The sequence below is a fragment of the Gemmatimonadaceae bacterium genome, assembly GCA_030647905.1.
GTDB lineage: Bacteria > Gemmatimonadota > Gemmatimonadetes > Gemmatimonadales > Gemmatimonadaceae > UBA4720.
The window spans coordinates 1-41,839 of the sequence record JAUSJA010000035.1; the positions used below are offsets into that span (position 1 = coordinate 1).

At 64.4% G+C, this 41,839-nt stretch carries 38 protein-coding genes; all 38 read right to left on the minus strand.

Features of this window, described 5'->3' with window-relative positions; genetic code table 11:
- A partial coding sequence (gene hutI, locus Q7S20_13660) for an imidazolonepropionase (protein ID MDO8502879.1) occupies positions 1 to 1,092 on the minus strand: 1,092 nt, incomplete at its 3' end.
- Positions 1,089 to 2,069 carry a radical SAM protein gene (locus Q7S20_13665; protein MDO8502880.1) on the minus strand — a complete coding sequence of 327 codons (981 nt, stop codon included), beginning with the start codon at positions 2,067 to 2,069 and terminating at the stop codon, positions 1,089 to 1,091. The genes hutI and Q7S20_13665, both read right to left, overlap by 4 nt.
- Positions 2,070 to 3,767 (minus strand): urocanate hydratase, encoded by a 1,698-nt coding sequence (hutU, locus tag Q7S20_13670; protein MDO8502881.1) that lies wholly within the window; start codon positions 3,765 to 3,767, stop codon positions 2,070 to 2,072.
- Positions 3,760 to 5,289: a histidine ammonia-lyase gene (gene hutH, locus Q7S20_13675; GenBank protein MDO8502882.1), complete on the minus strand. Its 1,530-nt coding sequence runs from the start codon at positions 5,287 to 5,289 to the stop codon at positions 3,760 to 3,762. Before hutH ends, hutU begins: the two co-directional genes overlap by 8 nt.
- A 21-nt stretch (positions 5,290 to 5,310) precedes the next feature.
- Positions 5,311 to 8,235: a putative LPS assembly protein LptD gene (locus tag Q7S20_13680; GenBank protein MDO8502883.1), complete on the minus strand. Its 2,925-nt coding sequence runs from the start codon at positions 8,233 to 8,235 to the stop codon at positions 5,311 to 5,313.
- Positions 8,232 to 9,089, minus strand: a complete 858-nt coding sequence (gene tatC, locus Q7S20_13685) for a twin-arginine translocase subunit TatC (protein ID MDO8502884.1) — start codon at positions 9,087 to 9,089, stop codon at positions 8,232 to 8,234. Before tatC ends, Q7S20_13680 begins: the two co-directional genes overlap by 4 nt.
- Positions 9,090 to 9,093: 4 nt before the next feature.
- On the minus strand, positions 9,094 to 9,921 hold the full coding sequence (ybgF, locus tag Q7S20_13690; GenBank protein MDO8502885.1) for a tol-pal system protein YbgF: 828 nt from the start codon (positions 9,919 to 9,921) through the stop codon (positions 9,094 to 9,096).
- The gene (locus Q7S20_13695) at positions 9,918 to 10,505 is read right to left on the minus strand and encodes an OmpA family protein (protein MDO8502886.1); all 588 of its coding nucleotides are present in this window, start codon (positions 10,503 to 10,505) and stop codon (positions 9,918 to 9,920) included. The genes ybgF and Q7S20_13695 overlap by 4 nt, the downstream gene beginning before the upstream one ends.
- 36 nt (positions 10,506 to 10,541) lie before the next feature.
- Positions 10,542 to 12,170, minus strand: a complete 1,629-nt coding sequence (locus Q7S20_13700) for a hypothetical protein (protein ID MDO8502887.1) — start codon at positions 12,168 to 12,170, stop codon at positions 10,542 to 10,544.
- A complete protein-coding gene (locus tag Q7S20_13705; protein ID MDO8502888.1) occupies positions 12,167 to 12,874 on the minus strand; it encodes a TonB C-terminal domain-containing protein in 708 nt (235 codons plus the stop codon). Before Q7S20_13705 ends, Q7S20_13700 begins: the two co-directional genes overlap by 4 nt.
- A 2-nt stretch (positions 12,875 to 12,876) precedes the next feature.
- Positions 12,877 to 13,284, minus strand: a complete 408-nt coding sequence (locus tag Q7S20_13710) for a biopolymer transporter ExbD (GenBank protein ID MDO8502889.1) — start codon at positions 13,282 to 13,284, stop codon at positions 12,877 to 12,879.
- Entirely contained in the window at positions 13,284 to 13,991 is a 708-nt protein-coding gene (locus Q7S20_13715; protein ID MDO8502890.1) for a MotA/TolQ/ExbB proton channel family protein, read from the minus strand. The genes Q7S20_13710 and Q7S20_13715 overlap by 1 nt, the downstream gene beginning before the upstream one ends.
- Before the next feature lie 8 nt (positions 13,992 to 13,999).
- Positions 14,000 to 14,965, minus strand: coding sequence for a GDP-mannose 4,6-dehydratase (locus Q7S20_13720; protein MDO8502891.1), 966 nt, complete (start codon positions 14,963 to 14,965; stop codon positions 14,000 to 14,002).
- Positions 14,962 to 15,234 carry a hypothetical protein gene (locus tag Q7S20_13725; GenBank protein ID MDO8502892.1) on the minus strand — a complete coding sequence of 91 codons (273 nt, stop codon included), beginning with the start codon at positions 15,232 to 15,234 and terminating at the stop codon, positions 14,962 to 14,964. The genes Q7S20_13720 and Q7S20_13725 overlap by 4 nt, the downstream gene beginning before the upstream one ends.
- 532 nt (positions 15,235 to 15,766) lie before the next feature.
- Positions 15,767 to 16,933 carry a LysM peptidoglycan-binding domain-containing protein gene (locus Q7S20_13730; GenBank protein ID MDO8502893.1) on the minus strand — a complete coding sequence of 389 codons (1,167 nt, stop codon included), beginning with the start codon at positions 16,931 to 16,933 and terminating at the stop codon, positions 15,767 to 15,769.
- Between the two features lie 185 nt (positions 16,934 to 17,118).
- A complete protein-coding gene (locus Q7S20_13735; GenBank protein ID MDO8502894.1) occupies positions 17,119 to 17,613 on the minus strand; it encodes a single-stranded DNA-binding protein in 495 nt (164 codons plus the stop codon).
- A gap of 86 nt (positions 17,614 to 17,699) precedes the next feature.
- Positions 17,700 to 18,194, minus strand: a complete 495-nt coding sequence (gene rimI / locus Q7S20_13740) for a ribosomal protein S18-alanine N-acetyltransferase (protein MDO8502895.1) — start codon at positions 18,192 to 18,194, stop codon at positions 17,700 to 17,702.
- A complete protein-coding gene (gene tsaB, locus Q7S20_13745) occupies positions 18,191 to 18,871 on the minus strand; it encodes a tRNA (adenosine(37)-N6)-threonylcarbamoyltransferase complex dimerization subunit type 1 TsaB (protein MDO8502896.1) in 681 nt (226 codons plus the stop codon). The genes rimI and tsaB overlap by 4 nt, the downstream gene beginning before the upstream one ends.
- Positions 18,868 to 19,323 (minus strand): tRNA (adenosine(37)-N6)-threonylcarbamoyltransferase complex ATPase subunit type 1 TsaE, encoded by a 456-nt coding sequence (gene tsaE / locus Q7S20_13750; protein MDO8502897.1) that lies wholly within the window; start codon positions 19,321 to 19,323, stop codon positions 18,868 to 18,870. The genes tsaB and tsaE overlap by 4 nt, the downstream gene beginning before the upstream one ends.
- The gene (uvrB, locus tag Q7S20_13755; protein ID MDO8502898.1) at positions 19,323 to 21,386 is read right to left on the minus strand and encodes an excinuclease ABC subunit UvrB; all 2,064 of its coding nucleotides are present in this window, start codon (positions 21,384 to 21,386) and stop codon (positions 19,323 to 19,325) included. The genes tsaE and uvrB overlap by 1 nt, the downstream gene beginning before the upstream one ends.
- 110 nt (positions 21,387 to 21,496) lie before the next feature.
- Positions 21,497 to 23,671, minus strand: a complete 2,175-nt coding sequence (locus Q7S20_13760) for a bifunctional (p)ppGpp synthetase/guanosine-3',5'-bis(diphosphate) 3'-pyrophosphohydrolase (protein MDO8502899.1) — start codon at positions 23,669 to 23,671, stop codon at positions 21,497 to 21,499.
- A complete protein-coding gene (gene radC / locus Q7S20_13765; GenBank protein ID MDO8502900.1) occupies positions 23,668 to 24,336 on the minus strand; it encodes a DNA repair protein RadC in 669 nt (222 codons plus the stop codon). Before radC ends, Q7S20_13760 begins: the two co-directional genes overlap by 4 nt.
- 217 nt (positions 24,337 to 24,553) lie before the next feature.
- Entirely contained in the window at positions 24,554 to 27,835 is a 3,282-nt protein-coding gene (secA, locus tag Q7S20_13770) for a preprotein translocase subunit SecA (GenBank protein MDO8502901.1), read from the minus strand.
- 33 nt (positions 27,836 to 27,868) lie between these two features.
- Positions 27,869 to 28,474 (minus strand): nicotinate (nicotinamide) nucleotide adenylyltransferase, encoded by a 606-nt coding sequence (gene nadD / locus Q7S20_13775; protein MDO8502902.1) that lies wholly within the window; start codon positions 28,472 to 28,474, stop codon positions 27,869 to 27,871.
- Positions 28,475 to 28,477: 3 nt separating this feature from the next.
- Positions 28,478 to 29,230: an outer membrane protein assembly factor BamD gene (gene bamD, locus Q7S20_13780; GenBank protein MDO8502903.1), complete on the minus strand. Its 753-nt coding sequence runs from the start codon at positions 29,228 to 29,230 to the stop codon at positions 28,478 to 28,480.
- Positions 29,227 to 30,570, minus strand: a complete 1,344-nt coding sequence (locus Q7S20_13785) for a UDP-glucose/GDP-mannose dehydrogenase family protein (protein ID MDO8502904.1) — start codon at positions 30,568 to 30,570, stop codon at positions 29,227 to 29,229. The genes bamD and Q7S20_13785 overlap by 4 nt, the downstream gene beginning before the upstream one ends.
- A gap of 15 nt (positions 30,571 to 30,585) precedes the next feature.
- Complete coding sequence (locus tag Q7S20_13790; protein ID MDO8502905.1) at positions 30,586 to 31,953, minus strand: nucleotide sugar dehydrogenase; 1,368 nt, start codon at positions 31,951 to 31,953, stop codon at positions 30,586 to 30,588.
- Positions 31,943 to 33,055: a DegT/DnrJ/EryC1/StrS family aminotransferase gene (locus Q7S20_13795; protein MDO8502906.1), complete on the minus strand. Its 1,113-nt coding sequence runs from the start codon at positions 33,053 to 33,055 to the stop codon at positions 31,943 to 31,945. Before Q7S20_13795 ends, Q7S20_13790 begins: the two co-directional genes overlap by 11 nt.
- A 37-nt stretch (positions 33,056 to 33,092) precedes the next feature.
- On the minus strand, positions 33,093 to 34,139 hold the full coding sequence (locus Q7S20_13800; GenBank protein MDO8502907.1) for a Gfo/Idh/MocA family oxidoreductase: 1,047 nt from the start codon (positions 34,137 to 34,139) through the stop codon (positions 33,093 to 33,095).
- Entirely contained in the window at positions 34,136 to 34,801 is a 666-nt protein-coding gene (locus Q7S20_13805; GenBank protein ID MDO8502908.1) for an acyltransferase, read from the minus strand. Before Q7S20_13805 ends, Q7S20_13800 begins: the two co-directional genes overlap by 4 nt.
- Positions 34,765 to 38,007, minus strand: coding sequence for a carbamoyl-phosphate synthase large subunit (gene carB, locus Q7S20_13810; protein MDO8502909.1), 3,243 nt, complete (start codon positions 38,005 to 38,007; stop codon positions 34,765 to 34,767). The genes Q7S20_13805 and carB overlap by 37 nt, the downstream gene beginning before the upstream one ends.
- A gap of 126 nt (positions 38,008 to 38,133) precedes the next feature.
- On the minus strand, positions 38,134 to 38,355 hold the full coding sequence (gene rpmB / locus Q7S20_13815; GenBank protein ID MDO8502910.1) for a 50S ribosomal protein L28: 222 nt from the start codon (positions 38,353 to 38,355) through the stop codon (positions 38,134 to 38,136).
- Between the two features lies 1 nt (position 38,356).
- Positions 38,357 to 38,710 (minus strand): 50S ribosomal protein L17, encoded by a 354-nt coding sequence (gene rplQ / locus Q7S20_13820; GenBank protein MDO8502911.1) that lies wholly within the window; start codon positions 38,708 to 38,710, stop codon positions 38,357 to 38,359.
- Positions 38,711 to 38,715: 5 nt separating this feature from the next.
- Positions 38,716 to 39,789 carry a DNA-directed RNA polymerase subunit alpha gene (locus Q7S20_13825; protein ID MDO8502912.1) on the minus strand — a complete coding sequence of 358 codons (1,074 nt, stop codon included), beginning with the start codon at positions 39,787 to 39,789 and terminating at the stop codon, positions 38,716 to 38,718.
- A gap of 177 nt (positions 39,790 to 39,966) precedes the next feature.
- Complete coding sequence (gene rpsD, locus Q7S20_13830; GenBank protein ID MDO8502913.1) at positions 39,967 to 40,599, minus strand: 30S ribosomal protein S4; 633 nt, start codon at positions 40,597 to 40,599, stop codon at positions 39,967 to 39,969.
- A 3-nt stretch (positions 40,600 to 40,602) separates the two neighbouring features.
- Positions 40,603 to 40,980, minus strand: coding sequence for a 30S ribosomal protein S11 (gene rpsK / locus Q7S20_13835; GenBank protein ID MDO8502914.1), 378 nt, complete (start codon positions 40,978 to 40,980; stop codon positions 40,603 to 40,605).
- A complete protein-coding gene (gene rpsM, locus Q7S20_13840) occupies positions 40,981 to 41,358 on the minus strand; it encodes a 30S ribosomal protein S13 (protein ID MDO8502915.1) in 378 nt (125 codons plus the stop codon).
- A gap of 3 nt (positions 41,359 to 41,361) precedes the next feature.
- Positions 41,362 to 41,478: a 50S ribosomal protein L36 gene (rpmJ, locus tag Q7S20_13845; GenBank protein ID MDO8502916.1), complete on the minus strand. Its 117-nt coding sequence runs from the start codon at positions 41,476 to 41,478 to the stop codon at positions 41,362 to 41,364.
- Positions 41,479 to 41,839: the final 361 nt, after the last annotated feature.

The window sequence follows — 41,839 nt, forward strand, 5'->3', positions numbered from 1 at the left end:
GCCATTGACGGTCGCGGCAAGGAATACCTCAGCGACAGTCATCCGGAGCTGGCTCACGCCAAGCGTGAGAATCAGGGGGAAGTTGAATGTCGGAGAGGTGCCCGGGTTGAAGTCGGTGGCGAGTGCGACCGCCGCCCCCGCCGCGATGAGCGCCCGCGCGGGCGCTTGCCGCTGCCGGCCAAGGAAGAGCATCGTGCCAGGGAGCAGTGTCGCCACGGTTCCCGATGCCGCAAGAGCGGCGATCCCCTGCTCGGAGACGGCTCCGAGGTGGTCGGCCGAAACGGCGCCCAGATCGGCGGCCAGCTCGGCGCCGCCGTGCGGCTCGAGCTCGTCGGCGTGCAGCTTGATTCCGAGACCGGCGGCGCGCGACGCCGAGAGAATGTCCCGCGTCTCGCTGAGAGTGAAGACGCCGGGCTCGCAAAACACATCGGCAAATCGCGCCAATCCCTCACGGGCGACGGCCGGAAGCATCTCGTCCATGAGCAGCCGCACGTAATCGCGGCGTCGTGTGTCGGAGCCGCTGAACTCCTGCGGGATCTCGTGTGCGCCGAGCCATGTGGGCACGAGTCGCACAGGCACCTCGCGGGCGAGGCGGGCGACGACGCGCAGCGACTTGAGCTCGTCATCGAGCGACAGACCGTAGCCCGACTTCACTTCGATCGTCGTCGAACCGTACGATGCGAGCCGGAGAATTCGCGGCAGCGCGAGATCGAACAGCTCATCCTCGGTGCGCGCGCGCAGGTCGGCCACCGATGAGTGAATTCCACCGCCGCGCCGTGCGATCTCCATGTAGCCGACGCCCGATGCGCGCAGCTCCTGCTCCTCGTACCGCGCGCGACCGAAGATGGCGTGGGTGTGCGAGTCCACCAGTCCCGGCGAGAGAACACGTCCTTCGCAATCAATTACGTCGGCGCCGGCGTGAGAGCGCTCCAGCTCGTCCGGCGGGCCGACGGCGGCGATCTGCCCTTCATTCACGGCGACCGCGACAGCGGTGAGAACACCGGCGTCGCGCATCTCCGCGCCGCGCCGCGCCCGGCCCGGGCCGGCGCACGTCACGACCTGCGCGGCATTGACGAAGAGAAGACGGCTCATCGCTGCGTCGCCATCACGTCGCGGATGCGCGATATGCGGATCGGCGCCTGCGCCTCGCCGCGACAGGCGTAGAAGCAGGCGTTGCATTGAATCGGCTCGTACTTCCTGAAATCACGCCAGTGGAAGTCGGTCGGAAAGTCGGGACACCGTTTCACATGGCCCGCCGGGTCAACGTGGATGGTGCGGATCCCGGAGCGGCACGGCTCGGTGATCTCGCCGCGAATGTAGCGCGGAATCTGCTCGAGATAGTAGTCGGAGTTCGTGATCACGCCGCGGTTCCGCTTCTTGTACGACAGCAGCTCCGCTGTCACCGCCTCGAGCTCGCGCAGCTTGTCCGATCCGATGAGACCGTCGCGGTTGCCGTTCTTGGAGTCGGTGTAGGTGCTGAAGTTGACGCCGACGCCGAGCTCGCGCGCACGCATCACGATCGGCATGAGCTGATCGAGATTCGAGTCGCGGATCACGGTGTTGAATCGAATGCTGTCCACGCCGAGCGCTCGCATGCACGGGATCACGTCGAAGATCTTCGACGACAGTCCGGGGATGCCGCGCGCCCGGTCGTGCCGCTCGTCGAGGAAATCGAGCGAAATGTTGAACTGGTGGATTCCCGCGTCCCAGAGCGACCTGGCGCGCTCGGCAGTGAGCATTCCACCGTGGGTTATCAGCGTCGAATACTGCACGCGTACCGCGCCGTCCACGGCCGCAACGATGTCCTCGAGATCGCGGCGCAGGGTCGGCTCGCCGCCGGTGTAGGTGATCATCATCGGGTTGAAGAACTTCGCGGCGTCCACGAAGCTCTCGAGCTCGTGCGCGCGGGCTGACGGCTCGGTCTTCCAGTAGTCGCAGAAGCCGCAGCGCGCGTTGCACCGCAGGGTCACCTCGAAATGGACGAGAACGGGCTTTTTCACGACGCTCAGATACGCATACTTCGCCAGGAACACGGGCACGTGCCATGGACGGAACTTGCTCGAGAGCATCTACTCTCGCATCGGCAGATCGATCCCGTGCGCTGCGGCGGTGGCGATGGCGGTCTCGTATCCGGCGTCGGCATGGCGGGCGACTCCGATTCCCGGATCGTTGGTGAGCACGCGCTCCAGTCGCGCGCGCATCTCCGGCGTTCCGTCGGCGACGATCACCTGCCCGGCGTGCAGCGAGTTGCCGATGCCGACGCCACCGCCGTGGTGGAACGACACCCACGAGGCGCCGCTCGCCACGTTGAGCAGCGCGTTCAGGATCGGCCAGTCGGCGATTGCGTCGCTGCCGTCGAGCATTCCCTCCGTCTCGCGGAACGGTGAGGCGACGCTGCCGGTGTCGAGATGATCGCGGCCGATGACGATCGGCGCCGATATCTCGCCTGACGCGACGAGGTCGTTGAGCGCGACGCCGAACCGCGCGCGCTCGCCCTGCCCCAGCCAGCAGATTCGTGCCGGCAGTCCCTGGAAGCTGATTCTCTCGCGCGCCAGCGTTATCCAGCGCCGGAGATGCTCGTCATGCGGAAACAGCTCGAGAACGAGATCGTCGGTGCGCGCGATGTCGCGCGGATCTCCCGACAGAGCCACCCACCGGAACGGGCCCTTCCCTTCGCAGAAGAGCGGCCGCACATACTCGGGAACGAATCCGGGAATCCGGAACGCATCGCGAAGTCCGGCGTCGAATGCGACGGTGCGAATGTTGTTGCCGTAGTCGAAGGTGATGGCGCCGCGGCTCTGCATCTCCAGCATCGCCGTTACGTGGACGACCGCCGAGGCGGTCGAGAGCTCGACATAGCGCACGGGATCCGCGTCGCGGAGCGCGAGCGCCTCATTGAGCGGCATCCCCGCCGGGACGTAGCCGTTGAGCATGTCGTGCGCGCTCGTCTGATCGGTCAGCACGTCGGGCACGATTCCCCGCGACGCTATCGCCGGCAGAATATCGGCGGCGTTGCCTACGAGGCCGACCGAAAGCGCGGTGCCGGACGAGCGTGCCTCGTCAATCCAGTCGAGCGCTTCGTCGAGCCGGGACGTCTTGCGGTCGCAGTACTTCGTCTCGATGCGCCTGTCCACGCGCGACTCGTCCACTTCCACAGCGAGCACCGCTGCGCCCTGCATCGTCGCCGCGAGCGGCTGCGCTCCTCCCATTCCACCGAGCCCCGAGGTCAGAACGAATCGTCCGCTCAACGAGCCGCCGAAATGCTTTCGCGCGACCGATCCGAGCGTCTCGTAAGTCCCTTGCACGATGCCCTGCGAGCCGATGTAGATCCACGATCCCGCGGTCATCTGCCCGTACATCGTGAGGCCTTGCTGCTCGAGCGCGCGGAACTTGTCCCACGTCGCCCAGCGCCCGACAAGATTGCTGTTGGCGATGAGCACGCGGGGCGCCGACGGGGTCGTGCGGAACACGCCGACGGGCTTGCCGCTCTGCACCAGCAGCGTTTCGTCGTTCTCCAGCCGTCTCAGCGTCCTGACGATCGCATCGAACGATTCCCAGTTTCGCGCTGCTTTCCCAGTCCCACCGTAAACCACCAGGTCCTCGGGCCGCTCGGCGACGTCGGGGTCGAGGTTGTTCATCAGCATCCGGAGGGCGGCTTCCTGGTGCCAACCCTTGCACGAGATGGTCGAGCCGCGCGGCGCGTGCAGCGGCGCGCGGTGGGCCCGCGCCGCATCGGGCGCGAGGCCGGGCCCGGCGACGTCAGTCATTTCGATCTCCTCTGAACACACCAGCGCCGATCGCGTCGGCGAGGGTTTCGATATCGGGGCTGAGTACGCGATCGCCTTCGAGGGGCCGCACGATCTCTCGAACCGCCGCGTGCGCGGGCGACACGCCTCGACCGGGCTTCAATGGCGCCCGATAGTCGAGGCCCTGCGCTGCGCACATCAGCTCGATGGCGAGAACGTTTCGCACATTGTTGACCACACGCCGCGCTTTCCATGCCGCGCCCATGGACATCGGCACGACGTCCTCGCGATTTCCGTCGGTCGGGATCGTGTCCACCGTCGCCGGATGCGACAACACCTTGCACTCGCTGGCAAGCGCCGCAGCCGTGACCTGCGCCATCATGAAGCCGGAATTCACGCCCGCCTCGCGGGTGAGAAATGCGGGGAGCCCCTGGTTGAAATCAGGATGCACGAGCCGGTCAATGCGGCGCTCGGCGATCGTCGCGAGGTTCGTCATGACGATCGCCAGCATGTCGAGCGCGAGCCCGACGGCCTGGCCGTGGAAATTGCCCCCGCTCAGCGTCTCACCATTCGCGAAGACGAGAGGATTGTCGGTGGCGGCGTTCAGCTCGCGGGTGACGATGCCTTCGATCCAGTCGAGCGCGTCCTTCACCGGCCCGTGCACCTGAGGCATGCAGCGCAGGCAGTAGGCGTCCTGTACTCGCGGATCCCCATAACGGTGGGATTCCCTGAGCTCACTGTCGGCGAGCAGCTCGCGCAGCAGCGTCGCCGACGATGACTGGCCGGTCTGCCCGCGGGCATCGTGAATCCGCGGATCGAATGCGACAGGCGTGCCGAGAAGGGCCTCGAGCGACATCGCGCCGGCGACATGGGCCGTTCGCCAGAGCGTCATCGCGTCGTGAAGGGCCAGCGCGGCGATCGCGGTGTGCGCCTGCGTACCATTGATGAGAGTGATCCCTTCCTTGGGCCCTAGCGTCACCGGCTCCAGGCCATGCGCGCGCAGAACTTCCGTTGCGTCGCGCTCCGGCGCGCCGTTCGCCGACAGCGTCCCTTCACCGATGAGGGCGACGCCGAGCGCGGCGAGAGGGGCGAGGTCACCGCTGGCGCCGACGCTTCCCTGCTCGTGGATGGGCGGATGCAGGCCGGCATTCAGCATGCCGAGCAGCAGATCCACCAGCTCCGGGCGGCCACCGGAGAATCCCTTGGCGAGGACGTTCGCGCGGAGAAGCATCATTGCCCGCACCTCGCGCTCGGGCAGGTACGGTCCGACACCCGCAGCGTGACTCCTCACGAGATTGACCTGCAGCTCGGCCAGCCGGTGGCGAGGTATCGCAATCTCGGAAAGCTTGCCGAATCCCGTCGTCACGCCGTACACGACGTCCCCGCGCTCGACGATCCCGGCGACCACTTTCTGCGTCTCCATCATCCGTCCGCGCGCCGCAGGCGCCAGCTCGACGCGTGCGCGGTCCACCGCCACCGCACGGACTGCTTCGATTGTCAGGCTCTCGCCATCGAGCCGGACTGTTCCAGCTTGTGAGGTCATGTGCAAAGTCGAGGGCATCGCCTACTGGTTGGACTGTCGGTAGCTCTGACGGTCGTAGTCGAACTTGATGTCGGGCTGCGCGTTCAGGGCGATAAAGAAATTGAACGCGAAGTTTCCATTGGGCGAGCGGGTGAAGGCGAAGATCGAGCGCCAGTCGTGCAACTCGCGTTGCAGCGTGACCGCATGACTGGCGAACTGGTGCTCGCGGAAATCGTAGTTGGTGCCCCAGCTCGCCGACCACTTGGGGGTGATGTGGAAGCTCATCTGCGACCCGAGCGTCTCGCGAGGCGGCACTCTCACGAATGGCCCTCCGGCGGTGAGACGGCCGATCGGCTCGGCTCCGACTGGATTTGTGTTCTGCTGCTGGATGCAGGCGTCGTAGGTGAACGGCGAATTGACGTAAGGCGCGCATTTGTCGCGCGGGTCTATCACGATGACCTGCCCGTTGCCGACGGGCGGACGCTGGCGGTTCGAGCTGAACGTGAACGCGGCCTGCCATGCGCCAGCAGTCGGTACCGCGAACTGCCTGTTGCGCACCGACGTCCCCGCTATCGGGGTGGATGCGACGCGCTGCTCCAGCGCATCCGTCGGGCCCCTCTCCAGACGCTCGGTCTGTGGGGATCCCTGTGGAACGGCGCGTCCGAAGATTCGCGTCAGCGCGCCGAAGATCCCGGAGCTGCCGTTCAGACTGAATGATGCGTCTATGGATGTCCGGTATGGCTTGAACCTGGACGTGTCGCTGAGGACGCTGCCCTGGAACAGCGAGTACTGCATCCCCATTCTGAATCCGGGGAGCAGATCGGAGTTGAATTCCGCACCGAAGTTTTCGGTGGTGAAGCCGGAATGGCCGGTGACGCGCTTGCGCTCGAAGTCGTAGCTGAGCGGAGTGAACCCCACGCCGAGCAGCTTGACCTTGCGCGCCTCGGCGGCGCGCGACGTGTCCTTCGCTTTCATCTTCGCCTCGAGAGTCTGCGACAGTTGCAGCGTCACCTGATTCGCCGCCAGGTCGCCGAGGTAGCCGCGCGGATCGATGTTGAGCGCGGAGAGAAACTCCGGGTTGACCTTCGCCGCCGGCGCGTAAGAGTAGCTGATCTGCGGCGACAGCGAGTGGCGGAACCTGCTGACTCCGAAAATTCCCGGGAAAAGGCCGAAGAACGTCGGCGACGAAGAGAGCCCGTACGTGAGGCGTTTCGACTGATGGACGTAGCGTCCGCCCGTCTGCTCGGTGCGCAGCCAGTAGGCGCGGGGATCGACGTTGTTGATCCCGATGCTCGGTGAGAGCTTCAAGGTCGTCGGTAGAAGCTGAGGCAGGCTGAACCCCGTCTGGAAATCAATCTCGGTGCTGTACGTCCGGGCGAAGATCCTGTCAGTCTTCTGCGACGGATCATCCTGATTGATCACGGCGATGCGGACAGGTGTGTCGTTCTCCTGGTCGGAGACACGGACGCTGTTGCTGAGACTGAAGCCGAAGATCTTGAGCGGCGTCGTAAAGCCGAGCGACGTCGCCCGCGCGTCACTCTTGAGGCGCGTACTGTCGAGCACTCCGCCGACCCTGGTGTAGCGGTAGGCGAATTCGCCGTTCCGGTCCACCTTGAATTGCTGCTGGTTGCTGACATTGAGCGACGGAGTCCAGTCCAGCCAGCTGGCGAGAGCCAGCGTCGGCGTGCTGATGCTGAAGTTCGGGAAATCCTGCGTGATCTCGTCGCGCCCGGGGTACTGTCGCCGGCTTCCGCCGATGCTGAACGACGCCGGCCCGAACTGCTGCTGATATGAGGCGCGGCTCTGAATGGTCGCCAGCACCTGTTGCGGATCGAAGCTGTTGCGGCGCTGGAGCGAAGTATTCTTGACGTAGTTGATGTCGGTCGTCAGATGGGTCGTCTGCGAGAAGTCCTGCTGGTGCGCCCACGACAGCGCGAGGTTGCGGTTGCCATCGCGCTGCCAGAGGCGCGAGACGCCGATTCGGCCTGTCAGAAAGCGATCGAGCCACCGGTATCGCCATTCTCCGTTTACTCGAAGCCAGCCCGGGTCGCTCACCGACGACGCAGCGCCGCTTCGCCAGTCGAGCGACACCTGCGTGTCCATGTAATCGCTGAATGCAAAGTAGTAGCCGACGTTGTCCACATGCCGGCGGTACGACGGGCTGTTGCGGAAGATCTCGTTTACGCCGAATCGCGGTGTCAGGATGCCGCTGCGTCTGCCCGACCGCATGTCCTGGAAGATGAACGGCAGCCAGAACACGGGCACATCTCCGAGATAGAGAATCGCCGGCCGCGCGACAAGCAGGTTCCTGGAGACGAGCTTGATCTCCTTCGACTGGAAGTGGTAGTCGGGAATCGAGTCGTCGCAGCTGGTGATGGATCCGTTGCGGGCGTAGAACCTGGTGGGGCTGCCGCCGGTGGTGTCGTTGACGAATCCCGCCGCTGCGCCGAAAACGAACCACTTTTCGCCGCTCTCCACCTGCGTGCTGATGTTGGTGACCGTGCCACGCCTCGATTCGACGTTGTAGCGCATCTGGCCGAGCGCGACCACGTCCGCTCCGCCGCGCGATGGATCGCGCAGCACCAGCGTATCGCCGCGGGCAAGCACGATCTTTGTGGAGTCGTTGTAGATGATGGTGTCGCCGATGAGTATCGTGCCACCGCGACCGACTCCCGCCGGTCCGCCTTCCATGTACAGCGTTCGCGACCTGGCGTCGAACGTGACTTTCACTCCCTGATAGCGCGTCACGCTGTAGCCGGGGCGCGCGAGCAGCGTGGAGGTCATGGAATCGGCGTCCGCCCACTTGATCAGCTCGTGCGCGCGTGCCGAGTCCGCGCGCGTCGAGTCGCCCGCCCTGCTGGTGTCGGCAGAGCTGCGCCCCGCGACCGGACGCTGCGGTCGGGGGCCCACCTGCGCACCGGCGGTCGCCGCTGCAAAAAGCGCCAGCAGCACGAGCGCCCTCTTCACGCGTTCACGCCCAGTCTGCGCGGCTCGCGCGGCGGAACCTCCGTGCGCGTGCGGGCTTCGCGCTCGCGTTGTTCCTCGAGCGCCGCCTCCCGCTCGCGCTTTCGGCGCTTTCGCGTGACCATGTACGACAGGATGATTCCCAGCTCGAACAGGAAATACAGCGGCCCGGAGAGGGCGATCAGCGTCGTCGGACTGGCGTCGGGGGTGATGAACGCCGCCGCCACTACGCAGACGACGATGGCGTGCCGGCGGTACTTCGTCAGCGTCTTCGGATTGATGATCCCGAGCGCGGAGAGAAGCAGAATGCCGATCGGCAGCTCGAACGCCAGGCCGAACGCCAGCATCATGCTGAAGGCGAAGTCGAAATACTGGGTCGCCTCGATCATCGGCGTCAGCGTCGGCGACTCGAACCCGTGAAAGAATTTCAACGTGAACGGCATCACGATGAAGAAGCACAGCGCCACGCCGGCCAGGAAAAGCGCAACCATCCCCATCAGCGTCGGCACGATCACGCGCTTCTCGTTCGCGTGCAGAGCCGGCGCGAAGAACCCCCACAGCTGATACCCGATTACCGGAGTGGCGAGAAGCAGTCCCGATATGAGCGACGCGTTGAGAATGATCTTGAACGACGTCCCCGGATGCGTGTACACGAGGGTGCCATTCCGCAGGTATGGCTTGATCGGCCCCGAGAGGAGCCCGACAAGGTCGAGACGCTTCTGCGAGAGTACGACGAAGGCGGCGATGATTCCGATCAGGATCGCTCCGGCGATCCAGAAGAGACGGTGGCGCAGCTCCTCGAGGTGATCGAGGAAGGGCATCTCGGTGTCGGGTGCTACACGCGCCTTCGCCGCCACTCGATCAATTCATGACGCGCAGACGCTCGCGCGCCAGCTCTGCCTCGTCCGACGACGGATATCGCTGGATGAGGTCGTTGTAGAGGCGTTTCGCCGCCGTCGTCCGGCGAGCGGTCTGGGCGAGGACGCCGCGCTTGTACAGCGCCGTAGGCGCGCGCGGCGACTCGGCGTACTTCGACACGACGATCGCATACGCCGCGTCGGCCGCGGCGTTCGTGCCATCGGCGGCATATGACTCGGCAAGCAGGAACTGCGCGTCGGCCGCAAGCTCCGAATCGGGATATCGCTTCAGCAGGTCCATGAACGCGGCACGTGCGGCGCTGTTGCCTCCGCGAGTCAGCTGGTCGCGTCCGATCCGGTAGAGCTCCTCGGCGGCGGGCGCGTCATCCACCGGCGCCGCGGGAACGGCAACGGTGTCGGTTGGCGGTGCGGTCGGTGCGGCTGGCGCGGTGGATGGCGGAGTCTGGCGAATGCGCGAATCCACCTGCGACCGCAGCTCCTTCAACCGCTGCTCACTCCGCCCGCTGACTTCCAGTATCTGATTCACTTCCTGGCGCATCGAGCGTACGTCTGCCTGCGTCTCCGCGCGAAGTCTCGTGAGCCGCGAGTTCAGCGACGCAATCGAATCGTTCACCGCGCGCAGCGTGCTCAGGATCTGAACCAGCTGCATCGCGCGGACGGAATCGGCGGTGGCCGTTTCCGCCCGCGTCACCGCTACTTCCTGGTGCACTTCGTCGAGCTGCGCGAGCGAAGCGAAGCATCCCGTCGTGGCGACGAACAGAAAAGCGAAGACGGCGCCCTTCGCGATCCGCGGTACAGCCAGGCGCGTCATTCGCCGCCAATCACCTCGAACTCGGCACGCCGGTTCAGCGCCCACGCTTCTTCCGTGTGGCCCTGCACCGCCGGCCTCTCCTCGCCCAATGTCACGATCTCGATCCTGTCTTCGGCGATTCCGAGAGCGGCCAGATACCGCTTGGCCTCAGCCGCGCGGCGAAGGCCGAGTGCGAGGTTGTATTCGTCCGAGCCGCGCTCGTCGGCGTGGCCGGTGATGCGGATCCGCAGGCCGGCGTGGCGCAGCATGATCGGCGCTTTCGCCTCAAGGGCCATGCGCGACTCGTCGGCGAGCGTGGACTCGTCGAGGTCGAAATAGATGACGTTTGCGAGCGCAGCCCGCTCACTCGAGCTCAGCGGCGCGCTCGTCGCCGGGCCCGCCGCGGCAGCGGCGGCGGCAGCGGCGGCGGCAGCGTTTCGCGCAGCCTCGGCGCGCGCGGTCGAATCGAGACGCGCCTGCTCCCGCACCAGGCTGTCGGTGTTGATTCGCCGTGGCGCCGGACGCGACGACGGTTTTCTGGCGCAACCTGCCGTTACGACCGAGGCCGCGACTACGATTCCGAAAACCCGTGCGATTTTATTCATGATGGTATTGCCGGAGTGAGGTTGAAAGATCGCCGCTCAGGGAGTGACAGTTATCATCGGAGACCACGCCGACAGACGCGCGCCAGGATTGCGCGTGACCTGCCGAAACCTTCCGGATTCGGTATCCAGAATCCAGATCTGCTTGGAGCCGCCGCGCGTTGATGAGATCGCGAGATGCCGTCCGTCGGGCGCCCATGACGGGCCCTCGTTCTCGCCTTCACTCGTCAGCCGCCGCGGCTCCCTGTCGCGAACGTTGATCATCCACACCTGAAAGTCGCCATTTTGCTGCTCGTACGCGACTGCCCGGCCGTCCGGAGACCAATCCGGCGCGGCCCGATAGCTCCGCACTCCAGGAGTGAACGGGGTGAGCAGCTGCAGGTTCGCACCGTCCGCATCTATCGTGTAGATCTGCGGATACCTCGAGCGCGACGAGAAAAACGCGATCTGGCGCCCGTCCGGACTGAACGTCGGCGAGCCGTTGTCGCTTCCCCGCCCGAACGTGAGCCGCTGCACCACTGCCGGGCTGTCCACCTTCACCATCATCAGGTCGGTCCCCGACTCCGAGCCGCTCGCATAGACGATATAACGGCCGTCGTGCGAATACGCCGGAGTGATGTTAAGCCCGCCGCCGCTGATGGTCTTCGTCCGTCCGGTGGTGAGACCCACTTCCTCCAGCTGCGTGCCGCCCCCGCCCTCCAGGAATTTCGAGTAGACGACGCGATCGCCCCGCGGGTGCCACGCGGGAGACATCGAGAGTCCCCGCTTCGTTATCGCCCTGTCGTTGTAGCCGTCGCTGTCAACGATCCTTATCAATCCGTTCTGGACGTACGCAAGACGGGTCGCTGCGATGCCGCCCCGCCCGGTGATCCACCGTTCGATCTCGTCGCTAATGCGATGGATGCCGAGCCGTTGCGCGTCCGCCGCCGCGACGCGCGCCAGGGTGTCCTGCCTTGCCAGTCGCGTAGCCGTGCGCGTGATGGACAACGTGACCGAGTCACGCCGGTCGTCCTCCCATCTCGCGGTGTTGCGGCGCAGATATGCGGCGGCCGCGGAATCACGGCGCAGAGAGTCCCGAACGACGAACCTGCGGTCACGCGTATCCTTCGTGATGCGCGGGCGGCGCATGATGTCGGCGCGCACCTTGAGCGTCCGGTACACCGAGTCGCGGAACGCCTTCTCGCGCGCCGTCGTCGCCACGGTGATCGAATCCACCAGAGTCGCGTCGCGGTTGCCCGGTATGCCGCCGATGCGGAATTCGCGCGCATCCAGACGCCTGGCGGCGCCAACATCGTAAAGCGCGACGTGGATTCCGCCCGGGGTTCGCTTCGCCTGGACGATTGCGGCCACGCCAAGATTCGCGAACAGCGAATAGTTGTAGTCCTGGCCTGGCGCCGGAGTCATCCCCATCAGCGTCATGTCGTCGAGGACGAGCGGCATGACCCGGTCGCCAAAATCGAGATCCCGCTGAATGATCGTTCGCACCGAGTCACCCGGCCTCGAGTCCACCGGCATCACGACGATCTTCGGAGTCGTACCGCGTGGATAGCTCAGCCCCAGTCTTACTCCGGGACGAACGGTGGTGGTGTCCTGGCCACATGCGCGCGTGCTGACGGCCGCGGCAGCCACAGCGACGAAGGCCGCGACCGTGAGATAACGTGGATTCATCTGAGAAAACGGGGATCGAAGCTGAAGACTACAGGGAGAGCGTCATCGCGAAATCCTTCCGGAAGCGGTCCGAACTCGCGAGCCGCCGCCTCGATTGCGCCCTGCGCCTCGAGGTCGAATGCGTAGGAGCCGGAGCGAGTGACGAATCCGATTCCGATTACCGAGCCGTCCCGGCGAATGACGAATCTAACCTCCGCGCGCCGGCCGGAGCCTGCGTCGGCAGGATTGAACCGAAGAGCGATCTGTCGAACGATGTTGTTCAGATACCCGGGAAACGGAAAATCGATTCCCTCGGTCTGCACTGTGGCGACGTCTGTTCCCTTCCCGCCGATCGGCCCACCTCCCGCTCTCGGGGCGGGCGCAGGCGGAACACGAGCAGCCGACTTCTCCGCCGGAGTCGCGCGTGCCGGAGCTTTCTGAGGAGTGACCTTCGCCGTGGGAACAGCGGCATCCTTCACCGGAGTGGGTGCCGGCGGAGTCACGGCGGGAGGTGTCACCGGCTGTGGCGTCGCCGGCTCCGGCTGAACCGTGCCGATCGCGCGCGGCCCCGGCGGCGCCGCAACAATGTTCACCCGGTAGATCGGCGGGAGCACTTCGGTCGGCCCTTTCCTGAAACTGAGAAGCACCAGTGCGACGAGCGTGAGATGAATCGCGAGCGACGCACTGGCCGGTCCCGTCAGACCACCGTTCCGGCCAACCGGCACTTCTATCTCTCCTGCTCCGGCTCGGCCACGAGCCCGACATCCGGAGTTCCGCTCGCGCGCATCACCGCGAGCACCTTCACGACCAAGCCATACGGCACATCTGCGTCGGCCCGAAGATAGACGCCATCGCGCCCTCTGTCCGCGGCGAGTGCCTTGTATGTCGCGCGGAACTCGGGGTACGTAAGCACCGTCTCGTCCACATGAATTCCACCCTTGAGGTCAATCGTCACGACGAGCCCGCTTTTCGGCTCGAGCGGACGCGCCTCGGCGCGCGGAAGGTTTATATCTATGCCGCCCTGCATGATCGGCGCGGTGATCATGAAGATCACCATCAGCAGCATCATCACGTCAATCAGGCTGACGACGTTGATCTCGCCATTGAGTACCATCCGTTCTCTGCGTCGTCTCATCAGATACGACCCTCGCGAACCATCAGCGCGATCAGCTCGGAACCGAATCCATCAAGCTCGCCGTCGAACCGGTTGAGACGGTGAGCGAAGATGTTGTACCCGAATACGGCCGGAATGGCCACGCTCAGCGCGGCCGCCGTCGCGATCAGCGCTTCGGCGACGCCCGGCGCAACCGCTCCGATGTTGCCCGAGCCTTTCGTCGCGATGCCGACAAACGCCTCGATGATACCGAGCACAGTTCCGAGAAGTCCGATGAGCGGGCTCACCGATCCGATCGTCGCGAGCGTGGGAACGAATCTGCCGAGTTGATCGCGTACCGCGCCACTCTCCGAATCGAGCACCTGCCGCAGCGCCTCGACCTGTGACGCACTCAGCCGGGCGCGCCGCTCTCCGGTGGCGGCGAGGGCCGGCGTCGTCTCCGTGATGAAGCGCACGGCGCGGGTCATCACTCCCTTCTGCGGGCTCGATGGCGAGCGATTCGCCATCTCCGCGGCATCGTCGAGTGTATGGGCCCGCTCGAACTTGTCCATGAACTCGCGCCCCGCCTGCTCGGCGCGCTTGAACTCGATCCACTTCGCGATCATCACCGTCCAGCTCAGGAGAGACAGGACCACCAGCACCACGAGCACGACCTTCGTCGCCCCACTCGACTGCGTGACCAGATCCATCGGAGATGATGGAATCGCCGCTCCGATCTGAAGCATCATCGAGTCTCTCATGCGCCCTGAGCCGCGTTCTGCGACTCGGACCACGCGAAGGTTTTCACCAGACCCTCGGAGAGAGTTACCTGCGGCGCCCATCCGAGCAGCATGCGCGCTTTGGTCGCGCTGAGGAAGCTCTCCTGCTGCTCTCCCGGCCGTCTCGGCGCGAACACGATCTCCGCGCTGCTGAGCGCTGCCTCCTGAAGAAGCCGGGCCAGCTCGACGACTGAAGTTCCGAGGCCGGTACCGACGTTGAACGCCCGCGCGTCCACGCGCTCCGACGGAGGAAGCGGCATCGTCGCGCCGAGCCAGACCGCGCGTGCCACGTCGCCGACATATACGTAGTCGCGAGTCTGCATCCCGTCCCCGAATATCGTCAACGGCTTTCCGTCGAGGATGCGGTTGCAGAAGATCGCTACCACGCCCGCTTCGCCGTGCGGATCCTGGCGCGGCCCGTACACGTTTCCAAACCGCAGCGTGACGTGCTCCATCTTGTGGACACGTCCGTAGTATGCGAGATAGTACTCCGCCGCGAGCTTCGATATCGCGTACGGCGACTCGGGATCCTTGGGAAACGTCTCGACGTTCGGGGGAGTGTTGAAATTGCCGTAGATCGCGCCGCCCGTGGATGTGAATGCAATGCGCGTTTGCCGGCCGCTGTGCCTGATCGCCTCCAGCAGGTTCAGAGTGCCAAGAATATTGGTGGATGCGTCGTACAGCGGATCGGCGACGCTCTTCCTCACGTCTATCTGAGCAGCCAGATGGACGACGACGTCGAACGCGCCATCGCGAACGATCCGCGCGGCTTCCGGCGACGAAATGCTCGTCTCGTGAAGCACCGCTTTCCCGGGAAGATTCGCGCGACGCCCGGTGGACAGATCGTCAATGATCTCTACGTCATATTCCTTTTCGATGAACAGGTCGGCGACGTGCGAGCCGATGAAGCCCGCACCGCCGGTAACGAGCGCGCGCGGACTCAAGCGTCACCATCCCGGTCCGGCTGCGTGCCATTCGCATCGCGCTCCAGCGCGAACAGATATCTTGCCGCGTCAACCACTCCCAACCCCCTGCCGTTTGCAGCCGCCGCACGAAGTCGCAGGCTCGGCTCATGAAGAAACTCGTTCATTCGGTCACCACCGGCACGGCCACCATTCACCGGCGCGCTGACGCGCCGGGCGAATGGCAGCGCGGCAAGGGCCGCTGCCGCGATATAGCAGGATATTGCGGTGAAGTGGGCGATCACGATCATAATCGCCGTAATTTAATCCCCTCAGCGTATTGGCGAAGAGACCGCAGAGTAGCGTAGTGGGTCAGTTTCGAGTTGGCAGGATGGGGGCGAGCCGCCCTGCGTGCCACGGAGACACGAAGACACGGTGAAAAACGCCTCAATCTTCGTATGTCGATTCCAGCAATCCCGGTCCAGGATGCCGATGCACTTCTATCGCAGCGCCGATAATACGTTCCGTGAGGCTCTCAGTCTCCTGATGGCTCAGGCTCAGGCTCAGGCTCATGCTCAATGGAGGCCCTCAGCACCGCACTATGCGTGGTCCCGCAGTTCCCCCAACAACCGTTTTCCTCCGTGTGCTTCGTGTCGTGGCAAGTGCAGAGACATGGCTAAACTGACCCACTACTCAGAGTAGCCACCAAGGCATTGATAAATCGTTCAAAAGGGGAGAACTACGGACCTCCCCGCCGATGCCTCGTGCGGGTTGACGCTTTTCCCTGAAGGGTTTGCCACACCAGAGGGCAGGCTGAAGCACAAGTACCTCGCGACATCGCGATCAGGGCGCTCTGGCGCTCAGACGGGCAGTCATTCCCGCCCGAATCCGCGGCTGCTCGTGGTCCACCACGATGGCCGTCAGAGCGTACGGAGTGACGCGAACCACTTCGGCGATCGCCGCGGGCACCGGAGGCGCAGGATATTTCGGATCAATGCTGTCGTCAATGATCGTGAACTGGTCTCCGACCCGCACTCCGTTCGCCGCCTTCGCCGTGAGAATTACATAGCTCTGAAGCGACGGAAGAACCGGGTCGCCTGCAACGTACATGACCTTCTCGGCCGGGCCCGCCGGCACGGCTACGGGCGTTCCGACGGACGGCTGTACGTCCTCGAGAGGCATCAGCGACTGGTCGAGCCTGATCTCGCCGAACTGCCTTACCACGCGCGCCATCGCTGGTTGGCCTGGCGAGACGGTTTCGACGCGCACGATGCCGGTCGGAATGACGAGCTGCGCCACGTCGCTCAGCTCGGGTCCGAGGCGATACACGAGCAGCAGATCTCCGGGACGGCCGGGACTCGTCCGGGGAAGCTCCACGAAGATGCGGTCCTTCAGCTGGAATCTCCGGTCGCCTGCCTCGGCCTTGATTCCGGGACGGTCCCACGCTGCCGCCAGTCGCCCGCTGCCCTGCGGCCCGCCGAAGCGCTGTCCGAACGGCGCCGACTCGATCTCGCCACGCGGGACGCCTCCTCCAGCGCCGCGACCGATCACGTCTCCATTCGACTGAACGCGGTCGGCGACTGTTCCGGACGCCGCAGAGAAAACCGTGCGATCGGACTGCGGTGCGGGCTGCGTTGCAATGCGAGCCAGCACCTCCGGCTTCACTTCACTGGCCGGGATGCGGATCGTCTCGCCGGGATAGATCCAGTGCGGGTTCTCCACGATGTCGGTGTTCCGCTGAAAGACCTCGGGCCAGCGGAACGGATCCTTGAGATACGCCTTCGCGAGATCCCACAGGGTGTCGCCCTTCCTGACGACGTGCGTCACCTCGTTTGGCCCCGCCGATACCGGCGTGAGTGTCGGCCACGGTTTCTGCGCCGACGGCTTCGGCGGTTCGCCCCGAGTCTGCGCCCCGGCAGGCGACTCTATGGCTGCCAGCGCGAGGAAGCCCGCGGCAGCGATTGCGATTCGGGAGAAACGGCGCGGGAAAGCGGCTTGAGGGACCAGCATCAGGATGCTCCGCATGATTCGGATTTGCCGGCCCGGATTGGTTTCCAGCCGGAGCGAGAGATTCGCTACCGAAAGGACGGGTTTAAGGGGGGCGGCGTCACGGAAAAAGCGGAAAAGGCGGAACTTGGAACTACCCGGCGACCGGCTGATGGCTTGGTAGTTCTAAGTTCCGCTTTTCTCTCCGCCTAAAACGGCAGGTCGTCGTCCTGGTTCCCGAGAGCGGCCGGGAAATCGTCGAAGCTGTTCTCACTCGCCGCGGCATGTCCGCCGGTGCGCGCGGGAGCGCGGGAGCGCGACCCCTCAGCATCAGAGTCGAAATCGCCACCGCGCCCACCAGCGCCGCCGAGCATCATCAGCTCGCGAACGTTGACCTCGGTGGTGTAGCGAGTCTGATTCTCCTTGTCCTGCCACTGGCGATACTCGATGCGCCCTTCGACATAGATGCGGTCGCCCTTCTTGCAGTACTTCTCGACGACGTCGGCCAGGCCCGAGCCCTTCCCGTTCCACACCACACAGCGGTGCCACTCGGTCTTCTCCTGCTTCTCACCACTGGCGCTGGTCCACGAGCGGCTGGTGGCGAGCGAAAACGTCGCGACCTTGCCGCCGCCTGTGGTGGTGCGGATCTCCGGATCGCTTCCGAGATTCCCGATCAACATCACCTTGTTCAGACTCCGACTCACATTGCCTCCCGGCGAGGGTTCTTGCGCTCGCCTTCAATGGTAAACCGGTGCTGCGACAGCGCGCACACCAGCAATTGCCTCCGTCATCATTGCATCGCGCGCCGCAGTACGAGAGCATCCTCGACCGGGCTGCGGTAATACCCCTTTCTGCGCGACATCTCGGTGAATCCGCGCGATCCGTACAGCCTTCTCGCCGCTTTGTTCGACTCCCTCACTTCGAGAAATGTGGCCACAGCGCCAAGTTCCCGCAGCGAGGCGAGCGCTGCGTCGAGCAGATGCCCGCCCAGCCCGCGTCCACGATGTGCCGGATCCACGGCGATGTTCAGGATCTCCGACTCGTCCAGCACGGTGAGCGCCACCGCGTAGCCCGTGATCTCTTCGGACCCAGGATCGGTCACCACGAGAAAGATAGTCTGCGGAGAGTCCATCAACGCCCTGAAGTCGGCCGTTCCCCAGGGATCGCCGAACGACTCCTTCTCGATCCTCGCGATCGCGACAACGTCTCCCGGGCGAGCGTTCCGCAGTCCCCGCGACATTCCGCTCGCCGATGCCGCGTCGCGCGAATCCGTAGCCGCCGTCATCCCGCGGCCGTGAGCGGCCTTCCGTGCGCCGCCTCCCACTTCACCTGCGCCTCGGCGAGCCGGCCATACGATGGCTCCCACGTCGCGATGTCGCACGCCCCCTGGGCAAGCAGCGCCGGCAGCACATGCGCTACTCCGCGTGCGTGCGGGAGGACGGCGTCGTGAAGGCCCGGTCCGATGATCGTCGCGCCAAGGCGGTGCGCCTCCCCGGAAAGAGCTTCATCGTGAACGAGCCTTGTCCCCCCGATTTCCCGGATCTGATCGCCGGCGACCTCGAACAGCGCGGCGTACGATTCCCCGCGCATCGCCGGAATCGCCGCGAGCCACGATCCATCAAGCACCCGTGAACCAGCGACGATCAGCAGAAGCGACGATACCGCGAACAGCGGACAATCCGCGCCAACAGCGATCCCCTTTGCGACCGATGCCGCGACTCGCAAGCTCGTGAAGCTCCCCGGACCGGCACCGCAAACCACCCGCGCCAGATCACTCGTCCGTACACCGGCGTCCGCGAGACATTCCGCCACCATCGGCAGAAATCTTTCTTCCCGCCCGCCCCGCCCCGGCTTCGGCACGTTCTCGAGCGCGCGCTCGGCAATTACTTCGCCGCCCTGGATCACCGCGACGCTCCCGGCATACGTGGCTCCCTCGAGGGCCAGCGTGATGTCGTCGCTCATCCGGCGAGGAGAATGCGGCGATCAGGATCGCCCAATGCGTACCTGAGATCCATGTGCAGATGGCCCGCGGGCATTCGGTCCCCCGCCCGCTCGGGCCACTCCACGATGATCAACGCATGTTCTGCGAGGATGTCGTCCCAGCCGATGTTCGTGAGCTGCGACTCGTTATCGAGGCGGAACAGGTCCACGTGATAGACCGGCGACCGCGCGGCGTCATACCGGTGCACGAGCGCGTACGTCGGACTCGTCACTGATTCCTTCACGCCGTATCCCTCGCAGATGGATTGCGCGAGCGTGGTCTTCCCCGCGCCGAGCTCACCGGTGATCGAGATGACGAGAGGTGGCGCGATCGCCTCGCCCAGCTCGCGTCCCCAATGCCGCAATTCGCTCTCGACGAGAGTGATGTGTCCCTTGCCGGCGAGCGGCGGAACGACGTGCCGGTGCGTCTGCACTAACGCTGTACCCTGATGGCCGAGAGCGAGCCGCGCGTGCGGAGTCGCGGTCCGTCGGCCTTGGCACGAATCTCGAACAGCTGGTCGCGAAGGCGTGCCGCCGTCTCGAAGTCGAGATTCGTGGCCGCTTCCTTCATCTCCTTCTCGAGCTGGGCGATGAGCTGCGCCGGATCCTTCGAGCCGTACGACGGCGACGATTCGGCGACCCGGCGCGCCTGCTCCTCGTGTCGCGCATCGCTCCCCTCGCGGGCATCGGCTACGCGGGTGATGAATCTCACCTGCTCCGTGCTCTTGATGACTGTCTGCGGCGTGATCCCATGCTCGATGTTATGCGCGCGCTGCGTCTCGCGGCGGCGCTTCGTCTCCTCCATCGCGCGGTCCATCGAGCCTGTGATCCGGTCAGCGTAGAAAATCGCGCGGCCGTTCACGTGCCGCGCCGCGCGCCCGACGGTCTGGATCAGCGAGCGGTCGCTGCGCAGGAATCCTTCCTGGTCCGCGTCCAGAATCGCGACGAGCGAAACTTCCGGCAGGTCGAGTCCCTCGCGCAGCAGATTGATGCCGATCAGCACGTCGAACTCGCCAAGCCGGAGACCGCGTACGATCTCCATGCGCTCGATGGCGTCTATGTCGGAGTGCATGTACCTGACGCGCACGCCCATCTGCTGGAGATAGTCGGTGAGATCTTCGGCCATTCGTTTGGTGAGCGTGGTGACGAGCACACGCTCTCCCTTCTGCTCGCGGAGCCGGATCTCGTTGAGCAGGTCGTCCACCTGCCCGCGCACCGGGCGGACCTCGATCTCGGGATCGACCAATCCCGTTGGACGGATGATCTGCTCGACGACGACACCCTCGGATAGGCGCAGCTCGATCTCGCCCGGGGTAGCCGACACGTTGATCGCCTGCGGCGTCAGCGACAGGAACTCGTCGAACATCAACGGACGATTGTCGAGCGCGCTCGGAAGACGGAATCCGTAATCCACGAGGGTGAGCTTGCGCGCACGGTCGCCGTTGAACATTCCGCCAATCTGCGGGAGCGTGACGTGCGACTCGTCTATGACGACGAGGAAATCCTCGGGGAAATAGTCGAAGAGACACGCCGGCCGCTCGCCCGACGCACGGCCGGAGAGATGCCGCGAGTAATTCTCGATTCCTGCGCACGTGCCGATCTCAAGCATCATCTCGATGTCGAAGTTGGTGCGCGATTCGAGCCGCTGCGCCTCGAGCAGTTTGCCCGTCGTGCGCAGCTCGCTCAGTCGCTCGGCCAGCTCCGAACGAATCAGCTCGACCGCTCGCTGAATCGTCGGCCGCGAAGTCACGAAATGCTTCGCCGGATAGATCGCCGCCTTCTCGAGATCGGCGATCACTTCGCCGGTGAGCGGATTGATCTTGGAGATGCGCTCGATCTCGTCGCCCCACATCTCGACTCGCACGCCCTGCTCTTCGTACGCGGGTAGAATCTCCACCGTGTCGCCGCGCACGCGGAACGTCGCCCGGTCGAACATGACGTCGTTCCGCGAGTACTGGATCTTCACCAGCGAGCGGAGGATGTCGTCGCGAGGAATGCGCTGCCCCTTCGTGAGCGTCACCATCTGCTCGCGGTAGCTGCGCGGATCGCCGAGTCCGTAGATGGCGGACACGGTGGCGACGATGACGACGTCCTCGCGCTCCATGAGGCTCGAAGTCGCGCGCAGCCGAAGCCGGTCAATGTCCTCGTTGATGGAGGCGTCCTTCTCGATGTACGTGTCCGTGGTGGGTACGTACGCTTCCGGCTGGTAGTAGTCGTAGTACGAGATGAAGTACTCGACCGCGTTGCTCGGGAAGAAGCTCTTGATCTCCCCGTACAGCTGCGCGGCGAGGGTCTTGTTGTGGGACAGGACGAGCGTGGGCCGGCCGAAATTGCGGATGACGTTGGCGATTGTCATCGTCTTTCCAGATCCCGTGACGCCGAGCAGAGTCTGGAACCGGTCGCCCCGCTCCAGCCCGTGTGTCAGCTCGGCGATGGCCCTCGGTTGGTCACCCGCGGGTTGGAACGGCGCCTGGAGATTGAATTCGGCTTTTGGCACCTTGAAATATAATCAAATATCGGGGTTTATTCGGGGGATGCGATGTGGTGTCGCAGCCAGGTGCAAAGAACCACAGTCTGTGGTTATCTGCACTCGGGCCGCGCACCGAACTAATCGTCGCTGGCGAGCCGTTCCTTTCGGGTGACCTCTGTCACTCCCTTCACTCTCCGCGCGGCTTTCAGGACCTTCTGCAGGTGAGCCAGGTTCTCGACCTCGACGGCGAGCGCTCCGGTCACGTGGCCGTCCGCTGAGGCGAGCTCGAATGACCGGATGTCGGTGTCGGTCGCCGAGACTGCCGCCGCCAGGTCCGCATACAGTCCCCGACGATCGGTGGCGTCGAGGACAAGGCGCACCATGAACCGCTCGCCCTCAAGCTCCTTCCAGTCTATGTCGAGCCGGCGCTCGGGCTCGAGGTCGAGCATCAGGAGATTGGGACAGTCCGCGCGGTGGATGCTCACGCCGCGGCCGCGCGTGACGTAGCCGACCACCGGGTCGCCGGGGACGGGTTGGCAGCACTGGGCGTAGCGCACCATCAGCCCGTCCACGCCCTGGATGCGCACACCTTTCGGGCTTCCGCGCATCTTGTCCACCAGCCAGTCCAGCGGGCCGGTCTTCGGCAGCGCCGGCGGACTTTCTTCCTCGGGATACAGGTGCTTCATCACCTGCATCACACCAATGTCGCCTTGCCCAATGGACGCGATCAGATGATTGGAGTCGTTCAGCCCCATCGAGTCGGCGGCCGCCTTGAGCTGCGCATCGTCGGGTTTCGCCAGACGGCGGCGCTTCACCTCGCGGAGCAGAATCCCCCGGCCGAGGTTCGCCGACGTCGTCTGCTCCTCGATGCGGAGCCGCTGCCGGATCTTGTGCCGAGCGCGGCCGGTGCGCACGTGCTGCAGCCAGTCACGACTCGGGCGCGACGTCGGCGAAGTCAGGATCTCGACTGTATCGGAGTTCTTGAGCTCGCGCGCGAGCGTCGCCTGCCTTCCATTAATGCGCGCTCCATTGGCATGCAGGCCGACCTCGGTGTGCACGGCGAACGCGAAATCAATCGGCGTCGCGCCCTTCGGGAGCTGAATGACGTCGCCCGTCGGCGTGAAGACGAAGATCTCGTCCTGATACAGATCGAGCTTGAGGAACTCCAGGAATTCGTCGGGCGTCTTCGCATCGAGCTGCAACTCGAGCACCTGCCTGAACCAGTGAAGCGCGCGGTCGAGCTCGTCGGCGCTCCGCGCGTTCTCCTTGAAGCGCCAGTGCGCGGCGATTCCGTACTCCGCCGTGCGGTGCATCTCGCGCGTCCTGATCTGTATCTCGAAGAGCTGCTTGCCGGGACCGAAGATCGTCGTGTGCAGCGACTGGTATCCGTTCGACTTCGGCTGTCCTACGTAATCCTTGATGCGCTCCTGGAGCGGAGTGAACCTCTCGTGAATCACGCCGAGCGCATGGTAGCAGTCGGGGACCGTCTCCACGAGCACGCGGATCGCCATGAGGTCGTAGATCTCCTCGTACGGCTTGTCCCACTTGGTCATCTTCTTGTAGATGGACCAGAGGTGCTTCGGGCGTCCAGTGACTTCGACGTTGGGAATTCCGGCGTCGACAAGCAGTTCCTGAAGCGGATCTCTCAGCGCGGCGATCGTCGCTTCCCTCTCTCCGCGTCTCTTCGCGACGAGCTTCGCCAGCGACTTGTATTCCCCTGTTTCGAGATGCTTGAACGCCAGATCCTCCAGCTCCCATCTGATCCGCGCCATTCCGAACCGGTGCGCGAGCGGCGCGTACAGATCACGCGTCTCCTGAGCGATGCGCCGCCTCTTCTCCGCCGGCAGATAGTCGAGCGTGCGCATGTTGTGCAGGCGGTCCGCGAGCTTGATGAGGATGACGCGCGCATCCTTGGCGATGGACAGCAGCAGCTTGCGGTAGTTCTCGACCTGCCGCTCCTGCGACGAGTTGAGCGGGAGGTGGCCGATCTTCGTCAGCCCGTCCACGATCTGCGCCACCTCTGACCCGAAGTGCGACTCGATCTCGGCCACCGAGATGTTCGTGTCTTCGACGACGTCGTGGATCAGGCCACTGGCGACGGTGACCGTATCGAGCTGCAGCTCGGCGAGGATCTTCGCGACTTCGACGCAGTGCGACACGAAATTCTCGCCGGAGAGGCGCTTTTGTCCCAGGTGTGCCGTCTCGCTGAAGCGATAGGCGCGCAGGAGCAGCTCGTGATCGAGTCGCTCCGGCAACGGGTGCCCGTCGTCGTTCCATCCGGGGATTACAGCGTGCGATTCTACCGCAGTCAAAGCAGCCCTGCCTCCGCGAAGCTCAGATATCGTCCTCTTCCAATAATAATGTGATCGTGCACTGGTATGTCGAGTACCCGGCCCGCCTGTACCAGCTGCTCGGTCGTTATCCTGTCGTCGGGGGAAGGCGTGGGGTCTCCGCTCGGATGATTGTGAATCAGAATGATTGCCGCCGCATTCTCCGCGATCGCTTCGCGAAAAACCTCACGCGGATGCACCAGCGACGAGTTGAGCAACCCGCGCGTGATGGTGACGTCGCGCTCGAGGCGGTGCTGCGAGTCGAGCACGGCGACGTGGAACTCTTCGACCGGCAGGTCCTGCAGCCGCTGGCCAAAGATCTCGTGGACGTCGCGTGGTCCGCGCACGGGAATCCCGTCCTCGCGCTCCTCCGCCGCCATCCGCCTGCCGAGCTCGAGCGCCGCGTGAATCGCGACGGCCCGGGCATTTCCTACACCGGCTAGCGCCGTCAGTGCCGCGACGGGCTGCGACGACAGCCGCCTGAGCGACCCATGCGCGCTCGCCAGGATCTCGTGCCCGATCCGCATCGAGCAGCTGCCGAGGAGAATTGAGAGCAGCTCCGACGAGCTGAGCGCGCGTGCGCCGTGCGATTTCAGGCGCTCCCGCGGGCGTTCACCGTTGGGGAGCTCGCGGATACTCGGTGCCATTCGCACTCCTGTAGTTGAGGGGTGCGTAATGCTTATGTCGGCCCCGCGCGCAAACCCTCACCGCCATCGCGCGTCAGGAACACCTTTGCCGCAGAGAGCCGCCGGGAGCGGCTTTACCCGCTACCCGCTACCCGTAACCCGTTTCCCGTTTCCCGCTTCCCGTTACCCGTTGCCCGTTGCCCGTTGCGGGTAACGGGTAGCGGGTAGCAGGTAACGGTTACACCGTCGCCCCGTGGCATTTCTTGAATTTCCTGCCTGACCCGCACGGGCACGGATCGTTGCGCCCGACGTTTTCCCAGTCCGCCGGCGTAGCGTTCGCCGCGGCGCTGAGCGACCGCACTCGCCCCGCCCCGGTGACGATCGGCTCGGCACGCGCTGCTGCCTTGCGCGTTGGCGGTTCGGCGGGTCCGATGTCCACGACATCCTCGGGCTCGCCTTCACCGTTGACTTCCTCGTCCGGAAGAATGTCCTCGAGAATGCCGAGAGCGTTGAAGCGCCGGGTCGGAGCCGCCGGGCGGCCACCCGATCCATCGCCTTCACCGTACGACTCGAAAGGCCGCGGCTCGAAGCTGATCTGCGCGCGCAGGAAACGCTCCGTGAACGTGTGATAGATATCGTTCATCAGATCCACGAACATCGAGTACGCCTCGTGCTTGTACTCGATGAGCGGGTCCTTCTGGCCCCACGACCGGTAATGGATCGCGTTGCGCAGCTGATCGAGATCGTAGAGGTGGTCCTTCCACTTCTCGTCCAGCACGTTGAGCATCACGAGTGACAGAAGCTGGTCGGCGAACTCGCTCAGGCCGGCGAGCTTGTCCTCGAACGCCTTCGTCGCCGCCGCAACCGCCGCTTCCTGCGCCGCGGCGAGGCTGACCGGCTTGTCGGCTTCCTCCTCGAAGGACGGAACGCTGAGCAGGTAGTGCATCAGCAGATCCTGTCTCAGCAGCGCGAAGTCCCAGTGCTCCTCGCTCTCGAACGTCGCCAGCGTATTCTCGACGCGACGAGACACGCCCTTCTCGATCATCTTCGCGGCTTCGCCCTTCAGCTCCTCCCCACGGTCGAGCGCGAACGACCGCAGCGAGTAGATCACCTCTCGCTGCTGGTTCATCACGTCATCGTACTCGAGCAGCCGCTTGCGCGACTGGAAGTTCTGAAGCTCGACGCGCTTCTGCGCCTGCTCGATGGAACGGGTGATGAGCGGATGCGTCAGCATCTCTCCCTCTTCCGCGCCCATGCGGTCCATCAGCTTGGCGATGCGGTCGCTGCCGAAGAGACGCATCAGGTCGTCCTCGAGCGACAGGAAGAACTGGGACGACCCCGGATCTCCCTGACGTCCCGCGCGCCCGCGCAGCTGCCGGTCAATGCGCCGCGACTCGTGACGCTCCGAACCGATGATGTGCAGGCCGCCGCATTCGGTCACCTCGATCGGCTTGTTCTCCGGATCCTTGACCACCGACGGCCTGGATATGGTCACGCCTTCGCCGAGTTTGATGTCGGTTCCGCGGCCGGCCATGTTCGTCGCGATCGTCACCACCCCGGGCTGGCCGGCGTTGGCGACGATCTCGGCTTCACGCTGGTGGTACTTCGCGTTGAGAACGTTGTGCGGAATTCCCGCGCGCTTGAACATGCGCGCCAGAGTCTCCGAGACGTCCACGCTCACCGTTCCCACGAGCACCGGGAAGCCGAGCTTGTGCAGGCGCTGCGTCTCCTCGAGGATCGCGTTGTACTTCTCACGGCGGGTCTTGTAGACGAGATCGTGGCGGTCGTCGCGGATCACCGGCTGGTTTGTCGGAATCACCGACACGCCGAGCGAGTAGATCTGGTGGAACTCCGTCTCTTCCGTCTCCGCCGTTCCCGTCATGCCGGAGAGCTTGGCGTACATGCGGAAGTAGTTCTGAATGGTGATCGTCGCCATCGTCTGCGTCTCACCCTTCACCTGAACGCCTTCCTTTGCCTCAATCGCCTGGTGCAGTCCCTCGGACCAGCGGCGGCCCGGCATCGTGCGGCCGGTGAACTCGTCCACGATCAGGACCTGGCCTTCCTGCACGACGTAGTTGACGTCTATCTCGTACAGCGAGTGGGCACGGAAAAGCTGGTGGACGATGTTGAGCGTCTCGCTCTTCTCCGCGTACTCGCGGTTGATCTTCGCCCGCGCCTCGAGCTTCTCCTCGGGCGTCATCTCTTCGTCGTGATCTATGCGATGCACTTCCAGCGAGATGTCCGGCAGGACGAACGCGTCGTGATCCTGCGGCGACATGAAGTCCACGCCGCGGTCGGTCAGATGGACGGTGTGTCCCTTTTCGTCGAGCACGTAGAGGAGATTCTCCTCCGTGTCGCCGTACTGCTGCTTCGAAGCGGGCAGCTTGCGGTCGGCGAGATGCTCCAGCTCCTTCTTCTGCACGAGCTGCTTTGCGCCCGTCTCCTGCAGCACCTTGAGCAGCCGCTTGTTCTTCGGCGCACCCAGCTGCGCCTGATAGAGCTTGAGCCCACCCGTCTCCGTATCCCCCGCCTCCAGGGCGCGCTCAGCTTCCGCGACAAGCGCGTTCGCCAGATCGCTCTGCCGCTTCACCAGCCGCGATACCGCCGCGTTGTGCATCGCGTACTCGGCGTCGGACTCGTTGCCGACGGGACCCGATATGATGAGAGGCGTGCGCGCCTCGTCGACCAATACCGAGTCCACTTCGTCCACGATCGCGTACACATGCCCACGCTGCACTCGCTGGTCGTTCGACACGACCATGTTGTCGCGCAGGTAGTCGAAGCCGAACTCGTTGTTGGTGCCGTAGGTGATGTCGCACTCGTAAGCGGCGCGACGCTCGGCTGTGCCTGGCTCCGTATCGTCAAGGCAGCCGACAGTGAGACCGAGGTACTTGTAGACGTGTCCCATCCACTCCGAGTCGCGGCGGGCGAGATAGGAGTTGACGGTGATCAGATGGGCGCCCTTGCCGGAGAGCGCGTTGAGGTAGAGGGGCAGCGTAGCGACGAGCGTCTTCCCTTCACCGGTGGCCATTTCGGCGATACGCCCGAGGTGAAGCTGGATGCCTCCCATAAGCTGCACGTCGTAGTGCACCATGTTCCACGACTGCTCGTGGCCGGTGACCTTGACGGTCGTTCCAAGCAGGCGCCGAGCGGCTTCGCGCACCGTCGCGAACACCTCCGGAAGCAGCTCGTCGAGAATCTCTGCCGTGGCGTCCCGAAGATCTCCTTCGACACCGCCGCGGCCATCGGCCCCGCCCAGCTCGAGATCTATCTGCTCGCGCTCGGCAGCGTCGGCCGTCGTGCGCTTTTGTTCCCTGAGCTCGGCGACGCGCGCCTCGAGCTCGCCCGTCGCTTCGCGAATGCTCTCGCGGAAGCGCTCGGTCTGCGAGCGCAGCTCCTCATCGGATATGGACTGCAGCCGCTCGTATTCCGCGTTGATCTCATTGACGATCGGCTGGACACGCTTTTTCTCGCGATCGTGCCGCGTGCCGAACACCCCCGTCAACATCCCCTTTAGCATTCCTGGTTCCTCTTTCCCGTGCGAGCCAGCATGTCAGCCGGCCGCCGCCGGGGACCTGTATAGTTTCGCGGCGGAGATGAACGCCTCCACCGATTCTGCGACGAATCCTCTGATCGATTTTCCTGCCGCGAGCCGTTCGCGTATCTCCGACGAGGATACGTCGATGCGCCTCGCCGTCACGATCGTCACACCGGACTGCAGATTGACGTCATCGCGCCGTTGGCCGTCGTGATCCTGCCTGCGGGTGAGCACGGCGATGCGCGCCAGTTCGCGAATCCGCTCCGGCCGCTTCCACCGGTCCATCGTCCTGAACGAGTCCAAGCCCACCAGAAGTGTCAGCTCCGCGCCTGCGTTCTGCGCCGCCAGCCCCTCGAGCGTATCAACCATGTAAGATAACCCACCGCGCTCGATTTCCATTGCGCTCACCTCGAACCGCGGGTCGCCTCCGAACGCGCGGCGGACCATCTCCAGCCGCTGCTCCGGCAACGGCGAACGGCCATCCGTCGGCTTGAGCGGGTTGGCGAATGCGGGAACGATCAGCAGCCGGTCGAGCTTCAGCGCCTCATGCGCGTCGGACGCGACGACGAGATGCCCGATGTGCGGAGGATTGAACGAACCGCCAAGGACACCGAGGCGCAACGGCTACTGCGACGCGGCAGGGGCCGGAGCCGGCCCGCAGGCGTCCCTCACGTCCCGGTCGGACGGATACGTCTTGCGCATCGTGTCGCACAGGTCGCGGGCGTCGTCCTTGTAGTTGATCGCCTTGTACGCCTCGTGCAACCGGAGGTATGCCTCGCGAGTCTTCTTCGCGTTTGGATGCAGCCGGATCACGTCCTTGAAGTAGATGATCGCCGAGTCGTACGCCTTTCGTTTCAGGTAGTGGTATCCGGTGAGAAAATCCTTCTCCGCGAACCACTCGTCGAGCTTCACCAACTGCGCGTTGGCGCGCGGGACCAGCGGAGAATCGGGATACAGCGCAACAAGACTCTGGAACTGCGTCATTGCGTTGTCACCGTATTCCGCATCCAGAACGGGTTTCCGCCACATGTCCTCGTACGCGAGCCCTGACGCCAGCAGCGCGTCGTCGGCGAGCGTGTCCTGCGGCAGCAGCTCGTAGATCCTGCTATAGGACTTCGCCGCGAGAAGGTGGTCGCCCTGCTTCTGCTGCGACTTTCCGAGATAGAGATACGCCGTGGCGATCCGCGGATCTCTGGGTGACAGCTCCGTCGTCAGCCGCTCGAACGCATGCACCGCATTCTCCCAGCGCTTCGCGTTGTACTCCTTCATCGCAGCCTGGTAGAGATCGTCGGTGCTGGCGAACCCGCCGGCGTTGAACGCCGGCCTGCACGCCATCGCCGCCAGAAGTGCCAGGACCAGAAATCGCTTTACGTTCATGCGAACTCTCCTACCCGTGGATGGGCAGGGCGTTCGGCACACGTGCGTCCGATCGAGTAGTAGCTGAAACCGAGCTCCGTCATCTTGGCCGGGTCGTAGAGGTTGCGGCCGTCAATGACCACCGGACGCTTCAGACATTCCTTCACACGCCCGAAGTCGGGGTGGCGGTACTCGTTCCAGTCCGTGACAACGACGAGCGCGTCTGCACCGGCGAGAGCATCGTAGTTCGTCTCGGCGTACGCGACGCGGTCGCCGAGCTTGTGCCGCGCCTCGTTAATCGCCACCGGATCGTGGGCGCATACGGTCGCGCCCGCTGCGAGCAGGTCCTCGATCAGCGTGAGAGACGGCGCGTCGCGCATGTCGTCGGTCTGCGGCTTGAATGCGAGGCCCCACACGGCAACGTGCATACCCGTGAGGTCGTCACCGAGCGCGTGCCGCAACTTCTCGCCGAGCCGGAGCTTCTGATTCTCATTGACCTCCTCGACGGCGCCGAGAACCTTGAGCTCCATTCCCATCTCCGCTGCTGTCCGGACGAGCGCCTTGACGTCCTTGGGGAAGCAGGAGCCGCCGTAACCAGGGCCCGGGAAAAGGAATGACGAGCCGATCCTCGAGTCGCTGCCGATTCCGCGGCGAACCATGTCCACGTTGGCGCCGACCAGCTCGCACAGGTTGGCAACCTCGTTCATGAACGAGATGCGCGTCGCCAGCATTCCGTTGGCGGCGTACTTGGTCATCTCGGCGGAAGCGATGTCCATGAAGATGATCGGCTTTCCCGTCCGGACGAACGGCGCATAGATCTCCGTCATCACGTTGCGCGCGTAGTCGCTGTCCACGCCGAGCACGACGCGGTCGGGCTTCATGAAGTCGTCCACCTCCGCGCCTTCCTTGAGGAACTCCGGATTGCTGCACATGTGGAACGGAAAGCGCGCTTCCTTCCTGATCTCGGCGGCCACCGTTCCAGCGGTGCCGACGGGCACGGTGGACTTGGTCACGATGACCATCTCGCGCATCATGTGCCGTCCCACTTCGCGCGCGACGGCGAGCACGTGCTGCAGGTCAGCCGAGCCGTCCTCGTCGGGCGGCGTACCCACCGCGACGAAAAGAACGTTCGCCGCCGCGATGGCGGAAGCGATGTCGGTGGTGAAAGTGAGCCGTCCGTCCTGCTGGTTGCGCTCCACGAGATCTTCGAGGCCGGGCTCGTAGATCGGAAGCACGTTGCGCTTCAGCCCTTCGATCTTCGATGCGACCACGTCTGCGCACACGACGTCATTGCCCGTTTCGGCGAGGCACGCGCCCACCACCAGTCCGACGTATCCGGTACCGATTACTGAAATATTCATTAATTGCTTCGTGTATCAGGCGATTGCGAGGTCGGGCCGCTTCGCGCCGGGCGCCGCGACACTTTCCGGCCGCGCGAGTCCGGCGGTGGCGTTGCGCGTGTCCACGATGACGCGCGCGAGGCGCACAACCCGCTGATAATCGATCACCGAGTGATCGGTGATGATGACCACCGCGTCCGCACGCGACAGCTCCGCGTCGGTCAGCTCCACGCTGTGGCGCTCGTGCCCGTCCTCCCTGAACGACGGCACATGCGGATCATGGTAGACGACGTCGGCGCTCTGATCCTCCAGCAGCTTGATGATGTCGAGCGCCGGGCTCTCGCGCATGTCGTCAATGTCCTTCTTGTACGCCACGCCGAGCACGAGCACCCGGCTGCCGTTGAGCGGCTTGCGCTCGGTGTTGAGCGCCTGAGCCACGCGCTTTACCACGAGGGCCGGCATCTCGCTGTTGATCTCGCTCGCCAGGTCAATGAAGCGCGTCTTGTAGTTCAGCGTCCGCATCTTCCACGCGAGATAGTGCGGATCGAGCGGAATGCAGTGGCCGCCGATTCCCGGGCCGGGAGTGAACTTCATGAAGCCGAATGGCTTCGTCGCCGCCGCATCAATCACTTCCCACACATTGACGCCCAGCTTGTCGCACACGATCTGCATCTCGTTGACGAGTCCGATGTTCACCGACCTGAATGTGTTTTCCAGCAGCTTCACCAGCTCCGCCGTCTCGGTGCTTGACACTGGCACGATACTCTCCAGGCACGACGCGTAAAGTGCGCTCGCGACCTCGGTGCAGGCAGCGGTTATTCCACCGACGACCTTGGGCGTGTTCTTCGTGTTCCAGACCGTATTGCCCGGGTCCACCCGCTCGGGGCTGAAGGCGAGGAAGACGTCCTCGCCAACTGTCAGTCCCGCGGATTCGAGCCGGGGTTGCATCAGCTCGCGGGTCGTCCCCGGATAAGTCGTGCTCTCGAGCACGATCAGCAGGCCCGGATGGCAGTTGCGCGCGATGGCATCGGCCGCCGCGATGACGTACGTCATGTCGGGGTCGCGAGTCTTCGCCAGCGGTGTCGGCACAGCGATGGATATCGCATCCATCTCCCGGAGCCGCGACTCGTCCGACGTCGCCTCGAACTTCCCGGACGCGATGACCGCGCCCAGCTCATCGCTCGAGACGTCCTGGATGTGCGACTTCCCTGTCGCCAGTCCGGCCACCACTCGCTCGCTCACATCGTACCCGATCACCCGGAAGCCGGCCTTGGCGAACTCGAGCGCCAGCGGCAGTCCGACATAGCCCAGTCCGACGACGCCGATACAGGCCGTCCTCCCTTCCAGCTTCTCCAGCAGCTGGCTCTTCATCGTCGTCGCGCCCTTCTTCGCCTCAGTCGCCATAGAACTCTCTCACGGCCTCGATGACTTCGTCGAGCTGCCCCGTGGTCAGCTCGGGATAGATCGGGAGCGAGATGACCTCCCTCGCCGCCTTCTCGCTCTCCGGGAAAGCGCCCTCCGAGTATCCGAGATACGCAAAGCAGGGCTGGAGGTGCAGTGGAAGCGGATAATACACGGAGCTCCCGATTCCCTTCGACTTGAGACGCTCCTGCAGCTCGTCGCGGCGCGGTACGCGCAGCGTGTACTGGTTGTAGATGGACACGTTGGCAGGATCGATTACCGGCGTCCTTGCGTCGGCGAGCCCCGAGAACGCCGAGTTGTAGTACTCGGCGTTTCTGCGCCGTGCCGCGCTCCAGCTCTCGAGGTGCGGCAGCTTGGCAAGCAAGACCGCGGCCTGCAGCGCGTCGAGCCGGCTGTTGTATCCGACCTCGTCGTGATAGTACGTCTTCATTCCGCCGTGGACGCGGAGACGCCTCAGCCGCGCGGCGAGCCCTTCGTCCTGCGTCACAATCATCCCGCCGTCGCCGTAACCGCCGAGATTCTTCGAGGGAAAGAAGCTGAACGTTCCGATCGTCGCCGCTTCTCCGGCACGCACGGTTCGGCCTCCAATCTGTCGAGTGGCGCCGATGGACTGCGCGGCATCCTCGATGATCGGCATCCCCGGAATGGCCGCGGCGACCGCGTCCATGGGCGCGATCTGGCCGAAAAGATCCACCGGAATCACCGCTTTCGTGCGAGCGGTGACGGCCGACGCCGCCGACTGCGGCGAGATGTTGAAGGTGTCTGGATCTATGTCGGCGAACACGGGGCGCGCGCCGACGTTATGGATGGCGCCGGCGGTCGCGAAGAATGTGAACGGGGTCGTCACTATCTCGTCGCCGTGCCGGACGTCAAGCGCGCGCAGCGCCAGCAGCAGCGCGTCGGTGCCGTTGGCGCAGCCGATGGCGAACTTCGTGTTCGACAGCGCCGCAACGGCGTTTTCCAGCCGCTCGACGGGCGATCCGAGGATGAACGCCTGATCGTCCACGACCTGCATCATCGCGGCGACTACGTCGGCGCGGATCGTGGCGTGCTGGGCGCGAAGGTCTAGGAGAGGAACGGCCATATTTCGGGAGAAGGCATAGCCTGTAAAGATGACTGGTTCATACCTTCAGCGGGAGCGGCACGTCGCCCCCCGTCTTCGCGGATTCGTAGATGCCGAGGATGAGCTCGAGCGACTTGCGCCCGGCGCGGCCATCGGTGTCGGGCCTGGCGTCCCCGCGCAGCACGGCCAGCACGTTCCGGTAGTACCCCTCGTGCCCGTAGCCGTACACGTTCGGCGGATTGCTGTCGGCTGAATTCACCAGCTCGTCGTCGGGATCGCTGTCGGCGAATTCCCAGTGCTCGATCCTGTTGACGGCCGTGCCGCCGATCTTCACGGTCCCCTTCTCTCCGAGAACGGTGATGGATCCCTCCAGGTTCCGGGGATAGGTGAGCATCGTCACCTCGATCACGCCGAGCGCGCCTGACCGGAATCGGAGGATGGCGACTCCGGTGTCCTCGGTCTCGATCCGACGGGCGAGCGTCGCCGTCTTGGCCATCACGCTTTCGACCGGTCCCATCACCCACTGAATCAGGTCCACGTAATGCGACGCCTGATTCATGAACGCCCCGCCGTCGAACTCCCACGTTCCGCGCCACTCGGCCTGATCGTAGTACTCCTGCGGCCGGGTCCAGAACACCGTGCAGTTCGCCATGTAGAGCCGCCCGAAGCGTCCCTTGTCCACCGCCCGTTTGAGCATCTGAACGGGAACGTTCAGCCGATTCTGCTTCACGACGAACAGGTGGACGTGAGCCGCGTCGCACGCATGTACGAGCTTGTCGGCGCTGCGAAGCGAGATTGACATCGGCTTCTCGGTCACGACGTGCTTTCCCGCCTGCGCCGCCATGACCCCCTGGGCGGCATGCAGTCCCGAAGGCGTCGCAATCGTCACCACGTCGCATTCGACTTCAGCGAGCATCTTCTCATACGAAGTGAACCACGAAATTCCCAGCGGCTCGGCGATCGCGCGCGCGCGGGCTGCATCGTTGTCACACGCGGCCACGAGCTGGAGCCCGTCAACACGCGCGATCGCCTCGACGTGATTCCTGCTGATCCGTCCGCACCCCACGAGCGCGATGCGGAATGTCCGTCCGGGTTCCTCACTCAACTGCCGCTCACTCTTTCGATGGTCTCGCCCATGTTTTTGTAGCTCGTCCCGCACGCTGAGCAGGTCATGATCTTTGCGTCTGCGTCTGCGTCTGCGTTCGCCTCTGCGTCTCTGCGTGGCGCAGCCCTCTGCGCCTCGAGCTTCACCCCGCACTGGCACATCCAGCCGATCCTGCGCCCCGGCACGCCAACGACGAGCGCGTAGGCAGGAACGTCAGCGGTGACGACGCTCCCCGCTCCAATGAACGCGTACTCCCCGAGGGTCACGCCGCACACGATCGTCGCGTTGGCGCCAATGCTCGCACCGCGCTTCACGAGCGTCCTGCGGTACTCGTCCTTCCGGGACACATGGCTGCGCGGATTGATGACGTTCGTGAACACCATGGATGGCCCGCAGAAAACGTCGTCCTCGAGCTCGACCGCATCGTAGACCGAAACGTTGTTCTGGATCTTCACGTTGTTGCCGATGCGAACGTCGTTCATCACGACGACGTTCTGACCGAGGGAGCATCTCTCGCCGATCACGGCGCCGCCGTTCACGTGACAGAAGTGCCAGATCTTTGTGCCGGCACCGATTACGGCGCCGTTGTCCACGTACGCCGATTCGTGTATGAATGGCTGGTCGCTCACGTGGTCGCCCCCGTCGCCAGCTCCGAGTGCCATTCCTGGATGGACCGCACTTCCGGCTCCTGGGAGCGCATGGACTCGATTGCGTCGCACGCGGCCGCCGCCGCCGAAAGCGTCGTCGTGTACGCCACACCGTGCGCGATCGCCGCCTGTCGCAGCGTATAGTCGTCCTGCTGCGCATGCTTTCCGAACGGCGTGTTGATGAGCATCTGCACGTCGCCGTTCAGGATGAGATCTATGCCGTGCGGCCTTCCCTCATGCACCTTGAATACGCGCGACACGGGAATTCCACTGGCGCTCAGGTACCGCGCCGTTCCCTCGGTGCCGAGGAGACTGAATCCCATTTCGTGGAAGCGGCGCGCGATGGGGACCACCGCCTTCTTGTCGAAGTCGTTGACGGTGAGAAGGATCGTCCCCTTCGACGGGAGACGGTTGTCCGCCGCGAGCTGCGCCTTTGCGAACGCCGTGCCGAATGACGACGCGACTCCCATGACCTCACCGGTAGAGCGCATCTCCGGCCCGAGGATCGGATCGAACTCGCGGAACTTGGCGAACGGGAACACCGCCTCCTTCACCGATATGTATTCGGGCACAATCTCCTCGGTGAAGCCCATGTCGGCGAGCTTCTCGCCCAGCATTGTGCGCGCGGCGAGGGCGGCGAGAGGCACACCGATCGCCTTCGAGACGAACGGAACCGTCCGGCTTGCGCGGGGATTCACCTCCAGCACGTAAACGTTGCCGTCCTTGATTGCATACTGGACATTTATCAGCCCGATCACGCCGAGCGCCTTCGCGAACGCGACGGTGTGGTCGCGCATCGTCTGCATGTCCTCTTCGCCGATGCGATACGGCGGCAGCACGCAGGCCGAGTCTCCGGAATGGATGCCCGCGTCCTCGATGTGCTGCATGATGCCGCCGATCACGACGGTCTCTCCGTCGGCGAGGGCGTCGACGTCGGCTTCGAACGCGTCCTCGAGAAACCGGTCAATGAGCACCGGCCTTTCCTCGGATACGCGGGCGGCACGCTCGAAATAATGCTCGAGCGACGGCGCGTCGTACACGATCTCCATCGCCCGCCCGCCAAGTACGTACGACGGGCGTACGAGCACGGGATACCCGATCCTCTCGGCAACGGCGACGGCTTCGGCGACGTTGGTCGCCGTGCCGTTGGGCGGCTGCATGACGCCAAGCTTCCGCGCGATGGCATCGAAGCGCCGCCGGTCTTCGGCGGTGTCGATCGCGTCGGAGGACGTTCCGAGAATCGTCACTCCCGCCGCCTCGAGCCCGTGCGTGAGCTTGAGCGGAGTCTGCCCGCCGAGCTGCACGATCACGCCGAGCGGCCTTTCCCGCTCGACGATCTCGAGAACGTGCTCGAGGGTGAGGGGCTCGAAGTACAGCTTGTCCGAGATGTCGAAGTCGGTGGAGACAGTTTCAGGATTCGAGTTGATCATGATCGTCTCGTAACCCTGGTCCCGAAGCGCAAGCGAGGCGCGGACGCAGCAGTAATCGAATTCAACTCCCTGCCCGATGCGATTGGGCCCGCTGCCGAGAATCACGACCGACTTCCGGCCGGAACGCGGCGCCTCGTCCTCCTCGTCATAGCTGCTGTAGAGGTAGGGGGTGGCCGACGGAAACTCGCCCGCGCACGTGTCCACCATCTTGTAAGCCGGCCTGACGCCCAGGTCCCAGCGGTGACGGCGAACCGCTTCCTCCGTGCTGTCCCGCAAAGCGGCGAGCTGGCGGTCGGAAAACCCCATGCGCTTCATGCGGCGCATCTCGTCCGCGCCAACCTTTCCGAGCGCGGAGAACTCGTTCTCGGCCGCGACCAGCTCTTCCATCTGCGAGAGGAACCACGGATCGATCTGCGTCAGCTCGTGGATTTCCTTCGTCGTCATGCCCGCGTCGAATGCGCGCTTGATCTGATAGATCCGTTCCGGCGTCGGCTGCCTGAGCGCGCCGCGAAGTGCCTCGATGGAATCGTCGGGCAGACGGTCATCCGCGAGGAGCGCGCCGGTGGCCCAGCCCGGGCGGTCCGTTTCGAGAGCACGCAGTCCTTTCTGCAGCGCCTCCTTGAACGTCCGCCCGATGGCCATGGACTCGCCGACGGATTTCATCTGCGTCGTGAGCTGCGGATTGGCGGCGGTGAACTTCTCGAAGGCGAACCGCGGGCACTTGACGACGACGTAGTCGAGCACCGGCTCGAACGACGCTGGTGTCGTCTTCGTGATGTCGTTGGGGATCTCGTCGAGCCGGTATCCGACCGCAAGCTTGGCGCCGATGCGCGCGATCGGGAAGCCCGTCGCCTTTGACGCGAGCGCGGACGACCGCGACACGCGCGGGTTCATCTCGATCACCAGCATCTCGCCATTGGCTGGATTGACTGCGAACTGGATGTTGCAGCCACCCGCCTCGACGCCGATCTCGCGGATGACGGCGACCGCCGCGTCGCGCATCTTCTGGTACTCGCGGTCAGTGAGCGTCATTGCCGGCGCCACCGTGATCGAGTCGCCCGTGTGCACTCCCATCGGATCGATGTTCTCGATCGAGCAGACGATGACGACGTTGTCCGCTCCGTCGCGCATCACCTCGAGCTCGAACTCCTTCCAGCCGATGACGCTGCGCTCGACGAGCACCTGGCTCACCGGCGAGAGCTCGAGTCCGCGGCGCACGATCTCCTCGTACTCATCGCGGTTGTAGGCGATTCCGCCGCCGGTTCCGCCGAGCGTGAACGCCGGGCGGATGATCGCCGGAAAGTCGACCATCTCGACGAGCGCAAGCGCCTCGTCGAATGTCGTCGCGATCCCGCCCTGCGGCACCGCCAGCCCGATCCGCCGCATCGCATCGGCGAACTGTCCCCTGTCCTCGGCCATCGCGATCGCGCGGGCGTCGGCGCCGATGAGTTGAACGCCGTACTTCGCGAGCACCCCGTTCTCGTGGAGCCTCATCGCGACATTGAGGGCGGTCTGCCCGCCCATCGTCGGGAGGAGAGCGTCGGGGCGCTCCTTCTCGATCACCAGCTCGACGTACTCGGGGGTGACCGGCTCGATGTAGGTTCGGTCGGCGAACTCCGGGTCGGTCATGATCGTCGCCGGGTTCGAGTTCACGAGGATGACCTCGTAACCCTCTTCCGTCAGCGCCTTGGCCGCTTGAGTGCCGGAGTAGTCGAACTCCGCTCCCTGCCCGATAACGATCGGGCCGGAACCGATGAGGAGGATGCGGTGGAGATCATCGCGACGGGGCATGGACCTAACTGCGGGTAGTTCTAAGTTGACTTTGCAGTTGCGCTTTCCTCAATCGTGTCTGGTTGGTGGGCAGAAAAAAGGGGAGCACGGAACGCGCTCCCCTCTCTCGTCCGCCAAGGCAGGAATCTACGCAGCCGAGACGCCACGTGGGGCACGCTGGACCTTTCCGGCGTGCAGGCAGCGGGTGCAGACCTTCACCTTGGTGATCTTCCCGTCCACCACGATGCGGGCGACCTGGAGATTCGGCTTCCACGTGCGGCGCGTCCTGTTGTTGGCGTGCGAGACGTTGTTGCCGAAAGCGACGCCCTTGTCGCACACATAGCAGCGGCTTCTGTTGATCGGTGCCATGTCAGTCCACCAGTTCGATGCGAGCCATCTCTGCGCCATCACCCTTGCGGTGGCTGGTCTTCAGGATGCGCGTGTATCCGCCGGCGCGCGAAGCGAACTTCGGGCCGATCTCGTTGAACAGCTTGTCGTTCAGACCGCGGACCTGGACGTGACGTCCGGTGAGGCGCCGGTCATGCAGCGTGCCCGAGCGGGCCTTGGTGATCAGTCTCTCGACGAACGGACGCAGTTCTTTCGCGCGCGCCTCGGTCGTCTCGATCGCGCCGCGCTCGATCAGAGCCATGGCGAGACCTCTCATGAGGGCCAGCTTCTGCTCGGCTGTGCGCTTGAGTGAACGGCCTTTCTTACGGTGACGCATCTCTCTTACTCCTCGTCTTCGTCGGCAGCGGCCGTCGCGACGTTACGGTTGGGCGGAGTGCCGGGGTCGGTGATACGCACACCGTCCGGCGTCTCCTCGAACTTCATGCCGAAATTCAGCTTGTGCTTCTCGAGGAGATCCACGATCTCGTTGAGAGACTTCTTGCCGAAGTTCTTGACCTGCAGGACCTGGCTCTCGGTCATCTTCACCAGATCGCCGAGGGTCCGGATTCCCGAGTTCTTGAGCGAGTTGACCGACCTCACCGAAAGCTCGAAATCGTCGATCGGCGTGCGCAGATCGGTCGCGAGGCGCTGTGCGTCGCCGCCCGGCATCTCCGTTCCCGCGGTCAGCGGCGCCGACGAGTGCGAGCCGAAGCCCGCAAAGTACTGGAAGTGCGTCTGCGCGAGGGCCGCGGCGTAGCTCACCGCCTCTTCAGGTGAGATCGTGCCGTCTGTCTCGACGGTCAGCGTCAGGCGATCGTAGTCGGTGCGCTGTCCGACGCGGGTCTCGGCGACCGCGAAGTTGGCACGGCGGACCGGGTTGTAGATCGAGTCGATGCGGACGACGTCCACGGGAAGGCTCTTGTCCACGACGTGCTGGTCGGCCTCGACATAGCCGCGTCCCTTGTTGACGTACAGCTCGACGTTGATGTCGCGGTCGTCCTGGAGCGTGAAGAGGTGTTGGCTGCGGTCGAGGATCGTGACGCCGGGATCAGCCTCGATGTCGCCGGATGTCACGGCGCCCGACTCTCCCCTGGAGATGCGGAGGATCGTGTCTTCCTTATCCTCGTCCAGCGCGAGCGTCAGGTTCTTGAGATTGCCGATGATCTGGTGCACGTCCTCGACGACTCCGGGAATCGTCTGGTGCTCGTGCAGCACTCCGTCAATGCGGATGCCCCACACCGCGGATCCGCGGAGGGACGACAGCAGCATGCGACGCATGGCGTTGCCCAGCGTGTGGCCGAATCCGCGCTCCAGCGGCTGGAGGCGGAACTCTGCAGCGTTCGGATTGTCTTCGCGCTTCGTCGCCTCGACGAGCTGCGGACGGACAAGTCCCTTGAGATCTATTGCGTTAGCCATTGTTCAGTATTTCCTCACGTCCCACCCCGCCCCTGACGCGCGGTGAGCCCGTACGGGAGTCAGGGTCCCGTCATGGCGACTGCATCGCTTGCCGTCGCCTTCATATGTGAAACCGTTACCTGTTGCCCGCTGCCGGTTGTCCGTAACGGGTAGCGGGTAACGGGTAACGGGTAACTCTTACTTCGAGTAGAGCTCGACGACGAGTTGTTCCTGCGCCGCGATCGGAATGTTCGGGCGGGTCGGACGCTCCAGCATCCGGCCGCTGAGTGTGCCCTTGTCCACGGCGATCCACGAGAGCGGCGCGCCGCGGCTCGACTGGTCCATCGCGACCATGACGGAGACCTGCTCGCGGGACTTCATGCGCACGCGGACTTCCTCACCCGGAGCGACGATGTAGCTCGGGATGTCCACCGGCTTCTGGTTGATCTCGACGTGGCGGTGGCTGACGAGCTGGCGCGCGGCCTTGCGGCTGGACGCGAAGCCCATGCGGTACACGACGTTGTCGAGGCGGCTCTCCAGAGCGGCGAGAAGATTGTGTCCGGTGATTCCGGGCTGCGATGCGACGCGCTCGAAAGTGTTACGGAACTGCTTCTCGCTCACGCCGTAGATGCGCTTGATCTTCTGCTTCTCACGGAGCTGCTTGGAGTACTCCGACATCTTGCGGCGGCGGGCAGTGCTCGCACCGTGCTGTCCCGGGGGCGTCGGACGACGCTCGACGGGGCACTTCTCGGTGAAACACTTGGTGCCCTTGAGGAACAGCTTGGTTCCTTCGCGGCGGCACTGACGGCAGCTGGGTCCTGTATAACGCATCGGTCAGACTCTCCGGCGCTTGGGAGGACGGCAGCCGTTGTGCGGAATCGGCGTCACATCCTTGATCGATTTGACCTGGAGTCCGGCGGAGACGAGGGCCTGGATGGCTGACTCACGACCCGAGCCCGGTCCCTGCACGCGGACATGCACGCGGCGAACGCCGAGCGTGACGGCCTCGCGCCCAGCCTGCTCGCCGGCGACGGTCGCCGCGAACGGGGTGGACTTCTTCGAGCCCTTGAAGCCGGCCTTGCCCGACGAGCCCCAGGAGATCGTGTTCCCGTGGGCGTCGGTAATTGTGATCGTGGTGTTGTTGAAGGTGGCGCTGACGTGAGCGACCCCTTCCGCCTCGATGATGCGCTTGGTCTTCTTTCCGATAGCCATTTACTTCGTAACCTTCTTCTTGCCCGCGATCGCGCGGCGCGGCCCCTTCTTGGTGCGGGCGTTCGTATGTGTGCGCTGACCACGGACGGGAAGGCCGCGACGGTGGCGGCTGCCACGGTACGACCCGATGTCCATCAGTCGCTTGATGTTCATCGCCACTTCGGTGCGGAGAGCTCCCTCGACTCGGAAGTCCTTCTCGATTGCCTGGCGAAGGCGATTGGTGTCCGCGTCATTCAGATCGCGAACGCGCTGATCGGCGCTGACTCCGGTCTCCTTCAGGATCCGCTGGGCAGTTGCCCGGCCGATGCCGAAGATGTAGGTCAGCCCGATTTCCAGCTTCTTGTCGCGTGGAAGATCCACGCCAGCGATACGTGCCATTTATCAGCCCTGCCGCTGCTTATGCTTGGGGTTTCTGCTGCAGATGATGCGAACCACGCCCTTGCGCTTGATCACCTTGCAGTGCTCACAGATCGGCTTGACGCTGCTGCGTACTTTCACAAAAGCTCCTATGGACGCGCAAAGTCCCCGCGCTGGCGCGGAGAGGGAATTCAGAGTTAGCCTTTGAAAATACCGAGTCCGCGAAACGAATGCAACCCAATGACACGGGCCGGGGGTCAGTTTAGCTCGGCAGTCGGTTCACAGGGTGGGAAACAGGCTAGCCGGTCCGATTTCACCTGAGAAAGTACTTGTCCTCTGCCATGTCTCTGCACTCGCCACGAAGACACGAAGAGCACGGAGGAAAACGGTTACTGGGGGAACTGCGCGGCCATGCAAAAAAGAGATGCTCAGTGCCTCCATTGAATATGAGCCTGAGTGATTGGGAGACAGAGAGCCTCATGGAACGTATTATCGGCGCTGC

Coding starts and splice junctions, on each gene's coding strand:
- Q7S20_13665 (MDO8502880.1), bottom strand. CDS start 2,069: ATGCTCTCGAGCAAGTTCCGTCCATGGCACGTGCCCGTGTTCCTGGCG.
- hutU (MDO8502881.1), bottom strand. CDS start 3,767: ATGACTGACGTCGCCGGGCCCGGCCTCGCGCCCGATGCGGCGCGGGCC.
- hutH (MDO8502882.1), bottom strand. CDS start 5,289: ATGACCTCACAAGCTGGAACAGTCCGGCTCGATGGCGAGAGCCTGACA.
- ybgF (MDO8502885.1), bottom strand. CDS start 9,921: ATGACGCGCCTGGCTGTACCGCGGATCGCGAAGGGCGCCGTCTTCGCT.
- Q7S20_13695 (MDO8502886.1), bottom strand. CDS start 10,505: ATGAATAAAATCGCACGGGTTTTCGGAATCGTAGTCGCGGCCTCGGTC.
- Q7S20_13700 (MDO8502887.1), bottom strand. CDS start 12,170: ATGAATCCACGTTATCTCACGGTCGCGGCCTTCGTCGCTGTGGCTGCC.
- Q7S20_13710 (MDO8502889.1), bottom strand. CDS start 13,284: ATGAGACGACGCAGAGAACGGATGGTACTCAATGGCGAGATCAACGTC.
- Q7S20_13715 (MDO8502890.1), bottom strand. CDS start 13,991: ATGATGCTTCAGATCGGAGCGGCGATTCCATCATCTCCGATGGATCTG.
- Q7S20_13725 (MDO8502892.1), bottom strand. CDS start 15,234: ATGATCGTGATCGCCCACTTCACCGCAATATCCTGCTATATCGCGGCA.
- Q7S20_13730 (MDO8502893.1), bottom strand. CDS start 16,933: ATGCTGGTCCCTCAAGCCGCTTTCCCGCGCCGTTTCTCCCGAATCGCA.
- rimI (MDO8502895.1), bottom strand. CDS start 18,194: ATGACGGCGGCTACGGATTCGCGCGACGCGGCATCGGCGAGCGGAATG.
- tsaB (MDO8502896.1), bottom strand. CDS start 18,871: ATGAGCGACGACATCACGCTGGCCCTCGAGGGAGCCACGTATGCCGGG.
- radC (MDO8502900.1), bottom strand. CDS start 24,336: ATGGCACCGAGTATCCGCGAGCTCCCCAACGGTGAACGCCCGCGGGAG.
- secA (MDO8502901.1), bottom strand. CDS start 27,835: ATGCTAAAGGGGATGTTGACGGGGGTGTTCGGCACGCGGCACGATCGC.
- bamD (MDO8502903.1), bottom strand. CDS start 29,230: ATGAACGTAAAGCGATTTCTGGTCCTGGCACTTCTGGCGGCGATGGCG.
- Q7S20_13785 (MDO8502904.1), bottom strand. CDS start 30,570: ATGAATATTTCAGTAATCGGTACCGGATACGTCGGACTGGTGGTGGGC.
- Q7S20_13790 (MDO8502905.1), bottom strand. CDS start 31,953: ATGGCGACTGAGGCGAAGAAGGGCGCGACGACGATGAAGAGCCAGCTG.
- Q7S20_13795 (MDO8502906.1), bottom strand. CDS start 33,055: ATGGCCGTTCCTCTCCTAGACCTTCGCGCCCAGCACGCCACGATCCGC.
- Q7S20_13805 (MDO8502908.1), bottom strand. CDS start 34,801: ATGGCACTCGGAGCTGGCGACGGGGGCGACCACGTGAGCGACCAGCCA.
- carB (MDO8502909.1), bottom strand. CDS start 38,007: ATGCCCCGTCGCGATGATCTCCACCGCATCCTCCTCATCGGTTCCGGC.
- rpmB (MDO8502910.1), bottom strand. CDS start 38,355: ATGGCACCGATCAACAGAAGCCGCTGCTATGTGTGCGACAAGGGCGTC.
- rplQ (MDO8502911.1), bottom strand. CDS start 38,710: ATGCGTCACCGTAAGAAAGGCCGTTCACTCAAGCGCACAGCCGAGCAG.
- Q7S20_13825 (MDO8502912.1), bottom strand. CDS start 39,789: ATGGCTAACGCAATAGATCTCAAGGGACTTGTCCGTCCGCAGCTCGTC.
- rpsD (MDO8502913.1), bottom strand. CDS start 40,599: ATGCGTTATACAGGACCCAGCTGCCGTCAGTGCCGCCGCGAAGGAACC.
- rpsK (MDO8502914.1), bottom strand. CDS start 40,980: ATGGCTATCGGAAAGAAGACCAAGCGCATCATCGAGGCGGAAGGGGTC.
- rpsM (MDO8502915.1), bottom strand. CDS start 41,358: ATGGCACGTATCGCTGGCGTGGATCTTCCACGCGACAAGAAGCTGGAA.